This is a genomic window from Sphingomonas sp. PvP018, from assembly GCF_017876865.1.
GTDB lineage: Bacteria > Pseudomonadota > Alphaproteobacteria > Sphingomonadales > Sphingomonadaceae > Sphingomonas > Sphingomonas aerolata.
Map to the genome: position 1 here is coordinate 57,672 of NZ_JAGIOU010000002.1, position 57,671 is coordinate 115,342.

The window sequence follows — 57,671 nt, forward strand, 5'->3', positions numbered from 1 at the left end:
TCGGCGTTAACCAAAGCGCAAAATGGCGAAATCGATCGTGAAGTACCCACGGCCCGATCTCGTTCGACACGACCTGCACCACACCGGATATACCGACGCTCAAGACGAAGACCCAATCCTCTAGTCGGGCGGCCGAGGCCGCCCGGACGATGTTCATTCCTCCCATAGCGGCTTGAGCTTGCGGGTCCGCTTTACTGCGGGGAGAGGTGCCCGCTCGGGCATCCCGTGTGCTGCGATCTCCGCTTGGATGCTTGCAAGTTCAGCGAGCCATGCCTGGGTGCGTGCGGTTTGAACGTGCATGTAAACCTCCGTCTGTTCGTTGAGACAGATGCGGGCTGACGATCGGGGGGGTCAGGGTCACAGGACCGCGCAGCGGCCGCGCAACCAGGGCGTGGGGGTGCCGATTTTGTCGCGGTCGAAGCGAAGCGAAGGCCGCGTCAGAATTGGGGGAACCGCGAATTCTTGACGCTGGCTCCGCCCGGTCGTCACAATGGACAATATCGACGACAGAGCCCCTCCGACGTTGGTAGGGCAGGGGGGCGCCGACCCACGCGACGGTCTTGCCTCCCGCACGCACCAGTCACCTTTCCCGGACAACCGTCGATGTCCAGATAGCGACCGTCAGCTGGTCTCAATCAAATTCTGCGGCAAATCGCTGGCGTTGATGCCTCGATCTCATGGGAGGGAATGCCGCCTTCATGACGGACGTTGCCACCAGCGAAGTCGATCTCGCCTTCCCGTCGCGCGCGCTCGGATGCGCTCATCGCCGAGCGTGGTGTCGGGAAGGGCAGCTCGAAATCGATGATCTCATCCTTTCCGCAGCAGGGGGAACCCCGGCGCCATCGCGCCGGGGCGGTGCGTCATCGTTCGTCGACGCGCATGATCGTCAGGACTCGCGTGGTTTTGAAGGGATCGGCCGGATCCTCTGAGCCCGCGCTCAGGTCGTAATTGTAATAGTCGATCTTCCAGTAGCAGTCGGTGCCTTCAAACCGGAACCGGCCCAGGTCGTGCTCGCCATACGGGTCGATCGCGTCGTCAAAGCCATCAAAGTCGCGAACCGCGCGGAGCAGCCCCGCCCGCTTGCGGAAGTTTCGGAAGCGGCTGACGTCGCCTATCAGGTCTGCGATCCCGCTGGTCATCACGATACGGTTGTTGCCCGGGGCGGTGAGATGCTCGCGCAGCCAGTCGTTGAGGCGGGCGATCTCCGCTGCGCCACCCTTGGCTTGGTTTGATTGGGGCGTTTGCTCGGCCATGATGGTCTCCTGCCATTGACCCCGACGATCGGGGCCTTTCGACAGGCGACAGGACGGCCGGGGCATAGGTTGCCCGGGCACCCATAGGGTCGAAACGGAGTGGAGAAGCCCGCTGGCGGGCTTGCGCGGGGGAGCGCCCCGGCCAGGACGTAGGAGCCCGAAATGCCGCGGGGATCGTCGACAGGGAAGAGACTTCAGGTCCAGGCTGATGCTGGACGACCACGAGGATCGGGGCGTATCGTTCGACCATGGAAACGGCTGCCAACATTGTTGCCCTGTGGCCCCGCTGGATGGACAGCGCCGGCGATATGCTCCGGATGAGGGCGTTAGTCCGGACCCGGTGCTGCAAATGCGGGACGCTGATGCGGGCCGAGCTGGAAGACATCGTGGCACGCCACGGCTCTGACTATTCGCTCGTCGACAAACTGGAGCGCTGCCGGATGGTCGAGTGCGAAGGGTCTACGTTCTATCTGGCGTCGCGAACCTATGGCCGGGAATGGGTGACACTCCTGCGCGACCCGCGGCTGATGAAGGTGTTCGAGGAACTGCCGCCTGTCCGGACGGCGTGGAGCTGATTGCCCGCGTCCGGAAGAGATACCGTCTGAATTTGAATTCCGCACCGAAGCGGGGGGGTAAAAGGGGGCAGAAGCCCTTCGTCCAGCAGCGCTGCCGTGCTTGCGCAGCGGGGCCGGGGCGGGCTCGATGCCCGCTCCGGCGCCTTCACCGTTGAAGAGCGGGGAGGGGAGGGGGGCCAAGGCCCCCCGGGAGGCTCAGGCGTAAGGGTCGTACTCGTTGACGATCGTGAGCGAGCTGTCGTGATCCTCGGCGGTGATGACGGCGTACCCCGTGCCGACGGCGATGACCATGGTTGCCACCATCAAGGTTCTTGCGAGGCCCATGGCGTTTCTGCGGGCGATCCAGATATCGTTGAACATGTCCGAGGCTCCTGTGAAGCCGGCGGGGTTCATCCCCGCTCGACAGGCGCCCGACAGGACGGGGAAGGGCCGCGATCACTTTTTTCGCTTGCGAAAAAAGCCGTAGCGAAGCGCCCGGACCCCTTGCGGGTTGATCGTACAAGGCCCTGAGCCGGCCCAAGGATTGCGCCTCAAGAGCGGGGTGAAGCCCGCCTGCTCGGAACGTCGTGCTCAGCGTTGGTTTGCCGGTAACGCGCCCCCTCGCAGGCGCGGTGGACACCTGCCCAGTCCGTGCCCCCTCTCCGCGCTCCAATGTCGACGGGCGCAGTGCGCTGCTCGGCGGTGCAGCCCCGGCCGGGCCAGGATGGAAGGAAGTTGCCGCTTTCCGGAAAGACGTTTCCGCGCTGCGCGTCCGTCAGTCGATCGTCACCCGAACGGGCCGAGACCGGCTACGGGCTCGGTGCAGCGAAGCGGAATAGAGCGACGGTCCCGGCTTCGCCGGGAGACGCCAACTCGTCCCGAGACACCGACACAGGCTACCCGGCTTCATGATAAGGCTTTAGATTGAATGGCGATCCCTACCGTCCCCTATGCATTGGTAGTCGACGACGATCCGCTCATTCTCAGGCATGCGTGCGACATTCCGGAAGAAGCAGGTTTTCGCTTCCACGAAGCGGGTACGGGCGAGGAGGCTAAGACCTTCCTGGGCGATCATGCCGACGATGTGACGCTCCTGTTCTCCGACGTGGCGATGCCCGGCGACACCGACGGGTTCGCCCTTTCCCATTACGTTGCCGAGCATCGGCCCTGGATCGAGATCGTGATCGCAAGCGGCAACGTGACGCCATGTCCGGGGGACATGCCCGGCAAAGCGACGTGCATCGGCAAGCCTTTCGACGATCGCATGCTCCAGCAACGTCTCACGGAGACGCTGCCGGACAACAAGTAACTCGAGCAGTTCAAGCACGCGGCTTAGCTGTGTCTTCGTGAACTTGTGACCTTGCGGTCCTGATTGCCGGTGAACGCGAGAAGAGGCCCGGAGCGCTAGCTCCGGGCCCGTACTGCCTCCCTCAGAAGGGTACGTCATCCGCCTCATCGTCCTGCGCGGCGCCTTGGCGTTCCTGGCGGTTCTTGCCGTAGGAGAGGAAGGTCACTTCGTCGGCGATGATCTCGACACCGTAGCGCTCGATGTTCTGATCGTCGGTCCAACGGGTGTAGTGGATGCGGCCCCGAACCATGACCTTCTGGCCCTTCTCGACATACTGCGCGACGGTCTTGCCGACGCCGTTGAAGCAGGTAATCCGGTGCCATTCGGTGTCCTCGACCCGGCGACCTTCGCCATCCTTCATGGTCTTGCCGTCCTGGTCGCGCTTGGGGCGCGAGGTGGCGAGGGAGAAGTTGGTGATCTTGGTGCCGCCCTGGGTGGTGCGGACTTCAGGCGTGGCGCCGACGTTGCCGGCGAGGATGACGAGGTTCTGCATTTCGAGGTTCCTTTTTTGCTCGCCGGGGGTCCGTCCCCTCGACTGAACACCAAAAAAGACGGCCAGGACGCCCTCTCCACCGAAAGCGCGCAGACGCGCAGGGGAACCCCGATCGAAGGGGTGGTGCGGGCAGCCGTGGCACACGGCAACTCGGCCCGAATGATCGCGGGTTGGAGTGGGTGGACAGCCGGATTAGGTGGTTCAGGAAAGAGAGGGGATGGACCGCCCGGCGGGCAGTGGACATGGAACCGTGAAGCAGGACGCCCTTGTCGCGTTGCTCGTCCGGCAGTGCCACTATGCCTTGATCCCGCTATCCGGGCGGACCTGACACCTTCCCTCGCTGGTGCTCGCGCCCTGCGCCGGTGTCTGTCGTGAAGGATGATGGTTGCGGCGTGGACCTTGGTGCCGTCTTTCGCCGTCACGGCGCGCGCGCGTCGTGCGTGTCGAGATGACGATGGGGGGTTCGTGCTGCGCAGCGCCCCGCCCGGACGGCAGAAACCGAGCGCGGATGTCGTGATTCCGGCAGTGCATCCCACCTGGCATAACGCGGCGAAGCCGGCGCAGAGACCAACGCGGTGAGGTGGCGTGCAGCCTGAACGAGAGGCACACGGTGCGGGGCAGACTCCGGCCTTGTCCCACGGAACCGCTCCGCGTCGGAATCGCGACTTGGGCGCGGCAAGCCCCGTCAGTCGATCGTCACCCGAACGGGCCAAGACCGGCTAAGGGGCTCGGTGAAGCGAAGCGGAATAGCGCGCTGGTCGCGACACTATTGGCCCCGAACCTTCGCGAGCTTGCCCTTAGGAACCAGTCATAACCGCTCGGCTGTTCGCCCTGGGAAGCCTGCACGACCGATCATGACCTCGACAGCGCGATCCGCGTCGTCGTCATGCAGGCGGGGGGCCGGAGCCGGCGGCGATGACGAAAAGCTTATTGCTGCCGCGCTAGGAGTGCTGAGGTTGTCCGTCACGACGACGAGGTAGGTGTCGCCGTCAGACGAAGCGCGAAGCGCCAGCAATGCGCAGCCGTCTGTAACGGGTTGGGCGAGGCATCGGTTTACTCCTCGAGGGGTGGGAGTGACTGGATTTCTGTGGGGAGACTTCAGAAGGGCGAGGCCGCTGGCTTTGCCAGCGGCGGAGCCGAAGCTCAGGCGACCTCTCGGTCGCGCTGAGCGTTTTGAGCTGCAGGCGGGGTCCCGAGCGGACCGCGACGATCGACCACGCGGATGCCGGCCTTCTTGGCGTCGATGACCAGACGCTCGGTCACACCATTGCCCTGGAAGGCGATGACGTAGCGGGGTTTAAGCGAGAGCATCTGCTCGTTGCGACGGAAGCCGGCACGATCACCCAGCTTGCGATCGAGACCGAAGCGGACTTGCTGGATGCCGTTTTGCTCGGCCCACGACGCCGCGATGCGCTCGATCCCCTTCATGTCGCCGCCATGGACGAGATACATGTCGCCGACACGCTCCCGAACCGCACCCAGGGTACGCAGCAGATTGTCGCCAAACGCCTTCATATCCTCATCGGTCCGGAAGGTCAGCCGTCCCCCGGCAAACACTACGGGCGTGCCCTGTGCAGTGTTGGCGTTGCGGACCCGCTCGCGGCGAGCCTGAAGGAAGGCGCGTCCGTCAACGATTGCCGACGTAACCCCGAGCGAAATGCGGTTGCCGGTCGACGGGATCCAGGAACGGCCGGTTTCGCGGATATAGTGTGCCGCTGCGGTGTCGCGCATGTGTTCGTAGCAGGTGGCGGCTTCCTCGATCTTCTTCGCAAGGTCGATCTTGTCCTCGAGGTTAGCGGTGTTGATCTCCGAACCGTCCTGCTCGGCCAGGAGGAACCTGATCTCGTCGGTGAGACGGTCGATCGTCGCGTGCTTCTTGGCCGCGGCCCGGTGGAAGAGGTTGACCAGGCCCCAGCCCATCTCCTCAATGTCGCGTTCGAGCGACGTATTCTGGAGGGTTGCGAACAGGTCGCTCCAGATGGCGGTGGTGGTCTGCTCCAGTGCTTCGGTCGAGGGCGGGCACATGCCCGAAACGTCTTCAGCTCGGGGTTCGAGGTGTCCAAGCTCCAGAGCGGAAAGTGCGGCAGCGAGGGAAGTGGTCATGGGGTCAAGCCCTTCATCTGATCAAGGCCGGCGGCCTATCCGCCGGATGCGCACCTCCTGGGCGGACGAATGAGAGGCGCCCGCACCGACGCGAAGCGGAGGGAAACCGAAAAAACCGGGGTGGTGCGGGCAGCCGCAAAGCGGCAACTCGGCCCGGATTTTTGCGGTTGCGGAGGTCTCGCGGCCGCCCATGTGCCGCATCTCTCTGGCGGAAGGCTACGGCAAGTCAGGTGGCGTCGGGCGCAGACGTGACCACGCTTGCTGCTACGGTTGACGTGGGGCTCAACCCGAACTTCGCAATGTCGTCGAGAAGTGCTTGCCCCGTTGCACACAAGCGGACCATCGCCGTTGGGGTGATCCGTGGGCGCTCCATCGGCGCCGATCGCATCGACCATGATGCGGATCTGGTCGACCAGATCCTCGCTCCGGGTCACGGCATAGCCCGCGCACGCCGCAGCTTGCGAGAACAGGTCCGGGACGGGCAGGGCGGAGGTCGCGCCGCCATCGAGGACAAGGCGAGAAGGATCGACGTCCGCACCTTCAGCGACAAGCGCGGACATACGTGGGATGCTCCGTATCGAGGCTCTTCCACCCGTCGGTCGTATGCGATGCATCGACAAGCGGAGCGGCAGGCGCTGACGACGTCTTCCGCCTCGACAGTGATTTCCGCACGGTAATGGGCAGAGTATTCGAAAGGGGTCGGTGAAGGTCTTCATGAGACCGGACTTCTGAAGGTTGGCAAAATTGGAGACCCAAGCGGTTCGGGTCATTCGTAGCGGGGACGCTCGGCCGGAAAGGCGAGAGGGGGCCAGCCTTTGTGGGCGTGAGCCCCGAAGCGACCAGCGGAGAGGACGCTGCTGATCTCGCGAGCGTGATCGCCGCCGTTCCAATCGCGATTGAGATGCGCCTGAAACTCCAGCGCCATCGTCCACCCGTGGTCCTTGTGACCCTGGGCAAAGGTGACGCCACAGGCAGTCAGTGCTGGTTCGGTGCAGAGTTCGCCGGAATCTCAGTACGATGGTGATGGTCTTTGGCCAGCGCGTCGGACGCGCGATGAAAGTCGTCGAGCCAGCGCCCCATCGGGACGCGTTGCTCAGGGAGAAGTGCGGCCTGCGCGGCCTGAAAATCGAGTAGCGCCAAGGGCGCCGTCTCGATGATGCGGTCGACTTCGGCCGATGATAGGAGGCCGCGTTCGCGGATGAACTCGGTGATGCTGCCGGGACGCGGCGTCGCACCGCGACGGCCAAGCACCGGCTTGCGCCACAGGCCCTCGACATTGCGAAGGCGAGGCTTGGCTCGCGCTTCCATCAACACAATGATGCGCAGCTCCTCGGTTGAAAGCTCCAGCACCTCGTCGGGCTTGATGCTGCCACAAAAATAGCAGCTTGATTTGGGCGGGACGGGGAGTCCGGCGCGCGCGATGCGCGCCTCGCAGTCGGCGCGCGACCATTCCCATTCCCGCAAGGGGTAGCGGTAGGCGTAGCGAGGATCCTCGCACCCGACCGCGTGATGGTAACGCTGCGTGTCGCGTTTCGAGGCGTCGTAGCCGATCAGCTTTACCACGCGCCCGCCTGCGTCCCAGCAGCGGCGCGCGGGTTCCCACTGGGCGGTCCAGGCATCCTGCGGGGCCGCCTTCCATTTCTGGCTGCACGACCCGCCACCAAATACCACAGAGGGCAGGGTGGCGTTGGTCAGCATGTTCTCGGCGATGCCCGCATAGGGCGGCCAGTGTTTGAAGTTGCGGGGCTGGTAGCGGACAATCTCGGACGCGATGCCGCGTTCCGACATCCAGGCCCGGAACACGGGGATGAACGCATAGGTCGCCGATTTTTCGGCGCCGGGATCGGCGAAGAGAACCATGTCGACGGGCTCGCCGCGTTCGGCGAGCTCGACGATCATGGCGGTGGAGTCGACGCCGGCCCCCCAGGCCGCGATGACGGGCGGGCGATCAACCGTTGGTCGTATCCCGGACGATGATCGCCGCATGAACGATGCGGTAGGCGCGCTTACGAAACGCCGGGATGCGGCAGATCGCGCGGCCTTCCGGGTCGCGGAACAGCGGCGTCTTGCCCTTGGGATTGGCGACCACCTCGAAGAGGGTGCGGTCGCTACCGTCGCTGAAACGCATGGGCTCATCGAAGATGATGATCTGCCCAGGCTTCGGGGTCGGCTTGGCCCGGTCGAGCTTCTTCGCGAGCAGGTTGGCGCGGCACCGCGCGCGCCAGGCCAAGGCATATTCGCTGTCCGTGGCGGTCAGCTCGTCGAGGATCGCGGCCGGACACTCGCTCTCGTTCGGCCCGACCGTTTCATCCATATCCTTGTACCCGAACGTGCAGCCGTCGCGCGCACCGGTGCTGGTCTTGGTGAGGCAAACGATGCCGAACACGATCCGTTCGGCATCGTCCGCGAGACGCTCGCAAGCGGCGTAATAGGTCGATCCGACCATGGAGGACGCCAGCACGGTCAGGCGATGCGTGTCGCGCTGGTAAGTGAACTGGTTGTCGAGATAGGAGCGCGGGGTGGCGTAGCCGCCCATATCGCGCATGAAGAGCCAGCCCATGATAAGTCTCCGATAACGTGAGGATCAGGCGGCAGCGGCGAGGCGCCGAGCGCCAGCGTCGCCAACCGTCGCGGTGAGCCGGCGCTGGAACGCCTTCGCGTCCAGCAACTCGGCGATTGGCGCGCGCTGAACGGGGCCGGCGTGTTCGCCGCCCCGGCAGCGGTTGAAGGTGATCTCGCTGTCGGGGAGGATGCTGTGCGGCCGCACCCGGATCGATAGATCTGCGTGGCGGAGCTCGGTCGTGCCATCGTCCGCGATCCCGCCCATGTCCGTGTCGATACGGAGGTCATGCGCCTCGAGGCCGATCGCCTCGGCAAGCGAAGCGAGCGCGAGGCGTGCCTGTCGATGGAAGGTCCGTTTCGCCGCGCCATCGCTGGCGACGGTGTTGCCGGCGATGGCGAGCAGCGCGGATCCGGCAATGACGGTGCCCCGATCTTCCGCACAGCGCAGACGCAGCTCGTTGGTGCTGGGCGCACTACGTTCGGCGACGGACGCCAGATTGCGGATCAGCAGCAGGATCGACGCATCGCGATCGATCAGCTTGCCGGCACGCCGGCAGTCGTCGACGCCCGCGTTCAGGGCATGAAGCGCTGCAGGCAGGGTGCCGAGAGCCTCGGGAGAAAGCGCCTCATTGTGGCGGTAGTGGGTGTCGTAGAGCATGACCGAATCTCCTGAGCGCACACGCGCGCTCAAAAGGCCGAAGGCTCCCTCTCCTCCGTGTGGGGCCTTGTCAGAGCATCCCGCCAACAGGATCGGCCGATCGTGAGGCCGCGTCATAGCGGGACTGCCAAGCCGTGCGGAGCTTGCTCCCTCGGCGGGTATTGGCACCGGTCGTTGCCCATGACGAAGCAGCGCCATCCCGATTTCTCGGCTTCCCACAGCGGGTCTTCCGGCGTGGGAGCGAGCAGGTCCATGAGACCGACGCGCGTGGCGGCGTTCATAGCGGGCCTGCATGGTCGCCGAATGCGCCGGCAGGGAGCGTCCAGCGATCCGCCAGGATCGAGAGACGCCAGACCGGATCATCGGCTTGCGCCAATTCGTCGGGATGGAGCGTCGCAGCCGGGAACGCCGTACCGCGGTCAGCGAGCTGCGTGACGGTGAGCGAGCGATGGATCGTCTTCCCGCTCGCCGCTTCGCGAGCCGCGACCCGTCGGAAGGCGGCAGGGAAGACGAGCCGGAGCGTCGCCCATTGGTCGGGCGAGCCGAAGATGCAGGCTCGGCAGGACAGGCGGCCCCAACCCAGGACGTAGGCCGGATGGGGACGGATCCGCGCTTGCGCGATCGCGTCCCAGATCAGGCGTTCGGTCCAGTCATGGACCGGGCGCCAATGATCGACCGCACGCGCGAGGGTCGATGTGCGATGCGGCTCGAGCGTCGCGTAGCGTGCACGCGAGGGACTTTCCTCGGCGCGTTCGCCGGTGATGACCAGCGTGGGGCCCTCGAGGAAGCGCGGTTGATTCCGGATAGCGGCCGCGAGGACGTCGATCTTTAGCGCGGGGCTGCACCAGCGCACCCGAAGGTCGGGAGACGTCTGGGGAAAGAGCCCGCGCGTGCCGGCAGGGCCGTTGCCTCCGGCGCGGCCGATGCCGGTCGGCGTTTCGTACAGGACGGGTGCGGTGGGCGCGTCGTCGCGCGCCAGCTCGCGGGCGAAGCCGCCCTCGCGCCACGAGACGTAGAGCGCGATGCCGAAATGGTCGGCGATCGCCCGCACGTATCCCGGCGTGCACGGCCAATCCATGAAGGTCGGGCCGTGGCCATCGACATCATGGTGATGCAGCTCGATCGCGTGTGCCGGCACGCCGAGGCTGAGGAGGTGGAGCAGGGCGGCAAGGCTGTCCTTGCCGCCACTGAATGCCACGACGAAGCGCCGGTAGGCGCCGAGGTCGGGGAGCGCGACCGGAGCGGTCATGCTGCTTCACGGATCTGTTCCTCAGGTTCGGCCGAGGCGTCGAGGCCGGTTGCGCGGAGCAGATACCCGGCTGCCGCTTCTGCCTTCGCCGCGGCGGTCATGATCGCGCGGCTGTCCCTGCGCAGCACCTTCAACCACGAGCCGATATAGGCAGCGTGGTCGTCCATATGCGACGTCGGCAGACCGAGATCGGCACCGAGCAGCGCTGAGGTCATCTCGGCGCAAAGCTCCTCGAACGCGTAGGCGTCGTCGCCGAAACGCTTGCCGAACGTGCGATCGAGCCGGTCGGGATGGCCGATCCAGTGGCCAGCCTCATGGGCGAGCGTGGCGGCGTGGTAGGCGCGGGTCGAGAATAGCTCGACGGGCGGCATGGTGATGGTGTCGGCGGTGCGGTCGTAGAACGCGCGATCGCCGCGCGTCTGGACCGTAGCCGGCAGCGCATCGAGGAAGCGCTGCGCGTGCTCGGGGAGCGCATCGGCCGGGGGCACGATGCTGACAGGGCTCGGGTAGAAGTCAGGAGACAGCCCATCGATCTGGTCGCAATTGAACACGGCGTAGGAGCGCAGCACGCGCCGCATCTCGTTGGTCGTGTCGCCGGTGACGACGGATTCGACGGTCTTGCTGTAGAATTTGTAGAAGATCGCGATCTGCGAGCGCTCGCCCTCGCGGACCTGGCCGCCAAGGGCCTGCGCCTGTTTGTACGTCATCCAGGTGCGCGAGTTGTAACCCGCGCCCTCGGCAGACAGCCACAACCAGAAGCAGTTGATGCCCTTGTAGGGGTCGCCGGTCGCGCGCAGCGGACGGCCGCCAAGGCCGGGGCGCCATGGCTTGACCCAGGGATGCACCCCGGATTCGAGCTTGTCGATGATCGTGTTGGTGATGATGTCGGCAGGCGAGGGCTTGTCGGTGGTTTGTGCCACGATCGGTCTCCTGATTGAGGTGAGGCAAACCCGCGTGAGCATCCTCCCCTCTGGAAGGGGACGGTGCCGGGTCACAAAAAGAGGGGCGACACTCCGCAAAGAGTGCCGCCCCCAGATGCCTTGAAATGTACAAGCCGGCGTCACGCCGCTTGATTGAAATTCTCCGCTTCCTTGTGATCGATCACTGCGTCGTCACCGGTGTTGAGGTCGGTATCCTCGTCCTCGTCCGGATCGGTGCCCGTCTCGTCAACGGCGAAGCTCGAGCGCAGCGGCGTGCGTGCCGCCTTCTCTTGTCCCTCGAAGCGCATGGCTTCCGGCAACCAGGCCGTCGCCTTCTCGCGGATCTCGGCTTCGACGATGCCCTGGCCGTTGCACAGCGAGGCACAGGTGCCGGCAAGGTCGCCCTTCTTGGCGTCCTTGTAGCGGCCGCGCAGGATCGGGCCTCCAATCTCCTCGAGCGCGTCGAGCATGACGGTCTTCTTGACCCGGCCGAAGAAGTTCTCGGCCGTCGGGCGCCACCAATTCTCGACCTGGATGTCGAGGAGGCGGCCGAGATGGTCGTGGAAGCCGTTGCTCCGATAGCCCTCGGCGACGTTGAGCGTCGGCTCGAGAGTTCGTGCTATCGAGTATGAAACCCATGCGCCCCGGGCCTCGTCATCGAGCGCCCGAAAGGCGTCGAAGCGCGCGGTCATGGTCGGCAGACCCGCCCAGCTCGTATCGAGCTTCTGGCGCTGGTCGTCGATCGTCTGCGACGCCAGCGATCCCTCGTCGCGGAAGGCGAAGATCGGGAAGCCCGCGGCGCTCGACTTCAGGGTCGAGTGGTTGGGGATGTGCGCCTGCTCGAAGACCACGTTCTGAGCCATCAGGAAGATGGTCAGGTCGAGTGCTAGTCCCGGATCGCTAGCGATATGGGCGACGAGGATCTGGCGGCGCTGCGTCGCCAGTTCGTCGATCAGCGTGGCGCTTAACTTCGCACCCTGCTCGCTGTCGCCGGCATCGCCTTCCCCGGCTGCGCCGTCCGACGCCTTGGGCGGGGCGTTTGGATCCACGACCGGCTTTTCGCTGAAGAGGCGGGTGTGGACGCGGGGTTCACCGTCGCCCCCGATATAGACGAACGTCCCGATCTGGCTTTTAAGCGCCGGATCGATCTCGTGACGGGCATCCTCGATTGTCTCCAGCTCGCGCTCTATCGCCTCGATCCGCGCGTTCGCCGCCTCGGCTTCGGCGCTGCCGTCGGGCAGTTCCTGCTCAAGCTGGTCGATAAGCGCGTCGTTTTCGGCCGACAGAACCTCGACACGCGCGGTCTCGTCCTCGGTGAGGGCGCGGGCGGGTGCGTGATACTCGTGAAGCTGGCGCTCGAGGTCGTAGGGGACGTGCGTCGCCGCGATCGGCGTGACGAACGCGAGGCCCTGGTCTCGCGCCAGTTCGGCCGCTGCGGTTTCCAGCTTCGAGGCGGCAAGCGTCTCGATCAGGTCGACGTCGATCCAGTTCTCGTCGCCCTCGGTCGCGAACAGGTCGCCTTCGATGCGACCGCCTGCTGCGATATAGGCGTCGCGACCAACGAAGCGCGCCTTGGCGTCGGTCGCCTTGACGGTGCCGTTGAGGATGGCGCGGCGGATATTGTCGGGGTTGTCGCCGTAGTATGAGGTTTTCATCTGGCCGAACACACGCGTCTGGCGGTCGACGTCGGTGGTGACGGCGTAAGCCTGCGCAACGCCGAGCGTGATCTCGCCGGCTGCGAGTGCCTCGAAGACGCACGGTGCCAGCTCGGCGAGGCGCACGCGCTGCTCGACGAAGCGGGTAGTGACGCCTTGGCGCTTGGCGACGTCCTCGGCGGTCATGCCCTTCTGGATGAGGAAGTTGAACGCGGTGCATTCGTCGGCCGGATTCATCGGCACGCGCTGGAAGTTCTCGGCGAGGCTTGCCTCGATCGCGTTGTCGTCGTCGCTCAGCACGAGGACGGGCACGGTGTGATCAGCGGGGAGGGTGCCCTGCTCGATCAGGAGCTGGAGCGCACGCAGGCGGCGACCGCCCGCCTTCACCGTGAACGTACCCGCCTTCTTGAGCGGGGTGACGATCAGGTTCTGCAACAGCCCCTGGGCAGCGATATTCGCGGCGAGGGTGTCGATCCGTACGTCACGGTTGGATTTGCGCACATTGTCCTTCGACAGCGTCAGGTTCTTGACCTTCACGGACTGGATCATCGGTCGTCTCCGTTTGGAAATGGCGCGCCGCGTCCCGCGGTCACGCGAGCTTGGTCCTCCAAGCCCAAAAAGCCGAAGGCTCCCTCCCCTCCCTTTGATGACCCGGGAAGAGAGCCTCGATCGTGTCAGGCGGTGATACGGTCGATCACGGTCGCGGCAGTCGCCACGGGCACGAACATCCGCGTCTTGTGCTGGATGATCTCGGTGAAACACCCGGCCGCCTTCAGCTCAGCCAAGCGCGTGTGCGGCCAGTCGAGCAATTCGAGGCGCTGCTGGCCTGCGACCAGGCTGCGCTTCAGCCTGTATGCGCCGAGCGCGGTGATCTCGGCAGTGCCCAGGACGTGCTTGGCGGTTTCGGCCCCCGACACCGTGATGGTCGCGGCGATGCCGAAGGCGTCCGCGAGCTTGGTGACGAGCGGGGCGGGGACGATGCGGCCGAGGAAGGACTGGCCGTCATCTGTGTTGAGACGCCAGACCTGGACGTGATCGTCGGGCAGGCGGTCCCAGACCGGCAGGAGCAGGCCGGTGACGAGGTAGAGCGTATTGGTGCGGGTCTTGCCCGACATCTCCTCGACCTCGGCCTGCCAGAGCGCGGAAAACTCCGCCTCGCTCGCATCTTCCCACATCGTCTCGACGAGAAGATCCTGCCGCATCCGTTCGGTGCGCGTCGGGCGGACCAGCTCGTAGCGGCGCACGATCTCGCCATCATCGTCGGTGAGCGAGTAGGTGCTGCACCGGATCGCGGCCTTGCCCGACTTGCGGTTGACGATCGGGCGGGCGTCGTCGCTTAAGGTTCGCAAAGCGCGATCCAGCGCGAGCGGCTTGTAGCGCTCCTCGGTCTCCAATCGTAGGACCTCGGTCTCGGCGCCGCTGGTCTGGTCGCGCCGAATGACGGTGCGATCGAGGATCGTGATGCGCTCGGCATTGATGCTCTCGACGCCAAGATCGAGCGTGCCCGCCTCCTTGGCCGCCTCGATCCGGGCCTCGATCAGCCCGAGATATTCGTCGAAGATCGCGTTCTGCATGGCGATGCGCAGCGCGAGGATGCGGTTCAGCCAGCGCTGGATCGGGGGCATCTCCTCCTTGAGCCCGCCACCTTCGCCCTCCAGCTCGAGGCCGGTGAGCTTCTGGAACTCGTCCAGTGTGGTGGAGCGCAGCTTGCCATTGGCGAGCAGGCGGAACCACTGTTCGAGCGACTCCTTTGCATAGTCGCTTTCGAGGTTGTCGCGCGGGTCGAACAGGCCCTGACCGCCAGTCTGTCGCTGGCCGCGGGTGAGCGCACCCAGGCTGTCGAGCCGGCGCGCGATCGTCGAGATGAAGCGACGTTCGCCCCGGCAGTCCGTCGACACCGGCCGGAACAGCGGTGCGGTCGCCTGATGCGTCCGGTGCGTGCGACCGAGGCCTTGGATGGCAGCGTCAGCACGCCAGCCCGGCTCGAGGAGGTAATGGTTGCGGCGCGACTGGTTTTCGCACGTCAGGCTCGCATGATAGCTGCGGCCGGTGCCGCCAGCGTCGGAGAAGATCAGGATCTTCTTCTGCCCCAGCATGAAAGCATCGGTCTCGGCGAGATTGGTGCGGGGCGAGCGGCTTTCGACGCGCTGGCGGCCGTGGGTGTCCATGATGACGCGCCGGCTGCGCCCCGTCACCTCGGCAACGGCGTCGGTGCCGAAATGGCCGATGATATGATCGAGCGCGGATCCGACGATGGGCAGCGCGCAGAGCTGCTCGAGTAGATTGTCGCGCATCTCCAGCGCCTCTCGGCTGAACACGGGGCGGCCGTCCTCGTCCGACATCGGTTCGGAGCGCGTCTTGCCGGTCTCGTCGACAAAGGTTTTCATCTGCCGGACCGGGAAGGCGGCCTTGAGGTACGACATGAGAAACTCCCTCGGCGACAACTCGATATCGAGGTTAGTCCGTTCTTCGACGGTGAGCGCGGCAAGTGCCCGGTTGAGCATGGCCTCGGACGTCGAGACGAGCTGGATCACAACGCTCTCGCCGCGGGCGAGATCGGCGCGGATCGCGGGTACGAGCGAGGGCAGCTTCATGCCGATCAGGAGTTGGCAGAAGAAGCGCTGTTTGGTGGACTCGAAGATCGACAACGCGGCGGCCTTGGCGCCGCTATTATAGGTGTCGTTCGAGAAGCTGTCCGTCACGCGGGTCGCGTCCAGCGCCGCGCGAAGGTTGCTGTGGATGATCGCCCAGGCATCGGCATAGGCGTCATAAACCTCGATCTGGTCGACGGTGAGCTTGTGTTCGAGGATGTCATACTCGACACCGGCGAAGCTCAACGCACGCGAGACGTAAAGGCCCTGCATTTTCAGGTCGCGCGCGATCAGCTCCAGCGCGGCGATCCCGCCTCGGCGCAGGGAGTCGACGAAGGTCCGGCGATCGGCGAACGCCGTGCCCGGACCCCATAGGCCAAGCCGCGTTACATAGGCCAGATTGTTGACGTCGGATGCGCCGGTCGCGGACACGTAGAGGACTCGGGCGCGCGGCAGGAGGTTCTGGAGACGGACGCCGGCGATGCCCTGGTCGGAGCCTTGTTTCGTGCCGAAACTACCTTCGCCTCCTGCGACACCGGCCATCTCGTGCGCCTCGTCGAACACGATCATGCCGTCATAGTCGTCACCGACCCATTCGAGGATCTGCTGGAGCCGCGTGCCCTTGTCACCGCGATTGGAGCGCAGCGTCGCATAGGTAAGGAACAGCACGGCTTCGGCTGCGCCGATTTGGGTGCCCAGCTTCCACTGGTTGAGATGTTGGACGTCGAGCGCGAGACCGCCAACAGCGGTCCAGTCGCGACGCGCATCTTCGAGCAGGGTTTCGGTCTTCGATATCCAGATGTGCTTGTGGCAACCGCGAAGCCACTGGTCGAGGATGATCGCGGCGACTTGGCGGCCCTTGCCGGCGCCGGTGCCGTCACCGAGGAAGAAGCCGGTCCGGTACGGACGGCCATCCTCGGACGGTGCGATCGACAGCCCCTCCTCGACGGGTTTGAACAGTCCGGGGATGTCGCGTTCGAAGGCGTCGCAGGCGTAGATCAGCGTCTCGAGCTGGGCGTCGGAGAGCGTCTTCGCATCGACGACGGCGTGCGGGAGCGTGGGGATGTAGGTCGGCCGTGGCGCTGTGATCGAGCCCATGGCGATCGATTCCACCAGAGCGGTTGGATGCGCCGATGCGCAGCCGATCGCGATGCGGCTAGGCCGATAGGGCAGGTACACACCGACAGACTCGCCGGTCGGAAGTGGCTCGGCGAACACGGTATAGTCGATCGGGGTCGCGGTCTGAGACCGCGCGGCTTTTGCGGGGGGTGCGCTCAGCCGCGGTTTGCTCGCCAAGCCGCCAAGAAGCAAGCTGCGCCCGCTGGGGCGGATGATCAGCGAGGCCGTGCGCAGGCCAGGCTCGGACACAGGCGGAGCGGCCTTGGCGGTGATCGCCGCGAGCGCATCGGCGAGCGTCGCGCAGCGGATCAGCTCGGCAGGCGTGCCGGTCCCCTTTTCCAGCACGATGATCTTCACCGGTTGGCTGGTGCCATGCTTCGCATAGGCATTCGCCGGCAATTCAAGGTGCAGCGTCAGCGTACAGCCCTCGGTCGCCTTGGCCCAGGCGCGGCTCGACGGGTCGACGCGGTCGGGCAGGATGGCGGCGCAGCGGCCTCCCGTGCCGAGACGCCTCAAGGCGGCGCGAAGATGCCGGAACGCTGCTTGGCGGTCGGCGTGGCGACCGATGCTGCGCGAGAAGGGCGGATTGATGAGGACGGCCGTTGGCCGGATCGTTGGTTCGAGTAGATCGTCGATCAGCTCGGCGTCGTGGCGGGTGACAGCGACGCCGGGGAAGGCGGCGCCAAGCATCTCGGCGCGGGCCGGATCGATCTCATTAAGAACCAGGCGGGCACCGGCGCGGTGCGCGAAGGCAGCAAGCAGGCCGGTGCCTGCAGAGGGCTCGAGGACCAGATCCGTAGCCGCAATCCTGCCAGCGAGCGCAGCGAGGTAGGCGATCGGGGCTGGGGTCGAGAATTGCTGGAGCTCGATTTGCTCCTCGCTGCGAACAGTGTGGGTCGGCAGATTGGCGACCAGTTCGGTAAGCGCCGCGACACAAGCGCCGGGATCGGGGGGAAGGTCTGCTTTTGCGAGGTACATAACCTCGCCGAGTTCGAGCATGTCGTAGGCGTCGCGGAGCGACCAGCGACCATCTGCAGACGAATTGCCATAGGCTTGCTCCATGACCCACAGCAGCGTGTCGCGCTGGAGCGATCCATTCCGGGCAATGGCGTCGGCGACGGCCTTGGCGGCGGTGATTGACGGTTCGGTGAAATCGAGTTCGAGAGCTGCGGCTGAGGTGCGCATCGAGGGCTTCCTTCTTGTCGCCCGGTGCTCATCACCGGATCAACAAGCCGAAGGCTCCCTCTCCTCTGAACGCGTTGTGCCCGACGAAGCATCGCTACCGCGAAGCCATCTTCCAAAGCCGGTCGGGACACGTCTGCCGCAGATAGTCGCGCAGGACGTCAGGCATATGGATCGATATCAGGCGGCCAACGCGGCTCGACTTCCTGTCAAACGATCCTTGGGCTTCATCACGACGACCGTCTCGGGCTTCCCGACCCGTCGGCCTAGTTTATCCCGCGCAGGGACCTCCGGAACAACTTCCCGCACTTCGATGGAGTAGCTGGGCATTTTATTCTCGGCTGCGATTTTTTTTAGCTGACTTTTCAACGTGCGGAGCGGCGACGTGGAGCCGATCTTCGCACCCAGCATTTCCAGAGGCATTTCATATTCTTCATCACGACAGTAGCAGTGCGCCAATTCATAAAGGCGTCGTTCAATCGAGCCGAGACGGAAATAGTCGTTGTGGTAGTCATAGATACGACTGTCACGCGAGACCGCGCGGACAAGCCAGTCACAGAGCTGGACGCGGACCGGCATGAGTTGATCGACGCCGCTCGCCGTTTCGCGAGTGGTGGCCTGCGCTTCCGCGAACCAGGAGAAGAAGCCCTTCGTCCCCACGGTGCCAGTTTTGATGTTCGTCCGGATCTGCGTGCCCTGCAGACGACCGAGCGCTTCGATGAAGCGATCGTAATCACGCTTCGATGGGCGTCCGACGCCTGTCGCCCGGAAGAAGTCATGTGCATTGAAGGTGAAAACATTCTGTACTTCACCTCCGGTCCGACCAATATGCTGCACCATCAACGACAAGACGTAGATCAGAACTTCTTTATCCCACATCGTCGCGATACCGCTCGAACTGGGCTTGATCTCAATTTTGACGCCGTCCATCTCATAGGTCATGGCCTCCATCTGAGGCCGCTTCGCTAACGAGAAGAGTGGAAAGTCCATGATGCTCTGCTCGCCACGGACTTTGCCGTGCAGCGGGCTGTCGAGATAGTCGAACAGCTTACCCTGGGTGAGAGCGACTTCTCGCGAATCCATCGTCGGGGCTCCCACCAGCTTCACGTAGCAAGGCCGCTTATAGCGGATCGGCCGCAAACCTGCAGTCGGATAAGCGACCGCGTTATCGATAGCACGAGGATTTGGAGCGATTTAGCCGGTAATCGGGGTGTGTTTTACATTTCGGTAGGTGCGGGCCACCGCAAACTCGGTCGGGACTCGTGCTATCGGTAACGCCGTGAAAGCCGTTCAAAGACCAGGTGTGCAGTACGAGGTCCAGGCCTTTGAAAGGATGACGAGACCCCGTCATCGTAGTCCGGCTCCCCGGGAAACCAGCCGCGACATCAGGCTCCCGATCGGCGTCGCATCGGTCCCATCGGACATCCCCCGCATGGCGACCGCGCGGCTCGTGTCCTTGAGGCCGTGGAGCGTCCGCCCAAGGTTCAATTCGCCCTTGTCAGCTTTGCTGCTCATTCCGCGAAGATATGCGCCGGGCCGCTGAACCTCGCCGCGCCGGTATTTCTGGATGGTGGCGATGACGGAGGCAGCAGCACCGCGCTGGCCCATGATGCGACAGGCTTCCTTGAACGCGTGATTGCTGATCCCCGACTGACCCGCAAGCCGCTCCGCGGTGGCGACCACCTGACCCCACGATCCGTCGCGGTGGAGCAGACCGGAACAGAGCTCCGGCGCGATCGACATCATGAATTCCGGATCGACACCGTGTTTCTCGAGATCGTCGTCGACGGCAGTTTGAGGTTGAGAGGGGAGGGCGTCCCCATTTTCACTACTCTTTTTCGCCAAGCCACTACCGGTATCTGCTTTAGCAGATTGCAGTTGGGTTGTAGTTGTAGAGTGGATGTCCTCAGGTCCATCCCAGCATGAACTATCATTCTGATCGTTACCCGCGTTGAGGACGGCAATCTTGGACGAAACAGCCCCGGCAAGACGACGCGCACGCTCTTCGATCTGCTCCACACAGGCCGTCAGAAGGCCGGCGTCGCGGACGCACCGCATCTGGTCGGTGGCCATCAACGCCAAAGCAAGATCGTCACCCGCCTTCAATTCGTGAAGATCGGCATCGAATGCCGTTTGGGCCAGAGCCCTGATATTCCTGCGGGCAGCGGCAAGGCGTTTGCGGAGCACTGTCAGTGCCGCGTCCTCTGCGGCTCCCTTGGCCGCGCGGGCAGCAAATTCTTGAAGCCTGGTCCCGATCGGAGCGAGCACGATGCCGTAGCCCCACGTGATGAAGCCGTCGGCCCCGCGGCGTCCACCACGATGACCGTTAGGACTATCCCGAAAGCTGATCAGACCGAAGGCCTGTGCCTGATTCAAGAGCTTTTGAACCTGTCGGACGGTTACGCCCAGCTTTTGCGCGAGCAGGTCGTTCGACGGCCAAACGACAGGGATTTGTCCACCCTGCCAGTCCTGCGGCTTCGTCCAGGCAAACAGAAGATCGATGACGGAGACCACGCGCAGGGGCACGCCCATGTAAGGAGCCGCCCTTTTGAGCGCCGCAAGCGCGTTGGAAGGTGCCATTCCGGTCTCGAGCCCGCAAAATTCATCGACAAGCTTCGTCGCCTTGGCGGCATGCTCGTCAAACCGGCGTAGTCCCCGGCCGGGGCTTTGGGCAGCAGCCATCGTTCGTTCTCCCTGGGAGGGGAGCCCGTGCAGACAAAGCGACTCCGTGGCGCCACGGTCGGCGCTTTGGGGTAGCAATATGAAGGGGAGCCAGCTAAGTGAGGGTTCTCACATCCGCCCTAGCAGGCGTCCCGAAAAGCCCGGCCTCGTGCCGGGTTTTTCATGTCCGCACAGCGTCCCCCTTGATCGTTGTGGCGCCCGCCCGGGTGGACGGCGGCGGTCAGCGTTGAGCCGATCCACAACGTCGATTGTTAAGCATCGCTGGCGGCTCGGTCGTGCGCGATGAATCGTGCTATCGGTAACGGGATGGGCAATAATCACGTGCTATCGGTAACGAAGCGTCGATCTCCGCTCGTGCTATCGATAACGCCGTGCTGCCAAGGCACGTGCTATCGGTAACGCTGTCGCGCTCTCGCTCGTGCTTTCGGTAACGGCGTGAGAATCGTGCGATTCGGCTGTCTTACGTGACATGTAGCGCAGAAGGAGAGCATCCTCCTCCGCGAAGCGCCGGATAGGCGTGGCGGGGAAATGGCAGTTGAGCCAGCGAGGAATTGCAAATTTAGGCTCGAAATTGGCTGCTGCCGTCTGTCCTAGCGGTAGATCGGATGGGACTTTTTCGATCGTTCGATATGTCACTGGCGACCGAAAGAACGGAGTCGAGCGTGACCCGTAGAAGTCGTCAGCCCGATCTCCGATCCTGTATTCGGGACTCGGCGATCTGAAGATCGAGCCACTGCTCCGAAGCAGCAAGAAGGGGAGTGAGCGTGCCGACGATCAGCCGGCGTCCGTCGTCGGGATCCGTTTGTCTGACTATGTATCCAAGCGCTTCGAGATGCTCGATGTGGCGTAAAGCGGTGGTCGTCGAGCCTCCGCTCAGCTTACAAAGCTGGGACACAGCGATGCGGCGCCGCTCGCACGTGGCCACGTAAAGCTCCAGGATCATGTCCCAGCTCGGATCATAGAAGCGGACCCCGTTGAAGTGGGTCGCCCGCCGACGCCGGCCGACCAACACCGCCCTGGCCTCGGCAAGCCTGCGCTCGGACAGGTCTCTTGCATCTGGCGGCATAAACAGCAAAGTGTCCTCGATCGCCTTGCGCGGCAGCCGCACCACGACGTCGATCAGGTCGTCTCCTTCAGATGCTGCACCCATAATCGTCTTGATCCGTTTCGGATGTAGGGCTCGGCGTTCGCCGGCAAGCGGAACGTGCCAAGCGCAAGCGCGCCAAGCGCGAGGTAGGCGTAAATCCCGAGCCCGGTGTGGTAGGCAAAGAGCGGCACGCGCGGCAGCAGGGCGCCGAAGATGCTCATGAAGAGATCGGCTACAGCAAAGCCTGCTGCCCAGATCGGCCAGAAGCGGATTGTCGATATGCCCAGCCAGAAGAATCCGGCGGCGACGCCCGCATCAATCACCAGGATCGATACCTCACCTGGAGCCCAGCCTTCGCTCGCCGCGATCAATCGAATAGCAGTTGTCGTGGCGAACCCCGCCATGTTGATGAAAGCGCCCAATCGCTCGGGCCTGCCTCCTCGGAGTGCTGCGAAAAGCAGCACGCCGACCATGACGACGTTGAAGATGACCGCGAGGATTATCTGGGCGCTCATAGGATTTCTCCCGGCCCGCCGGCCGCTACCCCTGCGGTGACGTAACCTCGACAATCGGCGGAAAGTCGATCTCCTCGAGCGAAGCAGATGAAGGCTTCGGCAAATTCTCGCCCCAGCTTGTCTCGGTCAGACCCAGTTGGCGACCGACCTTCTCGACAAAAAGATGCGCTCGCATTGCCATCTGATCCTGGCCCTCGACGAGGGCCGCCAGCGCCGCGACCGTCGCCTTCACCGTGCGCTGCGTCATCGCGGCGGATAGGCTGTGCGCCTCCGTCGCCTCGAGCGTGGTGAGCAAAAATTGCGCCGTATCGCGTGCGGCTAGATTGATCGATCGCTCCGCTCTGCGCAGCTCGTCCGCGACGATCCGGCTTGTGTTCGAAAGGGATTGCATAAGGGCTCCTTGGGCACCGCGCGCCCATCACAGTGGTTTCAGCCCGAGCAGGAGAAGCAGCGTTACAATCGCCATGCCGGCCGCAGTTAGGCCCAAGGGGGTCGCGATCGAGATGATCGCGGTCCAGAAGGCAACCTGCTTCCAGGTGAGCATATTCGCTGCCGCCCCAGCGGTCGGCAATGGGAGGGGAAGCGGGAAAGTTGGTGGCGCGGAAGGTAGGTCGTTTGCAGGGGGTAAGGCCTCTACCCCTCCGTCGTGCTCCCCCAGGAGCCGCGCGGCATCAAAACGGGTCGGCACACCGAGGATATTATTGGCCTTTAACAGCTGCTTATCGACCGCCCGGTGGCTGCTACCCGTGGCCGCCGCGATCTCCTTCGAGTTGCGGTTCTGAAGCACAAGGCGGAGATAAGACCGTTGTCGATCGGTCAGGCGGGCAATGCGATCCGGTGCGCTTACATCGGGCGTCGGGGGTGGGGGCGTCTGTTCGGCAGGACGTCTGCCCGGTTCGTTGGTCAGCATGCTCTGGAGAAACCTCGGAATGCGAAATGATTCGGCTCCATATCGGGGGTAACTCCTGACGGGCTCCGTTTATCAAATCCACTTCACAGGGTTCAGGCGTCGCGCGAACGCGACGAAGAGGTGACGTTCCAGCGCCCACAACGCTTCGCCGATCACTCACTTCCGAAAAAGGCCGAAGTCAGAAACACTCAGCGATCAGCTTCGACCGCAACCCGGCATGAGCGATGGCCCTAGTGGACGGACGGGAATTTGCCGACGGTTGCGGCGGTGTCGTTCAAGCGAGATGCCCAAAAGGAAAGGATCTGTCCCTCGGCAGGGCGATCTTCGGCTGTATGCGCGGCAAATTCGGACAGGGTGCGGGCGAGTTCGGCGCCTGAAATCACGCGTTCGCGTTCCAGTATCGTGGCCAGAAGTGCCAGCCAGTCGCCATGTGCCTGCACCAGCGCTTCGATCTGAAGCATTCCCGAACCGCTGCCGGAGAAAGCCTTTGCTGGGCTTTGAAGCCGGCGGAACCTCGTAAGCAAATTTTTGATCAAGGACATGGAGCACGTTCCATCAACCACCCGTAGCCGGGACGGTTGAACACGCGGGAACACTGGTAACCACGCCCCACGTATTCCCCGCACCGACAAGCGGTAGCAAGGTCTTGTATTTCGCGGGCCGCCCGACGAAAATCGGGGACCCAGCATTCGACCGCACATGCGGGCCAAGGATGGTGTTCAAGCCATGCCCAAGCCAGACCGCTATGGCACAAGGCGCAGGCGAAAACACGCTGTCATTGCAAATCTAAGCAGACCCCGGCAATCTGGAAGCAGGCGTCGCGCTCGTTGCCGGACTGCTATGCCGCATGGGGAACAGAACCGCACGCCGCGCCCTTTGCGAAGTGATTTGGCGCACGTCCCGCAAGAGCCGACCGCCCGCGGCACGGACGGCCCTTAATCCTGGCGATAGGTCATGCCAGGTCTGGTGCCCAAGCGTTAACCGGGACGGGACCCAACGATGCAGATCCGGCGTCGGGCTCGAGAACGTTGCGCGGCGGCTCGGCAACTCGTTGGGTTACCGCGATCATGGGAAGGAAAAGCGGTCCGTCAGCTGTTGTTAAAGCAGGTGGCGTTGGTCGACGCCGCCTGGAGGCTATGGCCTTTTCGAAGGAGACGGTGTTTTAGGCTGGCCTATGCGGGCGGAATGTCCAAGTGACACTGCCTAACAGTCCGCGTAGTGCGGGGATGTGCAAGTCCTCCGGCGTCTCATTCTGGCCCATAGCCAAATCGCTGCGCTAATTTGCGTCGCGGCTATGGCGCTGCGCCTTGTGATTCCGACTGGCTACATGGTCTCCAACGATCATGGCCGGGTCGCCATCACACTGTGCTCGGGTGTTGTCGCGCAACAGCCGTCCATGACGATGGACATGCCCGGCATGGATCATGCGATGCCCGAACACGGGAGGTCGAAGGAACATGGCAAGACGGAGATGCCGTGCGCCTTCTCCAGCTTGTCGGCCCAAGTCCTCGGCGGTGCCGATCCCATCCTACTGATTGCGGCACTTGCGCTCGTCGCGGCTATGGCGCTTCACGCCGTGCCGCGGCCCCGTATTCCTGCAACGCCTTACCTGCGCCCGCCTTTGCGCGGTCCACCGCTGTTCCATTGATCTGAGTACGCCGACTTTCCGGTTCGACCGGAAAGGGTTTGTGACCGGCTTTGCCTGTCGCTCGGTGCAGCTCTCGATCGGGTAGCGATTGCCGATCCGTGCGGTGGCCTTCCGGCGCCGCGCACCACGGTTTGCTATTCCAATCGAGCGGTTGCGTCGTCTCGTTCAAGGAATATCCATGACCTACCGTGTCGCGCTGGCGTTCGTCGCCACGCTCGCCGTACCTGCGTTTGCACAGGACGCCCGCAAGGGTTCGATCACAGCTGCCGATCCCTGGTCGCGGGCTACGGCTCCTAGGGCCAGCGTCGGCGCTGGTTATCTGACGATCCGTAATGATGGTGCCCAACCGGATCGGCTTATTGCCGCCAGCTCGCCCCGTGCCGCAAAGGTCGAGATCCACACCATGTCGTTGGACAACGGCATCATGCGGATGCGGCCGCTTCCAAATGGCCTTGAAGTGTCGGCGGGTGGTGAAGCGTCGCTCGCGCCGGGCGGCAACCATATCATGTTGATCGGCCTCAAGGCTCCGCTGAAGGAAGGCGAGCGAGTTCCCGCGACGCTGCGTTTCGCGCGTGCGGGCACCCTCACGATCCACTTCAAGGTTGGCGCAGCCGGCGCAGCTGTTCCGGAAGCTGGACACGGGGGGCACAACTGATGCTCGACCATCGCACCCGCGGCATTCTTCGCGGCACCGCGCTCAGCGCACTGTTGTTCGTTGGCATAAACGCGACAGTCACCGGCTGCTCGAACGAGGCCAGCACAGCAAGTCAGCGGGCTGCTGCTGCGCCCCGGAAGGACGGACCTGGCGGTCCATTCCGGCTGGTCGACACCAAGGGACAAACGGTCACCAACGAGACGCTGAAGGGCAAGCCCTATGCGATCTTCTTCGGCTTTACCCGCTGCCCCGATGTCTGCCCGACGACGATGGCGCGCATGGCGCTCCTCCATCAGAAACTCGGGGCGAAGGCGAACAAGATGAACGTCGTCTTCGTCTCGGTCGATCCCGGTCACGACAAGGCCGAGGATGTCGCGAGCTTCCTGTCGATGTTCGATACGCCCGTCCTCGGCCTCACCGGCGATCCGGCTGAACTGAAACGGATGGAGAAGGCCTACAAAATCTATGTCGAGAAGGTGCCGCTTCCGAACGGCGATTACACGATCGACCACACCGCGCGCATCCTGCTGTTCGACCGTAACGGGCAGTTCGTCGACACGATGGACGCCAAGTCGCCCGAATCTCAGGCGGTCGCCCAACTGAAGCGGCTGATCGATGCCTGAGCGATGGTGGTGGCCGGTCGCAGCCCTGCTGCTCACGGGCTGCATCCCGAACACTGTGCTCGACGAAAGCAAGGTACGCGCGGCGACCGAAGCGCATTTCGGTAGCCCGCTTGCGCCAATCGATGTCGGCCCAATCGTGCTGAGCGGCGATCATGCGATCGCCGACTGGACGCAAGGTGACTTTGGCGGTCGGGCGCTGTTCGAGCGCGGTACTTATGGCTGGTCGCTGCTGCTGTGCAGCGGCGACTCCATCCGTCGCGCGGAAAATTTGAAGCAGGCCGGCGTGCCTGACTTCAATGCGGGATGGATCGCCGATCGGCTTGCCGCGGCCGAAGCCGGGCTGCCGCCCGAACGCCTTGCGCGCATGAAGCGCTTCGTCGGGACGGCCGCGGACCATGAGAAATATCTGAAGACCCTGGGGGGGAAATGAAAAACCTTACTCTGCTGGCGCTGCTCGCCGGCACCGTGTCGGCCTCGCCGACACTGGCGCAAAGCGCCGAACCCGGGCGTGACGCCCGCGCCAGGGCGACAGACCAGTCGCGTCGTGACGATATCATCGTCACCGGTCGAAACTTCGTCGTCGCTAATAGCACCGCCGCGACCAAGTCCGACGCGCCGATCCTGTCCACGCCGCAGGCAATCTCGGTCGTCGACAGCGACTTCATCGACACGCTGAACCTGCGCACCGTCGCGGAAGCGTTGAACTACACCTCGGGCGTCCGCAGCCAGGCGTTCGGCAGCGATACGCGGATCGACTATTACCAGCTCCGCGGTTTCGCCAATTCCAACTTCTTCAAGGACGGGCTCGTCCTTTATAATTCCGGTGCCTTCCTGTCCTGGACGACGCCCGCGGAGGGGATCGAACGGCTGGAGGTTCTCAAGGGGCCGTCCTCGGTTCTGTATGGCAGCGGCAGCGCAGGCGGCCTCGTCAATATTGTTTCCAAGGCCCCGAACCGCCGCAAGATCGCTAACATCGAGGCGGGCATCGACGAATATGGCAGCGCCTATGGCTCGACCGATCTGGGCGGCGTGATCTCGGATACGCTGGCGGTCCGGGTTAATGCGCTCGTCCGCCGCGGCGATACCCAGGTTGAGCTGGCACAGGATAATCGCACGTACGGGTCGGTAGCGCTTGGCTGGACGCCGACCAGTGATACCTCGCTGACGCTGCGTGGCAGCTACACGCGCGACAGGTCGCAGCGCCCGACCGGCTTCGTGCCCTATGCTGGCTTCGTCACGCCACTCAGCGACGGTCGGAAGATTCCGATCGACCTGTTCGTCAGCGACCCGTCCGTCGATCGCTATGACCGCGATCAATATGAGGCGGGCTACACCTTCGAGACGAAGCTCGGCGATGACCTGCGCTTCGTCTCCAACGGCCGCTATGCCGAGATCGACCTGACCTATGTCGGACTTTTCGGGCAGTTCACCGGCAACCCCGTGCTGGCGGGCGGACGCTACTACCTCAACCGTGGCAATTCGCGGCAGGACGCCTGGCTCGACAACATCACGATCGACAATGGCCTGTCAGGGACGATCAAGACCGGTAGGCTAGCTCATGATCTGACTGCCGGGATCGACTACAGCTTCTCGCGGACGGCCAGCTCGCAGCGTCAGGGCACCGCGCCGCGGCTCGACATTTTTGCACCCGTCTACAACGTAGCACTCCCTGCGCTTGGGGCGCCGTCAACCACACGCCAGAAGCTCGATCAGACCGGCCTCTACATACAGGACCGGATTACGCTGGGCGGGCTTGTCGCCTTGCTGTCCGCGCGGCACGACTGGATCGGCATTACCGGCACTAGTGGGACCGGGGCAGTAGCGCGGGGTGAACCGGACAAGACGACCTATCGCGCCGGCCTGAGCTACGTCACTCCCATCGGCCTCGCGCCGTACGTCAGCTACGCCACTTCGTTCACGCCAGTCATCGGCGCGGAAGCGGCGACAGGACAATATTACCGGCCCGAAAGCGGCGAAGCCTGGGAAGCGGGGATCAAATACGAGGCGCGCGGCTTCCCACTGATCGCCTCGGCCTCGCTGTTCTCAATCGAGCGTGACGGCATCCTGGTCTCAAACCCCGTCACGGGCTTTCCGACCAACCAGAGCCAGCTCGGTCTGGTCCGCTCGCGCGGCGGGGAGATCGAGGTGCAGGCGCGGCCCGTGCCGACGCTCAACATAACCGCCGCCCTTACCGCGTTCAGAATTGAAAACCGGGAGGGCGTCGCATCGACGCTCGGCAAGGCGCCGACCGGCACGCCAGGGTTCAGCGCCTCGGCTTTCGTCGACTACACCCTGCCGGCGCAAAGCATCCTTCCAGGCTTCGGGCTGGGAGGGGGCGTCCGCCACGTCGGCCGGAGCTGGGCCGACACCATCAATACGTTGGCGGTCCCGTCCGCAACGGTATTCGATGCAGCCGTCCACTATGACCTTGGCTCCTTCAGGCTCGCCGGCAACGTCTCGAACCTGCTCAACAAGAAATATGTCGGCGCCTGCCCATCGGCCGGCACTTGCTACGCGGCCAACCTGCGCCGCGCGACCATCAGCCTTGCTTACCGCCTTGGAGAAAACCGATGACCAATCTCTCTTCGCCGTTCGATCGGCGTCAGATGCTGGCGCTTGCCGCCCTTGGCGGTACCGCAGCAGCGCTGCCTGCATCCGCCCAAACGCCGACCGATCCTGGAGCGCAGCACATGCGCGACATGATGGCGATCCCGGCAGATGCGCCGAAGATCGCGATGCTAGTCTATCCCAAGATGGTCGTACTCGACCTGATCGGGCCCATGACCGTATTCAACATGCTACGCTGCAACGTCCAGCTTGTCTGGAAGGACAAGGTGCCGGTCCCGACCGATGTCCGCATTCCCATTGCGGCGACCCACACCTTCGACGAGGTGCCGCCACAAATCGACGTGCTGTTCGTACCTGGTGGGCGGATGGGGACGGTCGACTGCATGAACGATCCCGCCGTCATGGCCTTTCTCGCCGATCGCGGATCACGTGCGAAGTGGGTGACGAGCGTGTGCACCGGTAGCCTGGCGCTGGCGGCCGCAGGGCTGCTCAGGGGCTATGATGCGACCTCGCACTGGCAGGTTGCAGACCTTCTGCCACGCATGGGCGCGCGCCACGTCGACAAGCGGGTGGTGATTGACCGCAACCGCATGACCGGGGGCGGTGTCACCGCAGGCATCGACTTCGGCCTGACGCTCGCGGCACGCCTGAAGGATGAGGAAGCGGCACGACGGGTTCAGCTCCTCATGGAATATGCGCCCGAACCACCCTTTCGGAATGGTACACCAAAGGAGGCCGGTCCGAAGCGAGTCGCCGAACTGACCGGTCGCACGCCGTGGATGGACGCGCAGGTCGATACCGCAGTTGCAGCTGCCGCCAGGCGGTTAGGGATCGCGGCATGATCGGGCGGCATTCGTTCGCTTTTGCGAGCCTCACCGTCATCGCTGTCATTTGGTTTGCATCGCCCGCTAAAGCACAAACCGTCGCGAACGAGACGCCGCAGACGCCCAGCTGGGCGGGTAGCGACATCGTCGTAACCGGCCAGCGTCAGACTTACGCCGAACCGGAGACGACCGCAGCGACCCGAACCGCCACGCCGTTGATCCAGGTGCCACAGTCGGTCCAGGTGCTGACGCGGACGTTGATCCAGGAGCAGGATCGTCACACGCTCGGTGACGCACTGGTCAACGTCTCGGGTGTCACCCCGACGCGGTCGGACGAGGTGCTTTTCATCCCCCCGATCATTCGCGGCTTTCCGGCCGAAGTCTACCTCGACGGGCTGTCTGTGTTCGCCGGCAACCAGCAGGCCTACGACCCGAACAGCTTGGTAGGCGTCGAGCGGATCGACGTTCTCAAGGGGCCGACCGCTACCCTTTATGGTGGGGGGATCGGCACGCCGCTCGGCGGGGTCATCAATCTCGAAAGCGTCCGGCCGAACGATAAGGCAGGCGGGTATCTGGCGATGCGCGCGGGGAGTTTCTCGACCTAGAACCCCTACGGCGACATCAATGTGCCGCTGGCTGACGGAATCGCGGCGCGGCTCACCGGGGAGTATCAGAGCAACGATAGCTGGATCGACAAGGTGCATGGCGAGCGTTGGTCGGTGCAACCCAGCGTCTCGTTCCAGATCGAGCCTGCGACCGATCTCCTGCTCCAGGGGCAGTTCAGCCATCGCAGCAATCTCGAATATTCCGGCCTGCCTGCCGATGCCGCGCTGGCCGGCACGATCGACCGCAACGCCTTTCCCGGCTCGCCGATCGATCAGCCGCTGACGACGAACGACATCCGCATGGGGCAGGCGACGCTGCACCACGCCTTCTCCGACCGTCTGAAGCTGACGGTCAGCGGCCGCTACTATTCGAGCAAAATCAATGAGCAGGGGAGCTTCGTCTATCCGGGCCTCTTCCCTACCGAGACCGTCGCACCGCTCTACGACGTGTTCCCGATCACCATGAGAAACCACACGAAAGAGGCGACCGTCGATGCCAATCTGGCCGGCGACGTCGATCTGCTTGGGGGCACGCACAAGGTGCTCATCGGCGTCAACTACGACTGGACCAGCTTCTACAGCGCAATGGGCCTGTTCGTCAGCGACTCCCCCTCGGGCACGATCGACCTGTCTGACCCGAGCTACGATCTGCGCTACACGCCGCAGCTACCGGTCAACTCTTATACCGACGATCGCTTTACGACGTTTGCTGGCTACATCCAGGATCAGGCAACCTACGGTCCGCTGCACCTGACCGGAGGCTTGCGCGTCACCTCGCTGAAGTTCGTCGAGAACAGCAACATCGGCGTCGCCAACGACAAGACCTACACCCACGTCTCACCCCGCGTCGGTGCAACCCTCGACGTGGTGAAAGGCGTCGCCCTCTTCGCGGGCTATGCGACCGCATTCCGTGCGCCCTTCGGCTTCATCGGCACGCAGACGCCGGTGCCGGAGACGTCGAGCAATATCGAGGGCGGCGTGAAGCTGGCGCTTACCGGCACGGGCCTCTCCGGCACGATAGCGGTGTTCCGGCAGACTCACGACAATGTCGTCACCGCCGATCCCGCCAATGTCGGCTTCTACGTCCAAAGCGGACGGCAGCGCGCGCGCGGGGTTGAGGTGGACATGGTGTGGGAGCCGACACCGGCCTTCTCGCTCCTCGCCAATTACGCCTACACCGATACCCGTGACGATGGTGTGGCACCTGGCGACCGGCTCGCTCGCGTTCCGAAAAGTAGCGGGCGGGTCGCGGCTCGCTACCGGGTATTGCACGGTACGGCCAAGGGCTTGTCATTCGGTGCAGGCATCAGCGCTTTTACCTCGCGTGAGCTGACGCTGCCCAATACCCTCGCAGTACCGGGCTATGCCGCGATCGATGCGCAGGCGTCTTACGACATTGGTCGGTTCACCCTTGGCGCGTCGGTGGTCAATCTGGGAAATCGACGAGCCTTCGATCCCTATTCCTACCTTGGTTATCCAGTGGTCGCGCCCAACCAGCCCCGTTCGGCCTATGTCACGCTCAAGGTGCGGATATGACCATGGCGAAGCTGGCGAGGCGCTGGATCGCCTTGGCAAGCATAGGCGTGGCAGTCGCCCCTCTGTCGCCGGCTGCAAGCGCGCGGGCACCGGCGACCGGCGGGAAGATCATTCCCCTCTATGCAAAGGGCGGTGTTCCGTCGCTCGGTGTCCCGGAAGTGCGGGACCGGATGAAGACCGGCGAGACGATGATCTACGATGTCAGCGAACCGACGCTGGAGCTGTATCGCCCTGCACCTGGTCGCCAACGGCACCGCCGTGATCGTCGCGCCCGGTGGTGGCTTCGTAGCCCTCGGCTACACTTTTGGTGGCACGGACGTGGCGCGGGCACTGGCCGGCCGTGGCGTTACTGCCTTCGTGTTGAAGTACCGGACGATCCGGAGCGGCGACGGGCCGATGCGGATGCCGGATGTCCATATGAAAGAGATGGGCATCGTCATGTCGCGGGCGGAAACGGGCAGACCGATGCAGATGCCGCGCTTCGCCGGTGAGCCTCATGCGATCGAGGACGGCGCGCGCGCCATGGCGATCGTCCGCGAACGCGCGCGCGAGTGGGGCATCGATCCTCACAAGGTTGGCGTGATTGGATTTTCAGCGGGCGCGTATCTTGCGGCCGATCTGGCAATCGGCGCCAAAGCGTCGCGGCCTGACTTTGTAGGCCTGATCTACGGCGGACTTCGGACGCCGGTCCCGGAAGATGCGCCTCCGGCATTCATCGCCGGTGCGGCAGATGACGAGTACCAGCGGAACGATCCCGTGCTGCTCTACACTGCATGGCGGCAGGCAGGAGCTTCAGCCGAGCTGCACCTGTACGAAAAAGGTGGCCACGGGTTCGATCTGCACGCGAAAGGTACGACGAGCGACCACTGGTTCAGCGAGCTTGTGTGGTGGCTACAGTCTCGCGGTCTCGTCAAAACCGCGGCGAAATAGCAAGACTGTAACGTTCGATTTAAGCGGATCACTCAACCGGTTTCCCCGCTAAAAGCTATAACTGCCGCGCATAAACACGGATCGACCGTTAAATCCGAAGGGAGAAACGGCGTTGTAAGGCTGGGTGCCAGCATTGTCGGCGCCATTGCTCCCGACCGCAACGCTGGAGACCGTTGAGGCGATATTCTCGTCTGGGTAGATGTTGAAGACGTTCTGCGCTCCTACGCTCAGCCTCAATGCACGTGTTGCCTGCCAGCCGACATCGATATCCGTCAGGACCTTGGCACCAAAGCGCTGGATTATGTCTGAGTTCGCCGCGCTACCTGTCGAGGGAATCAAGCGAACGTCATAGCCCTGTACCAATGCTGCTACCTGGGCCGGCGTACGATTGAGCAATGCTACCGTCGCGACGCGCCCATACCGGGTGTTCGTGACGGACAACGTAAACGGTCCCCGCGCATAATTCAGATCGAGTGTGATCTTGTCGCGCGGTAGGCTGTCTGAAAAGCGGAGTTGCTGGGTAAGGTCAAAAAGTGGCGTAGTGATGCCCAGCGCCGCGATAGGAGCCGGGGTGCCCGCGATCCTGTCGAACGTCGTCTTGTTATAATTACCCGCAAGCGTGGCCTTGATCCTGCTTCCGTCTCCGAAGCGGTGCCGATAATTTATAACCAGATCGATGCCCTTGGTTTCCGTGTCGACCGCGTTGGTCAGGAACGACAACGCAGCAAAGCCAGACTGCCCATTGGCGGCCAAATAGTTGGTCAGGCGCGCGTCCTGAAAGGTCGATGAGATGGCGATGCGATCACGCACCTTGATCCGGTAGGCGTCGAGTGTCGCCGCGAAACCACCCGACTCAAATACCGTGCCGATCGACAGGTTGCGTGACTGTTCAGGTTTCAGATCGGTCGCACCTGCGAGGCGCGCCGCAGGGTTGTCGACTGCCGCCACCCGCACGATCGCCTGGGCACCGTTGAGGATCAGCGTATTCGATGCGTTATAGCCGGACTGTGCCAGCGCAGGCGCACGAAAGCCGGTGTTATAAGAGCCTCGCAGCGCCAGCCCGCCGACCAGACCGAGCCGCCCGGCAGCCTTGAAATTCGTGGTGCTGCCGAAGTCGGAATAACGTTCGTGCCTGGCCGCACCTGATAGAAGCAGCCGGTCGAAGAACTGCTTTTCCACTTCGCCATACATCGCGACGCTGTCGCGAGCGATCGACGCATGATCATCGGGTCCATTACTCGGTCCGGGTTGCGAACCTATCGGCCCCGGACGACCGGCGTTGGGGCCATCCGGAATCAATACCCCGCCATTGCGATAGCCATCGGGCGCCCCCGAGAACAGACGGTAGGCTTCCTCGCGATACTCGGCGCCGAAAGCCAGTCTGAACGGCTGATCGTCACCGACCGGGATCTCTCGCGTGAAATCGAGGTTCGAGGTCCATTGATAAAAGTCGCTACCGCCACGGTAAAAGCGCGATGGGGAGGCAGCCCCCAGGGACACGTTGACGCTGTCGACGTAAGTCGTGCGGACGGTGCTAACGCCATAGACGGTCGACAGGTCCCAACCGAACCCCGCCAGGTCGTCTCCACGCAGACCCGTCGCGGTGGAAATGTTCTCCAGCCTGGTGTCGAGGCCTGGGCTGTAACCGTCCGGGTAGAGCGCGCGTACCGTCTCGTCCTGTCCAGGACGGCGGAAGAAATACTGGATGTCGCCATCGAGGCGATTGTACCCACCGAAACTGTAAAGCTCGGTCCCCCCTGGCAGGGGCGCGACGAGGTTGTAGAAGAGCTGGTAGTTTCGGTTTGGCTGGTCGCCCTGCTGAAATACGTTCCGGTCGAACCCGGCTTCCCGCAGGTCGAGCGTCCCGTTCGATGGTGTCAGTCCAACACCTGAGCCGTAATTGCCAGAAGGCGCGACTGGCCGACCAACGGCGTTCGTCCCAAAAAACTGCTGCCGCGTATCCGCCCGCGCACGATTGGTGCCATCCCGGTCTTGGTAAGCTGCGGTCAGGCGCAGAACGCCGTTCGCTCCGAGCGGGATGCCTGTGGAGGCACTTGCCTCGTAGGTGTCGCCGTCGCCCTCCGTAGTCTGCACATAGCCCGCCTGCGCGATGGTGCCGAGCGAGCGGTCGAGGATCATGTTGATGACCCCCGAGATCGCGTCCGAGCCGTATTGGGCGGCAGCACCATCGCGCAGCACTTCGATCCTCGACATGGCAAGGGTCGGGATGGCGTTGAAATCAACCGCGACGTCGCCACGACCGATGCCGTTGCTCGAATTAAGGTCGGCCGTGGTGTGGCGACGTTTGCCATTGATCAGCACGAGCAGCTCGCCGGCCCCTAGTCCGCGCAGGGACGGTGGCTGGATGAAATCGCCGACACCTGATGCCAGCGGTCGCGGAGCGCTAAAGCTCGGCACCTGAACCTTCAGCATCTGGATCAGATCAACACGCCCGCTCTGTTGCAGCGCCTCGCGCGATATGGCGTCCACTGGCGTCGACGATTGCGTTGCCGTGCGGCCACCAAAACGACTGCCGGTAACGATGATCTCGCCGGCCTCATCGTCGTCTTCGACTGCGTCGGCTTCCCGAACGACCTCCTGCGCCAACACAGGCATCGGCATCGCAGCGGTGGCGGCAAGCGCTATCGCGAATGATCGCATGTAGATCCCCTTAGGTGATGTTATCTTATTATGTTTGGCGAATTGCTGGTGGCCGCTTTTTTGAAGAGCGGAAGGCCTGGTAGCGCCGGGTTAGCGATCACCGCCGTTGAGGGGCGGTATCGTCACTGGTCGGCAGCCTCGCCTGATCCACCCGCAGCATTTATTCGAGTGGTAAAGCTCGGCGCCCGGCCAAAGTCGGCTCTGCCAAACGGCCGGTCGCGAAACAGATACCCGTAGTAGAAATTGCGCAGCCTGGCGTGGAAGGCACGCACTCGGTCCTGATATGCCAGCTGTGCGCGAACGTCGGTGTCAGCCAGCCGGGTCAGCAAAGCCTGTACTCCCACCGAAGGCAGCACCCACCCAAGCATGCGCGCAGCGGCATCGCGGCGTTCCAACCCGCTTCGATAAGCACGGACCTTGGTCGCGACGCTTTCATCCCCGACCTGATGGAAGGCGAAATACCATTTGTAATGAAAGGTGGATCCGAGCGGGGCGGAGTCCGCCCATTCGGGATGACCGGCATAGAAGCGGCGCATTGTCGTTTCGCGGGGAATGTCCCAGGCGCGGTTGACCATCTCGCGCTGGGCAAGCGCGATCTCTGCGCCCTGACCGATCGGCACGGCGCGGTTGATTGCGACGTGCGCCAGTGTCGGCAGGACGAGAACCAGTACAAGCCAGGACGCTGCCAGCGTGGCAGCGTTTGCGACCGAGCTCCAGCGGAGTCTCGCGACCAGTACGGCAAGCGCCATCCAGAACAGGAGATAGGCGAGGATCACAGCGAGAACCGCCAGGATAGCTGCGCCCCCAACGCCGGACGCTACCGCGGCAACGAGGAAGGGCACGGCAAGCGCCGCCCATAACAGCGCGATACGCAACAGCATACGTCGCCGCAGCAGCGTTGCGCCGCCCCGCGGTAGAGCATCCAGCATTCGCAGCCGCCCCGCCTCGCGTTCTCCGGACGTCAGATCGTGGAACAACGCCACGACGAACAGCGGCGCGAGGAAGACGAGCACGAACGCGAAATCGAACCGGCCCGGCAGAGCGAGCTCAGGATTGAAGACGTCGCCGTCATAGATTTGTGCTTCCAATCCCAAAGCCCGGACGCGCAAGATGTAGGGCGTGACGTCGCGCATCCCGATTGCGGCGAAGGCCAGCGGGGAGGGTGCGTCCCACGTTGGGTGGAAGCTGTAATAGCCCGCACTGCCCGCGTCCTTGGTCCGATCGACATAGTCGGCGACGGCCGCAATATCTTCGGACTGCGCGGCCGGGATTGCGGCGATCGCGGTACGCTGCCGGGAAGTTTCCACCATGCCCGCGGTGACAGAAGCGGCGGTGAGTATGGCCAGCAGGATCAGTGCCGCGACGCTTAGTCGCGCACGGAGCAGCAGGCGCAGTTCATGCATCCACAGCGTCATTGACGGGCTCCTAGACGACGGGTCACCCGTGTGAGCAGCAGTGTGGCTACCGCCAGCCACAGTCCCAGAATAATGATCCCGGGCAGCGCTGCGGTCGCGAGCGCCGCGGCGCTTGGCGCAACGAAGGCGAAATCTAGCATATGTTGCCAATTGTCCGCTGCGATCCGCTTGCGGCGATCGGCACCCGCATCCTCGGCTATATCGTCGGCGTAGCTAACGTTCTTCGCCTCCATCCGGTTGAGACGTTGCACAAAGGCGTAGCGATACGCCTCCGCCTGTTCGAGGAAGCGGCGATGTCCGGCAAAGTCGGTGTTCGCCGCGGCCATCGACAGCGCGCGGATCGCGATCGTTGGGCTCAGCACACCGATCGCATCGACCAACCGGTTCTGAGCGGTCTGCGCCGCGAAGCTGGCACCTGCATAGCGATCGAACAGGCCGGACGTCAGCCGCTCCCCCTCCATCGCGAGCAGTCCTTTGTAGTTCACCGGCAGATCCTCGACCCGGGTTACGCCGTAGCGCTGCAGGACAGACTGCTTGAAGGCTGCCAGATGCGGATCATCGGGATTGTGACTGTCGCCCAGCTGGCGCAGGTCGCGCGCGATGGCGACATCGGTCTGAAGACGGTTCTGGAGCGGCACCGCGGCCCCCGCAATGTCGGGGGCGATGCGCGGCAGCAGCACGACCGCGACCGTCCATATTGCCAGCAGTGCAAGGAGGGCATCACGCCCGCGCCGGGCAAACCCCGACGCGAGCAGGATCAGGACGACCCACAATGCAAGATACAGCGCATAGCCAAGCCCGATGGCCGCCATTGGCAACGCCAGCGTGCCGGGTTGCGCGACGACTGCGACAAAACCGATCATCGCCGGTAATCCGACGATCAAGGCCACGATCCCGAGCGCGGCAAGCTTGCCACGCACCAGCTGTCCGCGCGAGACACCCTGCAGCATCAGTAATCGCAGTGTTCCTCGTTCGGTCTCGCGCGCCAGCACGCCGAAGCCCAGGAAGATCAGCAGCAATGGGGCAACTACCTGGAGGACGAAGGCGGGGGTAAGTTGCCCAAAACGAACCAGCAAGGAGCTTTGCCGGACGTCGCCAAAATTAGCGCTGTTCTGGCGGTGGCCTTCGAGGAACATGCTGTTGCCGGTGAAGGCGTCGACACCGGGATCGAACGCGGCCAACGCCCCCAGCGGGCGATAGATGAAGGTGCCGTAATGGACCATACGGTGCGGGTGGCGATCAGGTTGAGCCTTGAACGCCGCAGCAGCCACCTGCTGATGCCGCGTGCGCAGCTCGGCGATGCCGCGTTGGTGCGACCATGAACTGAGTACAGCCGCCAGGGTCAGCAGGACGAGCAGAACAAGCGCGATTACCGCGACGCGGTTGCGTGCCATCAACCGAAGTTCGTCACGCGCGATCAGGTGGGTCGCACTCACGCCGCACGGGTCCCTACGCCGATTTGGAACCGCGCATGCAGGGCGCGAATGTCGAATCTTTCGGACCCGGTGGCCGTGACATCCTCGACGATCCTGCCCTGTTCAAGGAAGGCGATCCGGTCGGCGACATCGGCGGCAGATAAGAGGTCGTGCGTTACCATTAGCACCGCGGTGCCACGGTCGCGGACTTTCAGGAGCAGCGCGTTGAAGTCGGCGGTTGCGCGCGGGTCGAGACCAGAGGTCGGCTCGTCGAGCAGCAGCACCGGCACTTCGCGCAGCAACGCCACTGCAATCGCGACCTTCTGCCGCATACCCTTGGAGAAGCCGCCCAGCCGTTGGTCCCACGCCCGGTCCTGCAACCCGGCAGATGCCAGCGCATTGGTGATCGTTCCCCGGTCCTGACGTTGATCAGCGAGTGCCAACAGGTAATCGGCATTCTCAACAGCGCTCAGATGCTCGTACAGCGCGACGTTCTCGGGGAGATAGGCAATGCGTCGGCGTGCCGCGTCAGCGTCCGCACCTGGATCGATGCCGCAGACTGCGATCTGTCCTGCATCGGCACGCACAAAGCCGAGCAAAGCGGACAGGGTGGTCGACTTGCCCGCTCCGTTGCCACCCAGCAATGCCGTGATGCTGCTGGCGGGAACATCGAGCGATAGACCGTCGAGAACGCGATGGTTGCCGTAGGCAACCGCCAGTTCGTGGATAGCAATAGGGTTACCGTTATTATCGGGCATAAGCCTCAATCTAGCTGCGACATGATATAGCGTATCATACGATGTTGTTGCCGCGTTGCAACAGGAGCGGTCCGTCCGCTATTAGAAAAGCAGGTTGCGCTAGAGGACGCCGCCTGAACGCTACACCGTGACGTTCGGTTATGGCGATTGCCCAAGAGCATTGATCGGGATACATCAGCGCCGCTGACCTGCTTTTTGAAGCAGGCTGGCATGATCGCGTCGGTGTCCTGAGAGGGGCTTAATAGGGAACGCGGTGAGGGTGGTTCGCCGCCTGAATCCGGGGCTGTCCCTGCAACTGTAAGCGGCGAGCGCGATGCATATCGCTTCTTCCTTCACAGGGAGGGGCAGCCACTGGGCCGGACGTTCTGTCATAAAGGCCTGGGAAGGCCGTGCATCGTGTGATGACCTGTGAGCCAGGAGACCTGCCGGCGTCTGGTCGCTCTTGCCTGGCCCAGGGGGTGGCCGCGGCACGGTACTCCGTCGAGCGACGACGTGTGCGGTGGGGACCGCACGGGCATGCGTGCCGGTCGCAATCGCGTCCGGCTGGCGCGGATGTCGGCCGTTCGCGGGAGGTCCCTGCCGGGTTCGCCAGACGCCCGGGGGATTACCGTAATGCCGTTCCTATTGTCTCGCCTCGCGCTCGCGGGGGCTATTCTGTCGCCTGTCTTCGCAGCACCGCTCGACGCGCAGACCGCGCCGGATCCCGATACCAGGGACATCCTGGTCGTCGGACAGCATGCCCAGGGCACGCTCACCACGCCGAATGCGACCGGCAGCCGCCTGGGCCTCACGCCGCTCGAGACTCCCGCGACGCTCTCGGTCATCGACGGCGCCACGATCCGCGCGTGGCGACCTGTCCGTGATCGACGCGACGAGCCGCGCACCGGGCATCAGCAACGCGGGCAATCCCGGCAATGGCGGCACCGCACTCGCCGCGCGGGGCTTCAGCGGTCAGGGCTCCGTACTCCAGCTGATCGACGGCATCAGGCTGTTCCCGGCTGCCGGCACGATCACCTTTCCGACCGATCCGTGGATGGTCGAGCGGATCGACATCCTGAGCGGCCCGGCCTCGGTGCTCTACGGCCAGGGCGCACTGGGCGGCGCGGTGAATGTCCTGATGCGCAAACCCGATACGCAGCGGACGCACGTGGAGGGGGAGATCGGCTATGGCTCGCAGGACAGCTTCCATGTCGCGGCGGGTGCAGGGGGGCCGGTCACCGAGCGCCTCTCCTACCGCATCGACGGCAGCTATCGCCGATCGGACGGCTATGTCGATCGCGGCCAGTCGCGCAGCGATGCCGTGTCGGGCACGCTGCGCTGGGCGCCGACCGACACGCTCGTCGTCACCGCGCGGGACGATTATGGCGACCAGAAGCCGATGCGCTATTTCCGCACGCCGCTGATCGACGGTCGGCTCGACGACCGCATCCGGGAACGCAACTACAACACCCGCGACGGCGTCATCCGCTACCGGGACAACCGCACCAGCCTGCAGATCGACTGGACGCCGAGCGATGCGGTCGCCGTCAGCAACCAGGCCTATCGCCTCACCTCCAAACGCTCCTGGCTCAATCTCGAAACCTATTGCTGGGTCGCCGCAGACGGGGTCTGCGCCAACGGCAGTGGCAACACCGGCACACCCGGCGGCGTCCTGCGCACCGACATGACCGGCATCGTCCACGACCAGACGCAGTGGGGCGATCAGGGCAGCGTGACGCTGCGAACAGGCATCGCCGATGGCGTCGGCAACGACCTTGTCATGGGCTTCGACGTCAACCTCATCAAACTGACCTACTCCCACAATTTCGGGTCTGATCCCCAGGTCTCGGAGGTCGATCCCTTCGCGTTCGATCCCGGTCTGGTCGTCGATACGCAGGGGATCGCACCGCGCTATCGGACGCGGACCACCGAATATGCCGTCTTCGCCGAGGACCGGCTTAAGCTCGGCACGCACGTCTCGATCGTCGGCGGCGTGCGCTACGAGCGCGACGCGATCCGCCGCTGGTCGATCGACTATCCAGGCGGCGCCAGCACTGAGACGTTCGCACTCGACAAGCGGCTGCACAATGTGACTTGGCGGGTCGGGAGCGTCTATCAGCCGATCCCGACGGTGTCGCTCTATGCGCAATATGCCACCGGCGTGGACCCGCTGGGGACGCTGACGACCTATTCGACCGGGCAGGTTCAGTTCAGCAATGCGGTCGGCGACTAGGTCGAGGTCGGCGCCAAGGCAGTGTTCCTCGACGGGCATGGCACCGCGACGCTCGCCGCCTACCGCATCGTCAAGAAGCGCCTGCTGGCGCAGCTGACCCCGACGAGCCCGGTCGAGCAGGTCGGCCAGCGATCGGCCAAGGGCATGGAGGCCGCAATATCGCTCGATCTGCCTTACGGCGTCGGGATCGATGCGAACGGCAGCGTGCTCGACGCGACGTTCGACGATTTTACCTCGGGCGGCACGCGCTTCGACGGCAACACCCCGCCGGACGTCCCCGAGACGCTCGCCAATCTCTGGCTACGCTGGAACGCCACGCGCGCGCTCCAGGCGCGCGCCGGGTTGCGCTATGTCGGGCGTCGCTATTCGGACAACGCCAACAGCTTCCGCGTTCCCAGCTACACCACGGTCGATGCCACGCTCTCCTATGCGGTGACGCCGCACCTCGCAGTCGATATCCACGCCTACAATATGTTCGACCGGGACTATGCGCTCAGCACGTACAACAATCAGCAGTGGGTTCTTGGTCGTCCCCGCTCAATCGACGTGTCGTTCCGTGCTAGCTTTTAACGCCTTCATGCGACCGGAGTTTGCCAAGACTGCCCGGCGCTGGCTGTACCTCGTACATCGCTGGATCGGCATCGCCAGTTGCCTGTTCTTCGCCATGTGGTTTCTGTCCGGGCTGGTGATGCTCTACGTGCCCTATCCCTCCCTCTCGCCAGCGCAGAAGCTGGCTGGAAGCGATGCGCTCGACTGGGCAGCAGTGAACGTGCCGCCCCCGCTAGACGGCGGACGGCTACCGAAGGAACTGTTGCTCGAGATGCGCGACGGCACGCCTGTTTGGCGCGTGACCGGGTGGGATGGAACGCACACCACTTTTGCCGCCAGTCGCGGTACCGTCTTGCGACCAGTCGATGCTCTTTATGCTGGTCGGGTCGCTGGCCGCTTTGGCAACGCACCGACGAAGCACGTAGAACGGCTGACCCGGGATCAGTGGACGGTTGCTGGCGGCTTCGATCGGCACCGTCCCCTTTGGAAGGTTGCGCTGGCCGACGCCTCCGGCACGGAGGCCTATGTGTCGTCGAATACGGGCGCCGTCGTTCAAGTGACCACCCGTCGCGAGCGGTTCTGGAATTGGGTCGGCTCGGTGCCGCACTGGCTCTATCCGACGGTTCTAAGACAGGATCAAACGGCTTGGCGTCAGGTCGTGCTATGGGTGTCTGGTCCCTGCATCGCTGCGGCGGTCGCGGGAATGTGGATTGGGATCCTGCGGACCCGCATCGGCGCACGGCGCTTCAAGGGCGGGCGAATGACACCCTACAACGGCTGGATGCTCTGGCATCATGTCGCGGGGCTGGTGGGTGGTGCCTTCCTAGTTGCCTGGATCTTTAGCGGTTGGCTGTCGGTCGATCCCGGCCATCTGTTTCGTGGGACGAAGCCAGACGAGGCGGCTATGCGGATCTATCAGGCCTCTGATCCGATGCCGGACCTAGCACTCGACCGGCTCCGCATAGCAGGCGAGGGTGCGGTGATAGCGCACTTGACTCACCATGCGGGAACCCCCCTCGTCCTGCTGTCCTATCACGACGGGCGGCGAGTAGTGTTGAATGCGGTCACACTCGCGCCATCCCAAGCTACAGAGGTGGCCATCGTGAGGGCCGTACGTCATCTGGAGAGCTCCGCGCCGCTACTCTCGGTCGATTGCCTGACGGCGCCCGATGCATACTGGTATGCGGTCGGGATGCTACCGCGTCTACCAGTGTTGCGGCTGCGTTTTGCCGATCCGGCGCAGACTTGGTTCTATGTCGATCCCGCTACCGGGGAAGTTCTCCGGACGGTTGATGAACGACAGAGGGTGTACCGCTGGGTATTCAACCTCCTCCACAGATGGGATCTGAACACGCTGACATTGCACCGGCCGGCCTGGGATGGACTGATCTGGGTGTTCTCGATCGCCGGTGTGGTGACGTCGATAAGTGGTATCTGGCTTGGTTGGAAAAGGCTCGCACGGTAGCGGTTTTTGTAGCCAGCTTTTCCGGAAACCGAGGAGGCTGCGGCTACCGTCCAAAATCACCTGTTTTTCGCACAGTCGTGATTACGACCGGGTTTTCCGCGCATCTTACCGCTGCATGGCGATAATTGATGGATTTTAGACTGGCGGCTTTCGGGATCGGACGGCATTAAAGCGGCCACGGTCCCAGGTGCAGCGGATGATCATCGACAAGATCGCGCCGTTCGCCGGAGAAATCGGCCCGCACTATGCGGGCACTACGCAGAAATGCCGAATCGATCTCGAATTGCTATGTCGAGGCCGATAACTGGATTGCCACAACAAGGATAGTGGCATGACGGCGTGGCATCGGTCGCGGCGTGCGGATCTCGGTTTGCGCGCCTCTGGACTTCTTCTCTGCGCTATAGCGTACGCTGCGGCTTTAATACTGAGCGCGATGCATATTTCATCTCAGAATGCCGGCGTATTTGCGTACGCTTTTGCAGCGATATGCTTCCTGGGAGCGAGCGCCGGCAGCGCGCTGGTGATGCTCGGCCACCATCTGTCCGATGAAATCGAGCTTAGCGAGCGCTGGCGCCCCCGGTCTCGTGACACCTTCCTGCCTCCGGAGAACTCGAAAGCCATGAATACGACGGAACCTGCATTGCTCGTGGTTGGACGCGATACCGATGGCAGCTGGACGGTACGCGAGAGTGCAGGGGCGATGCTGGGACGTTTCCCCTCCGCCCAAGCTGCGGAACGCTTTGCTCAAGGCGAGCGGCGTGGCCGCACCACCGTTGCAATCGCGACGTCCGCAGGGTTTCAGCCACGGATCGCTGGTCGTCTGAGCCTACGCACCGACGGGGTCGGATTGCCGGAAACCGCTCGTGCCTAGATTACCGCCCCGTCTCGTCGGCGTGATGCTGATCGCGGCATCGGGGGCATCGACCCTCGTGCACCGCTCGGTCTACCAGGCGGCTAACCAAGGACCGGCGCAAACTGCGGAATTCGCACTTGGATTGTTGACCTTCATGCTCGCAAGCGCCGGTATCCTCCTGCTGGTGCATGGCGGCAAGCTTCTAGAGCGGGGCAACGCTTCTAGCCTAACGCCTGAGACACAGCTGGCGGACATCGCTGCAAGGCTGATGGAACCGATAAAGGTGCATGGACGCATTTACGATACCCGACACGGCGCCGCCTTGATGCAGGCACGTCACGCTATTCGGACGTCGCGGCGCTTGGTCTCTCGCAACACGCCGCACGGTAAGCCTCTGCTCGGGACCAGACGCTCCATCCTGTCGATTTGGCGCTGATCGCGCTTTGCTGTGCCTGTCATTGCCGCCTACCTTTACCGGCACGGTCGCCGTGTTCGTGAGGTCTCGATCGACGAACGTGTCGATTGCCCGAGCGACCGGTCGGAGTTCGTCTGGATCGGTTTGTCCGACCCGTGCGAAGACGAGTTCGATACGCTGCGTGAGCTATATGGTCTGCATCCTTTGGCGGTCGAGGACGCCCTGAAGGACGGGCAGTTACCCAAGGTCGATGTTTACGGTAACCAGTTGTTCGTGATCGGGCGTACAGCGCATCTGACTGACGGCCATATCGTCTATGGCCAGACTGCGACCTTCCTGGGTCACAGCCACATCATAACCGTGCGTCAGGGGTCCACCCGCTCGCACAAGACACTGCGCCAGCATCTTGAGGCCGCTCCCGACCTTCTGGGGCAGGGGGGCGATTATGTCCTCCATGCGGTGCTCGACTTCATCGTCGATGGGTATCTGCCGTTGATGACGGCGCTCGAGGAGGAAGTCGCGGCGATGGAAGAGCGCATGCTCGACACGTTCCTCGACCGTGCGCAGATCGCGCGCATCTTCTCGTTGCGACGCGACCTGATGCGGTTCGATCGCATTCTGGTGCCGATGGAAGAGGTCGCCCGTAAGCTTGCGCGCAACGATCTGCCCTGCGTCGATGCCGAAGCACGGCATTACTTCAGCGACGTTCTCGATCATATTCGCCGCATCGAGGCGATGGCGAGTGGCCTGCGTGAGGTCCTCACATCGGTATTCGAATTCAGCAACCTGATCGAGCAGCAGTGCACCGGCGTCATCACTCGTCAGCTGGCTGCCTGGGCCGCGATCCTCGCTGTCCCGACCGCGATCGCCGGCATCTACGGCATGAATTTCGAACATATGCCCGAACTGCGCAACCCTTACGGCTACCCGATCACGCTCGGCGTCATTCTGACCATCTGTTCTGGCCTGTACTGGCGCTTCCGCCGGACGCGCTGGCTGTAGCGCCAAGGCGGCAAATGCGACGAGCCGTTGCCAATGCTACGGCCGCACTATGGGGTTTACTGGAATCGATCTCGAATCACTATGCCGGGGGTCGTAATTGGGGTGCGCGGGCGCCTGGACGCTCGATCATAGAGGCACGAAGGCGAACATGTCGTCTGAACCCAATCCGGAGCCCGATGAACGCGGGCTCGTCATCTACGTCGGGCAAGACAAGGCGGGCCACTGGCTCGTGCAGGATAACGGCAAGAAATTGGAAGGCCGTTTCGTGTCGCGCAGCGCGGCGCTGAGCTTCGCCAAAGGCGAATGCCAGATCTACCATGCAAGCCTGGAAATGGCGGGCATCCCACTGGTTCCGTTGATCCCGTTCGGTCCGGTGACCGCAGCTGATTTCCAGCTGCCCCGCGCAGCCTGAGAGGGCACTGACATGACAACCAGAATGCAATGGGATGGCGCACCATCGGGGTCAGCCAACCACACGCGACCGGCATCGTCCGTGACTGCTGGCAGCCGCGTCGCGCAGAGCGATCCGCGTTGGCCGCGTATCGTATCTGCACTTTTCGATCTCCGAGAAAGGCATCGGCACTCCGTTCGTATCGTCGACGCCGACTGTGCTTGCGGAACGCTGCTGATCGAAGCGGCAAGGTACGCTCGCGTGCTCGGGTTTACCGCGATCGAGGGCCACGGCATTGATGGAGCACCGACGATGATCGGGCGTGCCGGTGCAGCCGCGATACGGTTGCACGAGCCTGCGATCGGCCTCACCTTCGAGCTTGCCGATATGGCGCAGGCGTTGGCACGGGAAGCCGATTTCCCAGCCGACATCGTGCTATGCCACGACCGTCACGGGGAGAGCGATCAGTCCGGCATCGCCGGGCTACTGGCTGCTGCCGGCGACCTTGTCATCGGCGACCCGATATCGGCCGTTACACACAGGCAGGCAGCATGACCCGGCGCGACCTGCAATGGAAAGCTGGCGGCTTTACGCTGACGGCCATCTCCTGCGCCTTGTGCACGGCCGTCGATGGTTCGCCATTGATGATTGTCTTCTTTCCGCTGGCGCTGCTCGGCCTGCCGCTGATGATCCACGGCAAACGGGTTGGGCAGATGTTTCGGGCTGAACGGCGGGGGCACAGCCACACCGTCGACATGGTTCATACCGCACGTGTTCGCCGACGGGGCCAAGGTGTCGACGGCTTCGGGCAATGATCATTCAAGGACCGAAGATGAGCTTCTTCGACTATCATGACGGCATCCTTCATGCCGAGCAGGTACCACTGCCGGAGATCGCCGACGCGGTGGGCACGCCTGCCCATGTCTATTCCGCTGGTGTCCTGCGTCACACCGCCGAGGGTTTCACAGCCGCTCTCCGTCACCTTCAGTCCGCCCGGTTCGCCTTTGCGGTCAAGGCCAACCCAAACACCGCAGTGCTCCGGCTGCTCGCCAAATGCGGCTATGGCGCGGACATCGTGTCGGGAGGCGAACTGCGTCGCGCCCTTGATGCGGGGATGGCACCCACCGAGATCGTATTCTCCGGTGTCGGCAAGACCGACCGCGAGCTCATCGATGCGCTGGATGCCGGGATCGGCCAGTTTAACCTGGAGCTGGAGGAGGAAGGACGTGTTCTGGCGCGTCTCGCTCAAAGCCGCGGGGTCCGAGCGGGTGCGGTTCTGAGGGTCAACCCGGACATCGACGGGGGCACCCACGCGAAGATCTCGACGGGCAAACGTGAGAACAAGTTTGGTGTCGCCATTGCCGAGGCACCCGACATCTTCGACCGTCTCGCGAGCCTGGACGGGTTAGACCTCCACGGAATAGCGCTCCATATCGGCAGCCAGCTCGGCGACCTAGGCCCGCTTGAAGCTGCCTATCGGCGGGTCGGCGAACTGGTGTTCGAGCTGCGCGCGCGCGGTCACACGATAACACGTGTCGATCTGGGCGGTGGGCTGGGCATTCCCTACCGTGCCGGCGATACGATGCCGTCTTTTGCAGACTATGCGGCGATGGTCTCCCGAGTGACGGAGCAGTGGAACACCCGCCTCACGTTCGAGCCTGGTCGAGTCATTGCTGGCCTAGCCGGGGTTCTGATGACCCGCGTCATATGGGTGAAGCCGGGCGTCATGTATCCGTTCGTTATCGTGGATGCAGCTATGAACGACCTCGCACGGCCTGCGCTTTACGACGCCTATCACCGGTTTACCGCTGTCGCACCGAACGGGGAAACCATGGTGGCTAATATCGCGGGGCCGGTTTGCGAAACCGGCGACACGTTTGGCATGGCGCAAACGATCGATCGCGTCGGACGTGGTGACCTGGCGGTATTCCATGCGACCGGCGCATACGGTGCCGCCATGGCGTCGAGCTATAACTGCCGCCCGTTGAGCCCTCAGGTGCTTGTCGACGGTGATACCTTCACGGTGGTCGGCGATCGGATCCTGCCGACGGAATTGGCGGCTTAGTCGAAGCTTTATTAAGCGGCTTGTAAAGCAGCGGACATCACCTCGCGGCGCGGAAGGCCTAAGCTTCGCGACAGCCGTGGACGTTCGTGTTTTAAAACGTCGATGCTCATTGCGCGGCTTGTCAGCGCCAGATACTGTCCAAGGCGAATGACGGGAAACACCTGTTTGTCGCACAGCGGTGATTACGACCGGGTTTTCCGCACATTTGACCGATGAATGGCGTGTAGAAAATCGTGAACAGCGCGGTCGGCGTCAGCGATTTCCAATCTCGAGCGGTTCGAGAGCCAAATAAGCCCGAAGGTGCTCTTCGAGCGCCTTGAGGCGGCGAGAGACGGCCTGTCTGATTTTCACATCAATGATAGCCACACTGACGTGGACGTGCTGGTGGTTAACTTTTCGTTGAAATCATTAGTTAAATATTCAATAACCTTTGATGGCTGAAATTTCTCACCCGATTGCTCTGGCACATGCGCAGGGCTTGCAGGCAAGATAATTCGTAGAGGCAACACCCTTGAAATGCCCATAGCCGATACACGAGTACGACGTATGGTTGGCATGGTTTTCGGGATTCGCCATTGGAGCTTTAGCCAATTGACCAATATATATTTGCTTACGCTAACGGACATTTGCCACTTCTGGCGTGCCGGATGAACCAGCTGCCGGATATGGAGTTCCAGAAATGACTTTAAAATCCCTCAATCTGCTGGGCTCCGCAGCTCTAATCGCGGTCGCTGCGATGGGGTTTCCAGCCAGCGCCAGCGCCCAGACTGTTAACGACGAAATCCGCTGTGTGATGGTAAGCAATGCCCTGGTCGCCGGATCGAAGAACCCTCGAGGGCGCCAGATCGGGGCGTCGGTGGGTGCCTATTTTATGGGGCGGCTTGACTTCCGTCCGCCAGCCCAAGTCAAAGCCGCTCTTGTCCGGCAGAACCGGCGAATCCCGGGCAAAGAAGCAGAGGCTGTAATGAACGCCTGCGCCGTTCGTGCCACCAAGGCCGAGGCGCGATTGAGGTCGCTTGCAAAATGACCTGTTAAAACCTGGCGGGACCGCGTCGTCCCGCTTAACGGCCCACCCCGCTGTTATAGTGCGAAAAACTCGCCCGGGGGCTGATCGTTAGCCTCGTTAGTCTGCCGGGAAAACTTTGGCGGATCGTTCTTTATGTCCGATCACGAAGCTCGGCCTGCGCCCCTGTTCTTTTTGCAGGTCAGATAGCCAATACATACCATCGAGGACACGACGGCCGAATTTGAGCGGCGCACAACGGCATGTCGATGTGCGTCGCTCGGTTGCGATTACGATGCAGTTTTGAATTGAGTACGCACCGCGATTTTGCGCGCTCGTCGCCGCATTGCCCCGCCGGCAAGCCCGAACCCAAAGATCATCATCGACCACGTCGACGGCTCGGGGACACTAGGCGCAAACTGGCTGTAGATCGCCGCCGTCGACACCGACCCGTAGGCCAAGGCGTCCTTGCTCAGATTCCAGCCCATTGCGTCGTACGCCGCCAGATCAAGGCCGGTAACTTCGCCTGTTTGGCCATAACAGAAAGTCGGATCCATGATTCCGTTGCCCACGCTACAGGCTTCTGCGTCCTCCCAGTGCGACGCCTGTTGCCCGTCACCATTGTAACGACCCGTCGAAAACGTGTTGTCGAAGAGCGCGCTATTGCCGCCATTGATCGAGAAATACTTCATCCCCCCGACCGAGAGATCAAGTGACGGAGCCGACCCCAACAGGATGTCGGTTGGATCGGCGCTGTACCGGAACATGTCCAGAGCGCTGTAAATCGACGTATCGTTCAGGCTGTAACCCAAAGCACCCGACCCTGGGCCGTCGCCGATCCCGTAGACGTCAAGTAAGTCAACCCCCGAGACAAAGCCCAACGCATGACCGATCTCATGAATGGCCACCCCGATAAAGTCGAAAGTGTTTGCTGATATGCCGTCGGTTGGATCGAAGTCGAAACCAAAATCGCTGCTGAACGTCACGTTACCGTCGCGGGTCGTCGATGACAAACCGGTATCGCCGCCAATCGCCTTGATGACCGACGTATTCAGATACAATGTCCGGCTGCTTGTTGTCGCCCCATTGTTGTACGCCAGTTTGCCCAAATCATCGTTGATCACACCGTCGACCGTCGTCGTACCGTTAGTGATGAAGCTCGCCGCGCCGCTGGTCAGCGTCGGAAGCACGATGTTCTGATCGATATACGATCCGCTCTTTGTCGAATTGACCCCCGCTTCCCAGTTCGCGATCGAATAATCTGCTCGCGTGCTGCCGGTCGATCCGATGATGCCGGGTCCAAGCGCGGAAAAGCCGACCCCCAGATTGATGACGGCTGTATTGGTGAACATCGACCCCCAATAGGAAGCCGCAATCTGGAAGCCCATTTCCGATTTGGAACCAGTTACGCCGCCCAGATCGATGAGGTTAATCGTGGCAGCGCCTGCAGGAGCAGAGATCAGGGCAATCATCGCCGCGCCGTACCCGAAAAGACTTTTAGCCCGCATATTCACACCCCAAAAATATGTCCGAAGCGTCGTCCACGGCGCTTATGATTAACAGCATGTTAACTCAATCCTGTTGACCGGCAGCGGCTTTGTCAACGCCCAAAACCATGTTTGCACGGTTGGGTCAGTTGTGTGATTTAAATGCATCGGCCATGCACAGAAGGGCGTGGTTTCGGCGCCATGAGAGGATAGACCAGCGACAATGCCCGCAACCATAAACTTGAAGTTGACGGCGAGGCTGGCGCAATTGAAAGCAGCGCTGAGCCGGCGTGATCGCGTGGCGACGAATCGCGCCGTGGTAACACTGCTTGATGAGCAAGCCCCAATCGGCGAGCATTGGAAGACAATTTCGCATCTAATGCAGGTCAGTGGCGAATATACGCTGGCACTTCGCGCAATCGATGCATTTATCGCTTCAGCCGCCAACCCGGCTATGGCGCGATATTCAAAGGTCGTGCTTCTGACACAGGCCCACCGGCAGCAGGATGCGCATGATCTATTGATCCAGCTTCCCGAAAATGTACCTGACCGCGCAGGCCATGCCTATGTTCTGGGCAACATTGCGCTGACGCTGGGGCATTCCGACGCCGCGCGCGGGCATCTTCTCAATGCGCTGGAACATCGCCCCGGGTGGGGACCCGCCTGGCTCTCGCTCGCCAGCACGGGAAATCTTGCAGAGGATAGGATGGCCGAACAAATGCTCGCCGAAGCTGCTGCCGCTGAACGCCAGGGTCCCGCCGACCTGGCCCGATATTGCTACGCACGTGGTAAGCTGCATGCCGACCGCAAGGATCCGGCAGCCGCGTTCTCGGCCTATTTGCGAGGTGCCGCGTTGCTGAAATCAGAGACACCGTATAGTCGTGACGCCAACGCCGCCAATGCACTTTCCGCGATGACGGGCTTCGATGCGGAATTCTTCAAGCGAATGCAAACGCATGCGACCGCCGATACCGACCGCCCGATTTTCGTCACGGGCCTGCCTCGGTCGGGGACAACGCTTGTTGAACATATACTTGCAAGCCACAGTCAGGTGCACGACGGCGGAGAACTTAACGTCATCCAGCATGTAGCCGTCACTGCCGGTGGCGTATCAGGCCACGCCATTGATCAATATCTCGCCGGGGGCGGCACGCTTATCGCGCTCGGCGAGCTGTACCTGCATCTGCTGACGGAGCGCGCCGGATCTGCCGGACGGATCGTTGACAAAACCATCGATGCCAGTCGCTACCTAGGCCTAATCGCGACGATCTTCCCCAACGTCCCGCTCATCTGGATGCAGCGCGATCCACTGGATAACGCGTGGTCCTGCTTCCGTACCTTCTTCATTCACGGAGTCGGGTGGAGTTTCGATCTCGACGACATTGCGCACCATTTTGAACTCGAGGCAAAACTGATGGCCTTCTGGAAGCGACGGCTTGGTGACCGACTGTTGATCGTTCCCTTTGCCGACATGGTGGGGAAACCGGCACTCTGGACGTCGAACATTATTTCGCATTGCGGACTTGGCGAGGAAGATGCGGTGCATACGCCACATCTCACCAAGCGCCGCGTCAGTACCGCCAGCGGACTTCAGGTGCGTCGTCCTATAAATACGGATGGACTTGGCGTGGCCGAACCCTATCGCTCATTTTTGCGCCCTTTTACTGATGCGATCGCGAATTGTACCGGACCCATTGATGCAAGAGGCTCGATCTGAATCAGGCTATGTAAGGAGGCCGTAGATGAGCGACGTGTACTCGCCGACGCACAAGCAAGGCCGGCCCCGGCAAAATATTGCGGCTAAACATCTCCCACTGCCGCCCGAGCCAATTTGCAATTAGCTGGCCGAATGCCGGCCCAAGGCTCATTCGGCTCATGCAACGGGACACGACCGCTGCTCATCGGCGCGCAAGTGGTAGCCGGGGCCATCGATCTGCCGACTTTACGCCGTCTAGTCGCAGCGGCTTTCAGCAAGCCTCGGACGAGCTGAATATGCCAGAGCCACTTAATCGGAGGCAGGCGGTAGGGCTTGGGGCTGTCGTCGTGGCTGGCTGGGCAGTCGGGCAGGTGCTGCGTCGCACGGCTCCAATCGGTCGGGATGTTGGGGCGACCGCCGACCTGATCCTGACCAGTGGAAATTCACCCGAGCAAGGTCCAGCCGATGCGACGCTCCGGCTTGCCGTCTTCACCGATTACCGCTGCCCCGCCTGCCGTCATGCCTTCCACGCTTTGGAAGAGGCGGTGGAACGCGATAGCAAGGTTAGGGTCATCTATAAGGACTGGCCGATCTTCGGTCCACCGTCCGAACGTGCTGCGAGCATCGCGCTCGCCTGTGCCGAACAGGAAATCTATCCGGCCATTCATCGCCAACTGATGACCGACAGTCGTATAATCGACGACGACATGCTGCGAGACGCCGTTACCAGTGCTGGAGGGGACTGGCAGCGCGCGACGAAGTGGCTTGCTTTACATGCAGAAGTCGTCGCCGCGCGCTTGCGTGCAAACGGCCAAGAGGCCTATTCGATCGGTCTGACCGGCACCCCGGGCTATCTTGCCGGACGTATGCTGGCGATGGGAGCGATCGAGACAAGTGACTTTAAACGGCTGTTTGCGCGGGCGCGAGCGGACGGCTGATGATCCGGGAAGATGCAAACATGATCGAACGCCCTGTCGGAAGAAACACGTAAGTCGTAACATGCAGGATCGGCGATCGCGTCTTGAGACGATCAAGAGGCTGTCGTCGGAGGATATCCTTCTGTCGTGCACGAGTCAGTGACGACAGGTCGACCTTCTCAGATACGCTCCTGACCCAAGTATTTATGTCCGACATTTTGAGTGACGTAGATCCTTCCGCGACGAAAACGGTTGCCCGGATTTATGACGCGGGGTGTGCAACATGCTCGCCTAGCGGACGTTAATGGCCGTGTCTAAAGTGCACGGCGAACCAGGGAACGGCGCATGGAAGTAAACACCGAGGGCGAAGACACGGGCTCAGAACGACGTGAAATACACTTCCTTGCGGCCCTATTGGACGAGTTGATGCGAAAGATGCTCGCAGCCGGCGCTCTGACGCAAGCCGACTTAAACGAGATAGAATCAGCCGCAGCTAAGCGGGTCGGTGGGCAGCCGCGTGCTTGGTAGTTTCCGGCTTCTCCCAACACGGCAGTGATGATCTTTGCAAACTGTGACGAGGTATTCCCGATCAGCTTTGTGATCGAGCGAAAGTCTGCGCCAGCAGGTAGCTTAGATGGCGTAAAACACCTGTTTGTCGCATGATCGTGATTCCGGCGGGGTTTTTCACATAGTTGCCCACGAGCTAGGGTCGTTGCTCAGGCAGTACGAAGGACGGGAGGCCCCGGTCCCAGCCAGCGCCGCATTACAGGCAAGCGACGCAGCAGGACCCTTTCGACTATCGTCACGGTCAACAGCGTCACGCCGAACAGCGGCATGTAGATCCCAAATCCGACGATCGTTGCGACCAACGCGGGCCGGTAGCGTGGGCGCGCCGATGGCACCGGAGCGCCGAACAAACCCGTCGGTCTCCTCCGCCACCACATAACCCCGCCTGATACGGGGTTTAAACGCTGCCGTGCTTTATCCAGGTAGCCATTTTTTGCCACTGCCCGTGTTGGACAAGTGACCTTAGCTCTTCTGTTTGAAGAGCGATCCAACTTTGCATCAGGGGCGTGACACGTTGATCGCGCAGGCGAGCTATTGATACAGACGACCGAAGGGCCGGGCGCTCAATCGGCAAAGCGCTAAGGTGGCCCGCATCGCGGTCCTGCCAGACCGCGGCATGCGCGATAATAGAATAACCGTCGCCTCGTCGCACCAGCGCCTTTGTCAGCATCACGCTGTCGGCTTCGAGAACGACGTCGAGGCGGACGCCGTTCTGCGCAGCAGCCTGTTCGATCAGCCTGCGATTGCTGTGTGGCAGTGCCGGGAGTATCAGGGGAAGGCGTTCGAGATCGCCGAAGCGAACCGCAGTACGCTGCTCGTTCGGAGGCCCCACAAGCATCATCGGTTCGGTGAAAAGCGGCTGCAGGTCGAACGCTTCCATCAGCGGCTGGTTGTACGCGATCGCGACCTGTACGCTGCCGTCTAGCAGCCAGGCCTGGAGTGAAGTGCTGAGCCCCTCGCGAACGTGAAGCAGCACGTTTGGCCACAGCGCGCGAAATCGAGCAATTAACTGCGGCCCGATCACCTGACCGATTGCGGGGGTCAGTCCGACCGCTAAATGCCCGCGTTCGGTGCTGGTCTCGCTGCGAACATGATCGACGGTGTCCGCCACGTTTTGCAGCATCACCTCGGCACGATCGAGCAACCGTGATCCAGCTGCGGTCAACGCGACGCCACGACCGTGGCGGATCAGCAACGCGACGCCCAACTCTTCCTCGAGCTTCGCGATCTGTCTGCTGAGCGCGGGCTGCGCGATGTGCAGTTCCTCTGCCGCTCGGCTGAAACTGCCCGCGTGGACAATGGCCGTGAACGAGCGGAGTTCTTTCATGTCCATATCACCTGATATGCCGGATCGGCATGGACTGCCATAGAAAAACGGTTTTTGATCTAGCTCGCAGAACACCGTACCAATTCATCCAGAGAGAAGCGGCAGTAGACCGCACATCATTGCACCCTCATCCATCGCGGTGCTGGGCAGTGGACAATCGACGGGTGACAACCCGGAACCCTGGAGAGGCGCGTCTTGAAGCATCTGAAGAAACTTCACGTCCAGGTGCTGATAGCACTCGTTCTGGCAGTGATCCTCGGGCTGGTAGCGCCGACCTGGGGCACGGCTATGAAGCCGATCGGGCAAGCCTTCATCGCGCTGCTCAAGATGATGCTCGCGCCGATCATCTTCCTGACCCTTGTTCATGGACTGACACATGTCTCCGACATGCGTGCGCTGGGGCGGATGGGCATCAAGTCGCTGGTGTATTTCGAGGTCGTCAGCACCATCGCGATGATTTTCGGTCTCGTCGCGGTCAATCTACTCCAACCTGGCGTCGGCTTGCATGCCACCGACCTTGTCGAGCCTGCAGCTGCGGTCAACGCCGGCAAAATCGCACCTGTCGACTTCTTTCTCCACATCATCCCCCACACGCTCGTCGACGCTTTCGCCACAGGCGACATCCTGCAGGTGCTTCTGATCTCGCTGCTCGCGGGCATCGCGATCAACCGCGTGTGTGGTCCAGACTCGCTGACGGTGCGCGGGATCGACGAAGCGCAGAAAATTCTGTTCAAGATGCTGAGCTTCCTGATGAAGCTCGCACCGCTCGGCGCATTCGGCGCGATGGCGGCCGCGGTTGGCAGTAATGGCGGCGAGACGCTCTTCTACCTGTTGAAGCTGATCGGCGTTTACTATCTCGCGTCCGCGCTCTTTGTCTTCGTCTTCCTCTGGGCAATCGCCTGGGCAATCGGCTTGCCGTTCCTCCCAATGCTCCGCCTCATCCGCGAGGAGATCCTGCTCGTCTTCGGCACCGCCTCAGGGGAGGTCGCCTTCCCGCGGTTGCTGGAGAAGCTCAAGAAGAGCGGGTGTGATGATGTTGTCGTCGGGTTCGTCCTCCCGGCAGGGTACAGCTTTAATCTCGACGGCACGTCGATCTACATGGCGGTCGCAATCGGGTTCATCGCACAGGCGACCGACACGCCGTTCAGCCTGTGGCAGCAAGTCGGATTGCTCGCCATCCTGGCGCTGACGTCGAAGGGCGGCACGACGGTGGCTGGGGGCGCGTTCATCAAGCTTGCCGCAACGTTGCAATCGGTGCGTACGCTGCCCCTCGGTGGTCTGGGGCTGCTCTTTGGTATCGACCGGATCATGGCGACCGCGACCGCACTCACCAACATCGTCGGCAACACGCTGGCCGTGTTCGTGATTGCCCGCTGGGAAGGCGGTTTCAACCCCGCCGCCTTTGAGGCCGAAACCGGCCATGCTCCAGGGCGGAGCCTCCTGCGCGGGCCGGCAAGGCCGATCGAGGGCCCCGCCGCCTCCACTAATAATCCCGAAGCAAAGGCTATCACATGACGCGTCTTCCTCCCATCGATCCGGCGCGTCTGTCCGAAGCGCAGCAGCCGATTTACGATGCGATCGCAACCGGCCCCCGCAAGGGCGTCCGCGGCCCGCTTGCCATCTGGCTGCATCGGCCTGAACTGGCTCAAGCTGCGCAGGCGTTGGGGCGCTACTGCCGGTATGACAGCAGTGTGCCGGCACGATTGTCCGAGCTGACCATCCTGCTGATGGGCCGTCATTGGCTCGCCGAATATGAGTGGGCGGCCCACAAGCCGTTCGCGATTGAGGCTGGTCTGTCGGTCGACGTGATCGACGCAATCCGCGACGATCGCGAACCGCCATTCGAGGCGACGGACGAGCGGCTAGTTTATCACTTCGTGCGCCAGCTCCACGCAGAGCGCCAGGTCGACCAGGCGATTTACGACGCGCTCAAAGCCGAGATCGGCGAACTTGCGATCGTCGATCTCGTTGGGATCGCCGGATATTACACGCTCATCTCCATGACCATCAAGGTCTTCGACGTGCCCGCGCCGGTCGGCGTCGCGCCCGAACTGCCTGTGTCACTCACTTGAGGATTATCACATGACCGACACGCTCGTTCCCAACGACCGGCTGAAGGACAAGGTCGCGATCGTGACCGGCGCAGGCTGCGTCGGTCCCGGGTGGGGCAATGGCCGCGCCGTCGCCGTCCTCTTTGCCAATGCCGGTGCCCGGATCTTCGCGGTCGACCGCGACCTCGCGGCGATGGACGAAACCCTGCGCCGCATCCGCGAGGCAGGCGGGGAGGCAACGCCCTACGCCTGCGACGTCACCGACAACGACGCTGTCGCGGCGATGGTGGCCGCGTGCGTCGATACCTATGGCAAGGTCGACGTGCTCGTGAACAACGTCGGTGGTTCCGCCGCGGGGGGCGCAGTGGCGCTGGCGGAGGATCGCTGGGACGCGCAGCTCGACCTCAATCTCAAGAGCGTGTTCCTGACCACCAAGCATGCCATTCCCGAGATGGAAAAGGCCGGCGGCGGCGCGATCGTCAACACCGCGTCGACTTCGGGCATCCGCTTCACCGGATCGCCGCAGGTCGGCTACGCGGCGAGCAAGGCCGCGGTCATCCAGTTCGGTCGCGTCACGGCGGTCGAATATGCGCCCAAGGGCATCCGCGTGAATACGGTCGTGCCGGGGCAGTTGCACACCCCGATGGTCGAAGCGCGGCTCGCCGGGCAGCGCAGCGGCGGCAATGTCGACGCGCTGCTGGACAGCCGGCTGAAGCGCATTCCGCTTGGTTTCATGGGCGACGGCCGCGACACTGCGCAGGCGGCACTCTTCCTCGCAAGCGATGAGTCCCGCTTTGTCACCGGCACGGAAATCGTCGTCGATGGCGGCATGACCGCACGGTGCGACTGATCCGATGATACCGGACCGCCCGAGCCGCCGCGACCTTTTGACCGGTGCAGCCGTCGGTGTCGCTGCTGGACTGCTCGCCGGTTGTGTTGAGGCAACGACCCAGCAAGGACTATCGATGAATTCGACCAGCATACCGAGCGGAGCGTGGGATTGTCACACCCACATCTATGGCCCGTTCGACCGTTATCCGCTGCCCGCCAACGCCGCGTACACGCCACAGGCGGCACCCTTCTCAGCGCTGCAAGCGCTGCATCGGCGGCTCGGTATCGCGCAGGGTGTGCTCGTTCAGGCGGCCCCCTATG

The 57,671-nt window shown here is 62.9% G+C and carries 51 protein-coding genes, 1 pseudogene and 1 riboswitch (1 of these 53 only partly in view); of the genes and pseudogenes, 28 read left to right on the plus strand and 24 right to left on the minus strand.

From position 1 onward, the window contains the following. Positions 1 to 860: 860 nt before the first annotated feature. On the minus strand, positions 861 to 1,253 hold the full coding sequence (locus tag J3A66_RS18375; RefSeq protein ID WP_209570620.1) for a DUF3768 domain-containing protein: 393 nt from the start codon (positions 1,251 to 1,253) through the stop codon (positions 861 to 863). 362 nt (positions 1,254 to 1,615) lie between these two features. Here J3A66_RS18375 and J3A66_RS18380 point away from each other — a divergent pair, with 362 nt between their 5' ends. Then, on the plus strand, positions 1,616 to 1,828 hold the full coding sequence (locus tag J3A66_RS18380; protein WP_245337149.1) for a hypothetical protein: 213 nt from the start codon (positions 1,616 to 1,618) through the stop codon (positions 1,826 to 1,828). A gap of 195 nt (positions 1,829 to 2,023) precedes the next feature. Here the strand turns inward: J3A66_RS18380 and J3A66_RS18385 are convergent, their stop codons facing one another. Then, positions 2,024 to 2,188 (minus strand): hypothetical protein, encoded by a 165-nt coding sequence (locus J3A66_RS18385; RefSeq protein WP_209570622.1) that lies wholly within the window; start codon positions 2,186 to 2,188, stop codon positions 2,024 to 2,026. Positions 2,189 to 2,735: 547 nt separating this feature from the next. Between J3A66_RS18385 and J3A66_RS18390 the strand changes: the two genes are divergently transcribed. Continuing rightward, positions 2,736 to 3,116, plus strand: coding sequence for a response regulator (locus tag J3A66_RS18390; protein WP_209570623.1), 381 nt, complete (start codon positions 2,736 to 2,738; stop codon positions 3,114 to 3,116). A 121-nt stretch (positions 3,117 to 3,237) separates the two neighbouring features. On the opposite strand, the gene J3A66_RS18395 is transcribed toward J3A66_RS18390, so the two are convergent. Then, the gene (locus tag J3A66_RS18395) at positions 3,238 to 3,648 is read right to left on the minus strand and encodes a single-stranded DNA-binding protein (protein WP_131534417.1); all 411 of its coding nucleotides are present in this window, start codon (positions 3,646 to 3,648) and stop codon (positions 3,238 to 3,240) included. Between the two features lie 1,143 nt (positions 3,649 to 4,791). Next, the gene (locus J3A66_RS18400) at positions 4,792 to 5,751 is read right to left on the minus strand and encodes a DUF2493 domain-containing protein (RefSeq protein WP_209570624.1); all 960 of its coding nucleotides are present in this window, start codon (positions 5,749 to 5,751) and stop codon (positions 4,792 to 4,794) included. A 248-nt stretch (positions 5,752 to 5,999) separates the two neighbouring features. On the opposite strand from J3A66_RS18400, the gene J3A66_RS18405 reads away from it, so the two are divergent. Continuing rightward, positions 6,000 to 6,428, plus strand: coding sequence for a hypothetical protein (locus J3A66_RS18405; RefSeq protein ID WP_209570625.1), 429 nt, complete (start codon positions 6,000 to 6,002; stop codon positions 6,426 to 6,428). A gap of 298 nt (positions 6,429 to 6,726) precedes the next feature. Here the strand turns inward: J3A66_RS18405 and J3A66_RS18410 are convergent, their stop codons facing one another. From J3A66_RS18410 to J3A66_RS18475, 14 genes are all read right to left on the minus strand, one after another. Next, positions 6,727 to 7,650 carry a hypothetical protein gene (locus J3A66_RS18410; RefSeq protein ID WP_245337150.1) on the minus strand — a complete coding sequence of 308 codons (924 nt, stop codon included), beginning with the start codon at positions 7,648 to 7,650 and terminating at the stop codon, positions 6,727 to 6,729. 49 nt (positions 7,651 to 7,699) lie between these two features. Beyond that, on the minus strand, positions 7,700 to 8,311 hold the full coding sequence (locus tag J3A66_RS18415; protein ID WP_209570627.1) for a hypothetical protein: 612 nt from the start codon (positions 8,309 to 8,311) through the stop codon (positions 7,700 to 7,702). A 24-nt stretch (positions 8,312 to 8,335) separates the two neighbouring features. Continuing rightward, the gene (locus J3A66_RS18420; protein ID WP_209570628.1) at positions 8,336 to 8,971 is read right to left on the minus strand and encodes a hypothetical protein; all 636 of its coding nucleotides are present in this window, start codon (positions 8,969 to 8,971) and stop codon (positions 8,336 to 8,338) included. A 277-nt stretch (positions 8,972 to 9,248) separates the two neighbouring features. Beyond that, complete coding sequence (locus tag J3A66_RS18425; RefSeq protein ID WP_209570629.1) at positions 9,249 to 10,220, minus strand: phosphoadenosine phosphosulfate reductase family protein; 972 nt, start codon at positions 10,218 to 10,220, stop codon at positions 9,249 to 9,251. Beyond that, positions 10,217 to 11,140, minus strand: coding sequence for a zincin-like metallopeptidase domain-containing protein (locus J3A66_RS18430; protein WP_209570630.1), 924 nt, complete (start codon positions 11,138 to 11,140; stop codon positions 10,217 to 10,219). Before J3A66_RS18430 ends, J3A66_RS18425 begins: the two co-directional genes overlap by 4 nt. 140 nt (positions 11,141 to 11,280) lie before the next feature. Then, positions 11,281 to 13,344, minus strand: a complete 2,064-nt coding sequence (locus J3A66_RS18435) for a ParB/RepB/Spo0J family partition protein (protein ID WP_209570631.1) — start codon at positions 13,342 to 13,344, stop codon at positions 11,281 to 11,283. A 125-nt stretch (positions 13,345 to 13,469) separates the two neighbouring features. Then, positions 13,470 to 17,690, minus strand: a complete 4,221-nt coding sequence (locus J3A66_RS18440; RefSeq protein ID WP_209570632.1) for a strawberry notch-like NTP hydrolase domain-containing protein — start codon at positions 17,688 to 17,690, stop codon at positions 13,470 to 13,472. A gap of 177 nt (positions 17,691 to 17,867) precedes the next feature. Next, positions 17,868 to 18,770 carry a replication initiator protein A gene (locus tag J3A66_RS18445; RefSeq protein WP_133192380.1) on the minus strand — a complete coding sequence of 301 codons (903 nt, stop codon included), beginning with the start codon at positions 18,768 to 18,770 and terminating at the stop codon, positions 17,868 to 17,870. Between the two features lie 264 nt (positions 18,771 to 19,034). Then, positions 19,035 to 20,369: a plasmid replication protein RepC gene (gene repC, locus J3A66_RS18450; RefSeq protein WP_209570633.1), complete on the minus strand. Its 1,335-nt coding sequence runs from the start codon at positions 20,367 to 20,369 to the stop codon at positions 19,035 to 19,037. A gap of 679 nt (positions 20,370 to 21,048) precedes the next feature. Beyond that, entirely contained in the window at positions 21,049 to 21,519 is a 471-nt protein-coding gene (locus tag J3A66_RS18455; protein WP_209570634.1) for a winged helix DNA-binding protein, read from the minus strand. Further along, positions 21,489 to 21,971 carry a hypothetical protein gene (locus J3A66_RS18460; RefSeq protein WP_209570635.1) on the minus strand — a complete coding sequence of 161 codons (483 nt, stop codon included), beginning with the start codon at positions 21,969 to 21,971 and terminating at the stop codon, positions 21,489 to 21,491. The genes J3A66_RS18455 and J3A66_RS18460 overlap by 31 nt, the downstream gene beginning before the upstream one ends. Positions 21,972 to 21,996: 25 nt before the next feature. Then, positions 21,997 to 22,362: a hypothetical protein gene (locus tag J3A66_RS18465; protein ID WP_209570636.1), complete on the minus strand. Its 366-nt coding sequence runs from the start codon at positions 22,360 to 22,362 to the stop codon at positions 21,997 to 21,999. A gap of 27 nt (positions 22,363 to 22,389) precedes the next feature. Continuing rightward, positions 22,390 to 22,881, minus strand: coding sequence for an RNA polymerase subunit sigma-70 (locus J3A66_RS18470; RefSeq protein WP_209570637.1), 492 nt, complete (start codon positions 22,879 to 22,881; stop codon positions 22,390 to 22,392). Positions 22,882 to 23,111: 230 nt separating this feature from the next. Further along, entirely contained in the window at positions 23,112 to 23,423 is a 312-nt protein-coding gene (locus J3A66_RS18475) for a hypothetical protein (RefSeq protein WP_245337151.1), read from the minus strand. A 752-nt stretch (positions 23,424 to 24,175) separates the two neighbouring features. Here J3A66_RS18475 and J3A66_RS18480 point away from each other — a divergent pair. The 9 genes from J3A66_RS18480 (at position 24,176) to J3A66_RS18520 (ending at position 32,270) form a co-directional block, all read left to right on the plus strand. Next, positions 24,176 to 24,529, plus strand: a complete 354-nt coding sequence (locus J3A66_RS18480; protein ID WP_245337152.1) for a hypothetical protein — start codon at positions 24,176 to 24,178, stop codon at positions 24,527 to 24,529. A 178-nt stretch (positions 24,530 to 24,707) separates the two neighbouring features. Next, positions 24,708 to 25,184 carry a copper chaperone PCu(A)C gene (locus tag J3A66_RS18485; RefSeq protein ID WP_209570638.1) on the plus strand — a complete coding sequence of 159 codons (477 nt, stop codon included), beginning with the start codon at positions 24,708 to 24,710 and terminating at the stop codon, positions 25,182 to 25,184. Beyond that, positions 25,184 to 25,807: an SCO family protein gene (locus J3A66_RS18490; RefSeq protein ID WP_209570639.1), complete on the plus strand. Its 624-nt coding sequence runs from the start codon at positions 25,184 to 25,186 to the stop codon at positions 25,805 to 25,807. The genes J3A66_RS18485 and J3A66_RS18490 overlap by 1 nt, the downstream gene beginning before the upstream one ends. Continuing rightward, positions 25,800 to 26,237, plus strand: a complete 438-nt coding sequence (locus J3A66_RS18495) for a copper uptake system-associated protein (RefSeq protein ID WP_209570640.1) — start codon at positions 25,800 to 25,802, stop codon at positions 26,235 to 26,237. Before J3A66_RS18490 ends, J3A66_RS18495 begins: the two co-directional genes overlap by 8 nt. After that, positions 26,234 to 28,381: a TonB-dependent siderophore receptor gene (locus tag J3A66_RS18500; RefSeq protein WP_209570641.1), complete on the plus strand. Its 2,148-nt coding sequence runs from the start codon at positions 26,234 to 26,236 to the stop codon at positions 28,379 to 28,381. The genes J3A66_RS18495 and J3A66_RS18500 overlap by 4 nt, the downstream gene beginning before the upstream one ends. Continuing rightward, positions 28,378 to 29,217 (plus strand): DJ-1/PfpI family protein, encoded by an 840-nt coding sequence (locus tag J3A66_RS18505; protein ID WP_209570642.1) that lies wholly within the window; start codon positions 28,378 to 28,380, stop codon positions 29,215 to 29,217. The genes J3A66_RS18500 and J3A66_RS18505 overlap by 4 nt, the downstream gene beginning before the upstream one ends. Beyond that, entirely contained in the window at positions 29,214 to 29,804 is a 591-nt protein-coding gene (locus tag J3A66_RS18510; protein ID WP_209570643.1) for a Plug domain-containing protein, read from the plus strand. The genes J3A66_RS18505 and J3A66_RS18510 overlap by 4 nt, the downstream gene beginning before the upstream one ends. A 21-nt stretch (positions 29,805 to 29,825) precedes the next feature. Then, positions 29,826 to 31,340 (plus strand): TonB-dependent receptor, encoded by a 1,515-nt coding sequence (locus J3A66_RS18515; protein WP_209570644.1) that lies wholly within the window; start codon positions 29,826 to 29,828, stop codon positions 31,338 to 31,340. Positions 31,341 to 31,538: 198 nt separating this feature from the next. After that, positions 31,539 to 32,270, plus strand: coding sequence for an alpha/beta hydrolase (locus tag J3A66_RS18520; RefSeq protein ID WP_209570645.1), 732 nt, complete (start codon positions 31,539 to 31,541; stop codon positions 32,268 to 32,270). 48 nt (positions 32,271 to 32,318) lie between these two features. Here the strand turns inward: J3A66_RS18520 and J3A66_RS18525 are convergent, their stop codons facing one another. The 4 genes from J3A66_RS18525 to J3A66_RS18540 form a co-directional block, all read right to left on the minus strand. Continuing rightward, positions 32,319 to 34,931 carry a TonB-dependent receptor gene (locus J3A66_RS18525; RefSeq protein ID WP_209570646.1) on the minus strand — a complete coding sequence of 871 codons (2,613 nt, stop codon included), beginning with the start codon at positions 34,929 to 34,931 and terminating at the stop codon, positions 32,319 to 32,321. A 122-nt stretch (positions 34,932 to 35,053) separates the two neighbouring features. Then, positions 35,054 to 36,346, minus strand: a complete 1,293-nt coding sequence (locus J3A66_RS18530) for a DUF3526 domain-containing protein (RefSeq protein WP_209570647.1) — start codon at positions 36,344 to 36,346, stop codon at positions 35,054 to 35,056. Continuing rightward, positions 36,343 to 37,782 carry a DUF3526 domain-containing protein gene (locus tag J3A66_RS18535; RefSeq protein WP_209570648.1) on the minus strand — a complete coding sequence of 480 codons (1,440 nt, stop codon included), beginning with the start codon at positions 37,780 to 37,782 and terminating at the stop codon, positions 36,343 to 36,345. The genes J3A66_RS18530 and J3A66_RS18535 overlap by 4 nt, the downstream gene beginning before the upstream one ends. Further along, positions 37,779 to 38,519, minus strand: a complete 741-nt coding sequence (locus J3A66_RS18540) for an ATP-binding cassette domain-containing protein (RefSeq protein WP_209570649.1) — start codon at positions 38,517 to 38,519, stop codon at positions 37,779 to 37,781. Before J3A66_RS18540 ends, J3A66_RS18535 begins: the two co-directional genes overlap by 4 nt. A 203-nt stretch (positions 38,520 to 38,722) precedes the next feature. After that, positions 38,723 to 38,964, plus strand: a riboswitch (cobalamin riboswitch). A gap of 414 nt (positions 38,965 to 39,378) precedes the next feature. Between J3A66_RS18540 and J3A66_RS18545 the strand changes: the two are divergent. The 10 genes and pseudogenes from J3A66_RS18545 to J3A66_RS18590 all read left to right on the plus strand — a co-directional run bounded on the left by J3A66_RS18545 (position 39,379) and on the right by J3A66_RS18590 (position 48,498). Then, positions 39,379 to 41,301 (plus strand): annotated as a pseudogene (locus J3A66_RS18545) (TonB-dependent receptor). Further along, entirely contained in the window at positions 41,288 to 42,745 is a 1,458-nt protein-coding gene (locus tag J3A66_RS18550) for a hypothetical protein (RefSeq protein ID WP_348634098.1), read from the plus strand. The pseudogene J3A66_RS18545 and the gene J3A66_RS18550 overlap by 14 nt, the downstream one beginning before the upstream one ends. A 331-nt stretch (positions 42,746 to 43,076) precedes the next feature. Then, on the plus strand, positions 43,077 to 43,616 hold the full coding sequence (locus J3A66_RS18555; RefSeq protein ID WP_209570650.1) for a hypothetical protein: 540 nt from the start codon (positions 43,077 to 43,079) through the stop codon (positions 43,614 to 43,616). A gap of 22 nt (positions 43,617 to 43,638) precedes the next feature. Further along, positions 43,639 to 44,034, plus strand: coding sequence for a hypothetical protein (locus J3A66_RS18560; protein ID WP_209570651.1), 396 nt, complete (start codon positions 43,639 to 43,641; stop codon positions 44,032 to 44,034). A gap of 12 nt (positions 44,035 to 44,046) precedes the next feature. Further along, a complete protein-coding gene (locus tag J3A66_RS18565) occupies positions 44,047 to 45,015 on the plus strand; it encodes a magnesium and cobalt transport protein CorA (protein ID WP_209570652.1) in 969 nt (322 codons plus the stop codon). A gap of 148 nt (positions 45,016 to 45,163) precedes the next feature. Next, complete coding sequence (locus J3A66_RS18570) at positions 45,164 to 45,427, plus strand: hypothetical protein (RefSeq protein ID WP_209570653.1); 264 nt, start codon at positions 45,164 to 45,166, stop codon at positions 45,425 to 45,427. Positions 45,428 to 45,439: 12 nt separating this feature from the next. Then, a complete protein-coding gene (locus J3A66_RS18575; protein WP_245337153.1) occupies positions 45,440 to 45,961 on the plus strand; it encodes a class I SAM-dependent methyltransferase in 522 nt (173 codons plus the stop codon). Continuing rightward, the gene (locus J3A66_RS18580) at positions 45,958 to 46,221 is read left to right on the plus strand and encodes a hypothetical protein (protein ID WP_209570654.1); all 264 of its coding nucleotides are present in this window, start codon (positions 45,958 to 45,960) and stop codon (positions 46,219 to 46,221) included. Before J3A66_RS18575 ends, J3A66_RS18580 begins: the two co-directional genes overlap by 4 nt. Before the next feature lie 17 nt (positions 46,222 to 46,238). Beyond that, positions 46,239 to 47,471: a diaminopimelate decarboxylase gene (gene lysA / locus J3A66_RS18585; RefSeq protein ID WP_209570655.1), complete on the plus strand. Its 1,233-nt coding sequence runs from the start codon at positions 46,239 to 46,241 to the stop codon at positions 47,469 to 47,471. Between the two features lie 679 nt (positions 47,472 to 48,150). Next, a complete protein-coding gene (locus J3A66_RS18590) occupies positions 48,151 to 48,498 on the plus strand; it encodes a hypothetical protein (protein WP_209570656.1) in 348 nt (115 codons plus the stop codon). Positions 48,499 to 48,764: 266 nt separating this feature from the next. Here the strand turns inward: J3A66_RS18590 and J3A66_RS18595 are convergent, their stop codons facing one another. After that, a complete protein-coding gene (locus tag J3A66_RS18595; protein WP_209570657.1) occupies positions 48,765 to 49,946 on the minus strand; it encodes an NF038122 family metalloprotease in 1,182 nt (393 codons plus the stop codon). A 238-nt stretch (positions 49,947 to 50,184) separates the two neighbouring features. Here J3A66_RS18595 and J3A66_RS18600 point away from each other — a divergent pair, with 238 nt between their 5' ends. Together J3A66_RS18600 and J3A66_RS18605 are read left to right on the plus strand one after the other, a co-directional pair. After that, entirely contained in the window at positions 50,185 to 51,678 is a 1,494-nt protein-coding gene (locus J3A66_RS18600) for a sulfotransferase (RefSeq protein ID WP_209570658.1), read from the plus strand. Positions 51,679 to 52,004: 326 nt separating this feature from the next. Further along, positions 52,005 to 52,595 (plus strand): DsbA family protein, encoded by a 591-nt coding sequence (locus J3A66_RS18605; protein WP_334010961.1) that lies wholly within the window; start codon positions 52,005 to 52,007, stop codon positions 52,593 to 52,595. A 943-nt stretch (positions 52,596 to 53,538) separates the two neighbouring features. On the opposite strand, the gene J3A66_RS18610 is transcribed toward J3A66_RS18605, so the two are convergent. Beyond that, the gene (locus tag J3A66_RS18610) at positions 53,539 to 54,468 is read right to left on the minus strand and encodes a LysR family transcriptional regulator (protein WP_209570659.1); all 930 of its coding nucleotides are present in this window, start codon (positions 54,466 to 54,468) and stop codon (positions 53,539 to 53,541) included. A 195-nt stretch (positions 54,469 to 54,663) separates the two neighbouring features. Here J3A66_RS18610 and J3A66_RS18615 point away from each other — a divergent pair, with 195 nt between their 5' ends. The 4 genes from J3A66_RS18615 to J3A66_RS18630 all read left to right on the plus strand — a co-directional run. Further along, positions 54,664 to 55,983 carry a cation:dicarboxylase symporter family transporter gene (locus tag J3A66_RS18615; RefSeq protein ID WP_209570660.1) on the plus strand — a complete coding sequence of 440 codons (1,320 nt, stop codon included), beginning with the start codon at positions 54,664 to 54,666 and terminating at the stop codon, positions 55,981 to 55,983. Beyond that, positions 55,980 to 56,540 (plus strand): hypothetical protein, encoded by a 561-nt coding sequence (locus tag J3A66_RS18620; protein WP_209570661.1) that lies wholly within the window; start codon positions 55,980 to 55,982, stop codon positions 56,538 to 56,540. The genes J3A66_RS18615 and J3A66_RS18620 overlap by 4 nt, the downstream gene beginning before the upstream one ends. A 10-nt stretch (positions 56,541 to 56,550) precedes the next feature. After that, positions 56,551 to 57,369 (plus strand): SDR family oxidoreductase, encoded by an 819-nt coding sequence (locus J3A66_RS18625; protein ID WP_209570662.1) that lies wholly within the window; start codon positions 56,551 to 56,553, stop codon positions 57,367 to 57,369. Between the two features lie 115 nt (positions 57,370 to 57,484). Beyond that, a protein-coding gene (locus tag J3A66_RS18630; protein ID WP_245337154.1) for an amidohydrolase family protein crosses the window boundary here: on the plus strand, positions 57,485 to 57,671 show its beginning. It continues 641 nt past the right edge of the window; only the first 187 of its 828 coding nucleotides appear in the window; its start codon is at positions 57,485 to 57,487; the stop codon falls past the right edge of the window.

Coding starts and splice junctions, on each gene's coding strand:
- J3A66_RS18525 (WP_209570646.1), bottom strand. CDS start 34,931: ATGCGATCATTCGCGATAGCGCTTGCCGCCACCGCTGCGATGCCGATG.
- lysA (WP_209570655.1), top strand. CDS start 46,239: ATGAGCTTCTTCGACTATCATGACGGCATCCTTCATGCCGAGCAGGTA.
- J3A66_RS18610 (WP_209570659.1), bottom strand. CDS start 54,468: ATGAAAGAACTCCGCTCGTTCACGGCCATTGTCCACGCGGGCAGTTTC.
- J3A66_RS18595 (WP_209570657.1), bottom strand. CDS start 49,946: ATGATTGCCCTGATCTCTGCTCCTGCAGGCGCTGCCACGATTAACCTC.
- J3A66_RS18620 (WP_209570661.1), top strand. CDS start 55,980: ATGACGCGTCTTCCTCCCATCGATCCGGCGCGTCTGTCCGAAGCGCAG.
- J3A66_RS18505 (WP_209570642.1), top strand. CDS start 28,378: ATGACCAATCTCTCTTCGCCGTTCGATCGGCGTCAGATGCTGGCGCTT.
- J3A66_RS18420 (WP_209570628.1), bottom strand. CDS start 8,971: ATGCTCTACGACACCCACTACCGCCACAATGAGGCGCTTTCTCCCGAG.
- J3A66_RS18530 (WP_209570647.1), bottom strand. CDS start 36,346: ATGACGCTGTGGATGCATGAACTGCGCCTGCTGCTCCGTGCGCGACTA.
- J3A66_RS18410 (WP_245337150.1), bottom strand. CDS start 7,650: ATGATCGTCGAGCTCGCCGAACGCGGCGAGCCCGTCGACATGGTTCTC.
- J3A66_RS18460 (WP_209570635.1), bottom strand. CDS start 21,971: ATGAGCGCCCAGATAATCCTCGCGGTCATCTTCAACGTCGTCATGGTC.
- J3A66_RS18475 (WP_245337151.1), bottom strand. CDS start 23,423: ATGTCCTTGATCAAAAATTTGCTTACGAGGTTCCGCCGGCTTCAAAGC.
- J3A66_RS18500 (WP_209570641.1), top strand. CDS start 26,234: ATGAAAAACCTTACTCTGCTGGCGCTGCTCGCCGGCACCGTGTCGGCC.
- J3A66_RS18485 (WP_209570638.1), top strand. CDS start 24,708: ATGACCTACCGTGTCGCGCTGGCGTTCGTCGCCACGCTCGCCGTACCT.
- J3A66_RS18400 (WP_209570624.1), bottom strand. CDS start 5,751: ATGACCACTTCCCTCGCTGCCGCACTTTCCGCTCTGGAGCTTGGACAC.
- J3A66_RS18465 (WP_209570636.1), bottom strand. CDS start 22,362: ATGCAATCCCTTTCGAACACAAGCCGGATCGTCGCGGACGAGCTGCGC.
- J3A66_RS18555 (WP_209570650.1), top strand. CDS start 43,077: ATGACGGCGTGGCATCGGTCGCGGCGTGCGGATCTCGGTTTGCGCGCC.
- J3A66_RS18600 (WP_209570658.1), top strand. CDS start 50,185: ATGCCCGCAACCATAAACTTGAAGTTGACGGCGAGGCTGGCGCAATTG.
- J3A66_RS18580 (WP_209570654.1), top strand. CDS start 45,958: ATGACCCGGCGCGACCTGCAATGGAAAGCTGGCGGCTTTACGCTGACG.
- J3A66_RS18625 (WP_209570662.1), top strand. CDS start 56,551: ATGACCGACACGCTCGTTCCCAACGACCGGCTGAAGGACAAGGTCGCG.
- J3A66_RS18575 (WP_245337153.1), top strand. CDS start 45,440: ATGACAACCAGAATGCAATGGGATGGCGCACCATCGGGGTCAGCCAAC.
- J3A66_RS18455 (WP_209570634.1), bottom strand. CDS start 21,519: ATGGGTGCAGCATCTGAAGGAGACGACCTGATCGACGTCGTGGTGCGG.
- repC (WP_209570633.1), bottom strand. CDS start 20,369: ATGGCTGCTGCCCAAAGCCCCGGCCGGGGACTACGCCGGTTTGACGAG.
- J3A66_RS18590 (WP_209570656.1), top strand. CDS start 48,151: ATGACTTTAAAATCCCTCAATCTGCTGGGCTCCGCAGCTCTAATCGCG.
- J3A66_RS18480 (WP_245337152.1), top strand. CDS start 24,176: ATGGCGCTGCGCCTTGTGATTCCGACTGGCTACATGGTCTCCAACGAT.
- J3A66_RS18540 (WP_209570649.1), bottom strand. CDS start 38,519: ATGCCCGATAATAACGGTAACCCTATTGCTATCCACGAACTGGCGGTT.
- J3A66_RS18385 (WP_209570622.1), bottom strand. CDS start 2,188: ATGTTCAACGATATCTGGATCGCCCGCAGAAACGCCATGGGCCTCGCA.
- J3A66_RS18425 (WP_209570629.1), bottom strand. CDS start 10,220: ATGACCGCTCCGGTCGCGCTCCCCGACCTCGGCGCCTACCGGCGCTTC.
- J3A66_RS18445 (WP_133192380.1), bottom strand. CDS start 18,770: ATGGATTCGCGAGAAGTCGCTCTCACCCAGGGTAAGCTGTTCGACTAT.
- J3A66_RS18520 (WP_209570645.1), top strand. CDS start 31,539: ATGTCAGCGAACCGACGCTGGAGCTGTATCGCCCTGCACCTGGTCGCC.
- J3A66_RS18510 (WP_209570643.1), top strand. CDS start 29,214: ATGATCGGGCGGCATTCGTTCGCTTTTGCGAGCCTCACCGTCATCGCT.
- J3A66_RS18395 (WP_131534417.1), bottom strand. CDS start 3,648: ATGCAGAACCTCGTCATCCTCGCCGGCAACGTCGGCGCCACGCCTGAA.
- J3A66_RS18380 (WP_245337149.1), top strand. CDS start 1,616: ATGCGGGCCGAGCTGGAAGACATCGTGGCACGCCACGGCTCTGACTAT.
- J3A66_RS18390 (WP_209570623.1), top strand. CDS start 2,736: ATGGCGATCCCTACCGTCCCCTATGCATTGGTAGTCGACGACGATCCG.
- J3A66_RS18375 (WP_209570620.1), bottom strand. CDS start 1,253: ATGGCCGAGCAAACGCCCCAATCAAACCAAGCCAAGGGTGGCGCAGCG.
- J3A66_RS18490 (WP_209570639.1), top strand. CDS start 25,184: ATGCTCGACCATCGCACCCGCGGCATTCTTCGCGGCACCGCGCTCAGC.
- J3A66_RS18495 (WP_209570640.1), top strand. CDS start 25,800: ATGCCTGAGCGATGGTGGTGGCCGGTCGCAGCCCTGCTGCTCACGGGC.
- J3A66_RS18435 (WP_209570631.1), bottom strand. CDS start 13,344: ATGATCCAGTCCGTGAAGGTCAAGAACCTGACGCTGTCGAAGGACAAT.
- J3A66_RS18470 (WP_209570637.1), bottom strand. CDS start 22,881: ATGCTGACCAACGAACCGGGCAGACGTCCTGCCGAACAGACGCCCCCA.
- J3A66_RS18570 (WP_209570653.1), top strand. CDS start 45,164: ATGTCGTCTGAACCCAATCCGGAGCCCGATGAACGCGGGCTCGTCATC.
- J3A66_RS18415 (WP_209570627.1), bottom strand. CDS start 8,311: ATGGGCTGGCTCTTCATGCGCGATATGGGCGGCTACGCCACCCCGCGC.
- J3A66_RS18440 (WP_209570632.1), bottom strand. CDS start 17,690: ATGCGCACCTCAGCCGCAGCTCTCGAACTCGATTTCACCGAACCGTCA.